The sequence below is a fragment of the Marivirga sp. genome (assembly GCF_035704835.1).
Lineage (GTDB): Bacteria > Bacteroidota > Bacteroidia > Cytophagales > Cyclobacteriaceae > Marivirga.
Genome location: NZ_DASSWQ010000059.1, coordinates 1 through 41,671 on the forward strand (window position 1 = coordinate 1; position 41,671 = coordinate 41,671).

Annotated in this window: 23 protein-coding genes; 13 read left to right on the top strand and 10 right to left on the bottom strand. The window is 36.1% G+C overall.

Features of this window, described 5'->3' with window-relative positions; genetic code table 11:
• Positions 1 to 211 precede the first annotated feature (211 nt).
• The 3 genes from ltrA to VFM92_RS09035 form a co-directional block, all read right to left on the bottom strand.
• Positions 212 to 1,489 (bottom strand): group II intron reverse transcriptase/maturase, encoded by a 1,278-nt coding sequence (gene ltrA / locus VFM92_RS09025; RefSeq protein WP_325121885.1) that lies wholly within the window; start codon positions 1,487 to 1,489, stop codon positions 212 to 214.
• 653 nt (positions 1,490 to 2,142) lie between these two features.
• Positions 2,143 to 2,349 carry a hypothetical protein gene (locus tag VFM92_RS09030; RefSeq protein WP_325121886.1) on the bottom strand — a complete coding sequence of 69 codons (207 nt, stop codon included), beginning with the start codon at positions 2,347 to 2,349 and terminating at the stop codon, positions 2,143 to 2,145.
• A gap of 331 nt (positions 2,350 to 2,680) precedes the next feature.
• The gene (locus tag VFM92_RS09035) at positions 2,681 to 3,130 is read right to left on the bottom strand and encodes a hypothetical protein (protein WP_325121887.1); all 450 of its coding nucleotides are present in this window, start codon (positions 3,128 to 3,130) and stop codon (positions 2,681 to 2,683) included.
• A gap of 334 nt (positions 3,131 to 3,464) precedes the next feature.
• Here VFM92_RS09035 and VFM92_RS09040 point away from each other — a divergent pair, with 334 nt between their 5' ends.
• Genes VFM92_RS09040 through VFM92_RS09050 form a run of 3 tightly spaced genes read left to right on the top strand, consistent with a single transcriptional unit; the run spans position 3,465 to position 4,712 of the window.
• Positions 3,465 to 3,620, top strand: coding sequence for a YqaE/Pmp3 family membrane protein (locus VFM92_RS09040; RefSeq protein WP_325121888.1), 156 nt, complete (start codon positions 3,465 to 3,467; stop codon positions 3,618 to 3,620).
• Positions 3,621 to 3,624: 4 nt separating this feature from the next.
• A complete protein-coding gene (locus VFM92_RS09045; RefSeq protein WP_325121889.1) occupies positions 3,625 to 4,407 on the top strand; it encodes a DUF1206 domain-containing protein in 783 nt (260 codons plus the stop codon).
• An 11-nt stretch (positions 4,408 to 4,418) separates the two neighbouring features.
• The gene (locus tag VFM92_RS09050) at positions 4,419 to 4,712 is read left to right on the top strand and encodes a DUF4235 domain-containing protein (protein WP_325121890.1); all 294 of its coding nucleotides are present in this window, start codon (positions 4,419 to 4,421) and stop codon (positions 4,710 to 4,712) included.
• Positions 4,713 to 4,931: 219 nt separating this feature from the next.
• Here VFM92_RS09050 and VFM92_RS09055 read toward each other — a convergent pair whose 3' ends face one another.
• The gene (locus tag VFM92_RS09055; protein ID WP_325121891.1) at positions 4,932 to 5,411 is read right to left on the bottom strand and encodes a DUF4112 domain-containing protein; all 480 of its coding nucleotides are present in this window, start codon (positions 5,409 to 5,411) and stop codon (positions 4,932 to 4,934) included.
• A 283-nt stretch (positions 5,412 to 5,694) separates the two neighbouring features.
• Here VFM92_RS09055 and gdhA point away from each other — a divergent pair, with 283 nt between their 5' ends.
• From gdhA to VFM92_RS09070, 3 genes are read left to right on the top strand one after another with little or no spacing between them, the layout of a single operon-like run.
• Positions 5,695 to 7,053, top strand: a complete 1,359-nt coding sequence (gdhA, locus tag VFM92_RS09060) for an NADP-specific glutamate dehydrogenase (protein ID WP_325121892.1) — start codon at positions 5,695 to 5,697, stop codon at positions 7,051 to 7,053.
• A gap of 41 nt (positions 7,054 to 7,094) precedes the next feature.
• Entirely contained in the window at positions 7,095 to 8,573 is a 1,479-nt protein-coding gene (locus VFM92_RS09065) for a DUF5687 family protein (protein WP_325121893.1), read from the top strand.
• A 4-nt stretch (positions 8,574 to 8,577) separates the two neighbouring features.
• Positions 8,578 to 9,291 carry an ABC transporter ATP-binding protein gene (locus VFM92_RS09070; RefSeq protein WP_325121894.1) on the top strand — a complete coding sequence of 238 codons (714 nt, stop codon included), beginning with the start codon at positions 8,578 to 8,580 and terminating at the stop codon, positions 9,289 to 9,291.
• A 7-nt stretch (positions 9,292 to 9,298) separates the two neighbouring features.
• On the opposite strand, the gene VFM92_RS09075 is transcribed toward VFM92_RS09070, so the two are convergent.
• The 6 genes from VFM92_RS09075 to VFM92_RS09100 all read right to left on the bottom strand — a co-directional run bounded on the left by VFM92_RS09075 (position 9,299) and on the right by VFM92_RS09100 (position 27,543).
• Positions 9,299 to 10,276: a type IX secretion system membrane protein PorP/SprF gene (locus VFM92_RS09075; RefSeq protein WP_325121895.1), complete on the bottom strand. Its 978-nt coding sequence runs from the start codon at positions 10,274 to 10,276 to the stop codon at positions 9,299 to 9,301.
• A 2-nt stretch (positions 10,277 to 10,278) separates the two neighbouring features.
• Entirely contained in the window at positions 10,279 to 20,148 is a 9,870-nt protein-coding gene (locus VFM92_RS09080; RefSeq protein WP_325121896.1) for a gliding motility-associated C-terminal domain-containing protein, read from the bottom strand.
• A 113-nt stretch (positions 20,149 to 20,261) separates the two neighbouring features.
• Positions 20,262 to 20,711: a DUF1801 domain-containing protein gene (locus tag VFM92_RS09085; RefSeq protein ID WP_325121897.1), complete on the bottom strand. Its 450-nt coding sequence runs from the start codon at positions 20,709 to 20,711 to the stop codon at positions 20,262 to 20,264.
• 27 nt (positions 20,712 to 20,738) lie between these two features.
• Positions 20,739 to 21,572, bottom strand: coding sequence for a hypothetical protein (locus VFM92_RS09090; protein WP_325121898.1), 834 nt, complete (start codon positions 21,570 to 21,572; stop codon positions 20,739 to 20,741).
• 10 nt (positions 21,573 to 21,582) lie between these two features.
• Complete coding sequence (locus VFM92_RS09095; protein ID WP_325121899.1) at positions 21,583 to 24,699, bottom strand: SusC/RagA family TonB-linked outer membrane protein; 3,117 nt, start codon at positions 24,697 to 24,699, stop codon at positions 21,583 to 21,585.
• A 297-nt stretch (positions 24,700 to 24,996) separates the two neighbouring features.
• The gene (locus VFM92_RS09100) at positions 24,997 to 27,543 is read right to left on the bottom strand and encodes a M14 family metallopeptidase (protein ID WP_325121900.1); all 2,547 of its coding nucleotides are present in this window, start codon (positions 27,541 to 27,543) and stop codon (positions 24,997 to 24,999) included.
• 343 nt (positions 27,544 to 27,886) lie between these two features.
• Between VFM92_RS09100 and VFM92_RS09105 the strand changes: the two genes are divergently transcribed.
• From VFM92_RS09105 to VFM92_RS09135, 7 genes are all read left to right on the top strand, one after another.
• Positions 27,887 to 31,210 carry a TonB-dependent receptor gene (locus VFM92_RS09105; protein ID WP_325121901.1) on the top strand — a complete coding sequence of 1,108 codons (3,324 nt, stop codon included), beginning with the start codon at positions 27,887 to 27,889 and terminating at the stop codon, positions 31,208 to 31,210.
• A 31-nt stretch (positions 31,211 to 31,241) separates the two neighbouring features.
• A complete protein-coding gene (locus VFM92_RS09110; RefSeq protein WP_325121902.1) occupies positions 31,242 to 32,318 on the top strand; it encodes a fasciclin domain-containing protein in 1,077 nt (358 codons plus the stop codon).
• A gap of 174 nt (positions 32,319 to 32,492) precedes the next feature.
• Positions 32,493 to 35,489: an endonuclease/exonuclease/phosphatase family protein gene (locus VFM92_RS09115; protein ID WP_325121903.1), complete on the top strand. Its 2,997-nt coding sequence runs from the start codon at positions 32,493 to 32,495 to the stop codon at positions 35,487 to 35,489.
• A gap of 234 nt (positions 35,490 to 35,723) precedes the next feature.
• Positions 35,724 to 36,800: an efflux RND transporter periplasmic adaptor subunit gene (locus VFM92_RS09120; protein ID WP_325121904.1), complete on the top strand. Its 1,077-nt coding sequence runs from the start codon at positions 35,724 to 35,726 to the stop codon at positions 36,798 to 36,800.
• 4 nt (positions 36,801 to 36,804) lie between these two features.
• Positions 36,805 to 39,864: an efflux RND transporter permease subunit gene (locus tag VFM92_RS09125; protein WP_325121905.1), complete on the top strand. Its 3,060-nt coding sequence runs from the start codon at positions 36,805 to 36,807 to the stop codon at positions 39,862 to 39,864.
• 6 nt (positions 39,865 to 39,870) lie between these two features.
• On the top strand, positions 39,871 to 41,184 hold the full coding sequence (locus tag VFM92_RS09130) for a TolC family protein (RefSeq protein ID WP_325121906.1): 1,314 nt from the start codon (positions 39,871 to 39,873) through the stop codon (positions 41,182 to 41,184).
• Positions 41,185 to 41,242: 58 nt separating this feature from the next.
• Entirely contained in the window at positions 41,243 to 41,536 is a 294-nt protein-coding gene (locus tag VFM92_RS09135; protein ID WP_325121907.1) for a DUF6787 family protein, read from the top strand.
• Positions 41,537 to 41,671: the final 135 nt, after the last annotated feature.

The window sequence follows — 41,671 nt, forward strand, 5'->3', positions numbered from 1 at the left end:
ATAGAAAGGAAAGGGATTTCTCGATTGCAACATCAAAGTGTTTAGTAGACAGATTTAATCCTTTCCTTTCGTTTTTAATTTTAGCTAATTTACAGAAATCTAAAATTGTACTTTAGCTTGATGGTGTAAATATATGAGTAGGAAGATAGGGATTATTTCCCTATCCGTCCTCTCACACCACCCTGCGTACCGTTCGGTACAGGGCGGTTTGTTAAAATAATGATGGCTGTGTTGCATTAGTCAGCCGTAAGTAAGTTTCGTAAAACCCAATATACCCTTGTTTGGTAAAATATGCATTATTGAGTGTGGTACAGAGTATCGGACTTCTTGCCACTCGGCAATAGCCCCTGCTACTGTTTCCCCATTCATATGACTTTTGCTTGCTCGCTTTTAATTTCAACAAATTGGCAACTCTTGTCTTACACCACTTCCATTCCTTCCATAAGCCCATACGTAGCCTTGATCTTACTAGAGCATCGAGGTTTTGCATCACTGACTTAGCTTTTGCTATCGAAAAGTAGTTCACCCATCCTTGAACGAGTGCTTGTATTTTCAATACTTTCTGCCTTGTATTACTTCCGTTATTGCGTTTAGTAATTGTTTTGCTTTTCTCCCTGATACGCTCAATAGTTTTCTTGGCTATTCGTATTTCCCATTCTCCTTTACTTTTGTAAAAGGAAAAACCTAATAAGGTACTTTCGGTTGGACGGCTTACCTTGCTCTTCGCTTTGTTTACTTTTAATTTCAAGTCTTTTTCTATGTAGTGGGTGATACTCGCCAACACTCGTTGTGCCGACTTTTCACTCCTTACATAAATACTGCAGTCATCTGCATACCTTACAAAACTCAACCCTCTTTTACTTAATTCCTTGTCGAGTTCATCCAAGATGATATTCGATAATAGAGGACTCAATGGACTACCTTGGGGTGTGCCTTCTATTCGTTGGCTTACTACTCCGTCTTCCATTATGCCACTGCGTAAATATTGTCGAATAAGCTGTAATGTGGCTTTATCCGTTATTTTACGCATCAAAAGCCCCATCAACTTATCATGGTTTACCTTATCGAAGAACTTTTCCAGATCAAGTTCTATTACATAACTTTTACCTTCGTTTAAAAAGGTTTGTGCCTGCAATACCGCCTGATGGGCATTCTTGTTGGGGCGAAAACCATAGCTGAACGCTGAAAAATAGGGTTCGTAGAATTGGTTCATCCATCGACTGATGGATTGTTGGAGCAACCGGTCTATTACCGTAGGTATTCCTAACATTCTTACCCCTCCTTGTGGCTTGGGTATCTCTACCTTTTTCACTGGGCTTGACTTGTAAATGCCTGCCATTACTTCCCTGCGCAATTGTTGGTAGTGGGTGTTTAGGTAGTCACGAAGTTCATCGGTCTGCATACCGTCCACGCCTCCTACTCCCTTGTTGCGTTCTACCTGCAAAAGGGCTTTTTCAACATTACGCCTGTCCATAATTGCTTCCAGCATAGTACTTGACTTTTGGTTCACAGGGTCACTTCCATACTATCTCAGGGATGAACTAAGCTCCTTTTGCATTTTACTTTCGGGTTCTGCCCTATCCTCTTGCAAACAGTTCTCTTACGTGGTTCTGCTTTACGTTTTCTCCTTGAAAAATTGTACTTCGTTCCCTTACTTTAACATTCAGCCCTTCGGTTCTTCTGTGAGTCTTCCTTGCATTTATTTGTTTAGCAAGGCTCGTTTCATTCCTACTATGGCTTCTGCTGACTTCTGACATTACCGAATTACATCGCTGTAAACGTTCACCGCTCAGGCATTCGCGCATGCCCTCGCCAATATAAGGTCAGATCTCTCAGGGTAAGGTCATATACTTTCTATTCATGTAGCCTCTTCATTTACGTTTATATGTTCCGTACAGTATTGGGCTTCTGTTTCTTTTGCAACATCACCCACACATACCCGCCTTATATGAAGTTTCTGTTCGTAGGCTCGAATATTTGCCGCCAGCTTCTTTCAGATTCGCAGTCGCCCACGACACCCTTGCTATTGGCTAACGATAAGTACTGTAACTCTCGTTCGGGACTTGCACCCTATAGCATGATGACCATGCCTGACACACAAAATGAGACTGCCCTTTAGGAACAGTCTCTTTGGAGAACAAATTACTGAGCAAATATTCTACATCGGTAACATTCATTACTTTCTCCATAACATACCCCAAGGTTCTTTATACCAAATGTTCCACCATTTTTGCAAGGATATGAAGGTTTTAATTCCTCTTGTGCTCTAACCTCTGAATTATTGAATCCAAAAGTTAATCCACCCAATAACAAGGATGCGGACATTACATAAATTAATTTCTTTTTCATTTTTAATGGTTTTAAGTTTAAAATATATTAATCGGTACAAGTATATATATACATATATTAAATACCAACTAAATCATAAATAAATTGAAAAAAAAAATAAATATTACATAGCTAAATATTAATCTGAAAAGAAAATTTATCGGCTTGGAAACCTGATAGCATTCAAAGCATTTATAAAAGTCAGCAAAACGACCGATTGGCTGATTGATTTAGGTCCAGAGGGAGGTCAAAAAGGTGGAAAATTAGTTTTTGAAGGTCTCCCAGAGGACATGATAAAAGTGAAGAATAATTATACTGCTGAGTTTTTGAAAGAGAAATTAAAGTAATTTAATCAATCTATCTTATTCAACTTAAAAGTATAATAGCCATAGTCGTCATAAACTTCTATGGTCATATTCCTTAAACCTATTCTGGTGGCTGTGCTATAGAAAGAAAACCTTTCACGGTTTACGGTATCAACAAATTCCATATCAAGATTGTAAATTCGCTCAGTACCATCTTGAAATCGAGTAGAATGCAATGTCAAAAACCAATCTCCACTAAAGAATGCATCTAGCGAGGCATCGTAATATTCTGCGAAACCATCTTCGTAAAAAATGATTTCATCTCCAGCAAAATCACTCGAAATATTATTTCTCAATAAGGCAAAATCTTCTTTATAAAAGGCTTTATCGAAATACCATCTCCCTTCAATTCGGTCCTCTCTTCTTTCCAATCTGCCTCTATCTGTGCAAGAAGAAATCAAAATAATAGTCAGTAAAAAGAATAGTAACTTTTTCATAGGTCTGATTTTTGATTTAGTTGATTAAACCAAAAATCAGACCAATTTACTTTTGCAACGCTTAAACTCCTATTCATAAAACAACCAACTGAAACTTCTTAAACATCTATTTTCTCTATTTTTATTGAATAAATTAATTAAGAGGGAAACTTTAGACAACTGCGTCTACTCATATACAAGTGCTTTACTCTACCAAAAATCCTTTACCCTTCAAAAGTTGAGTTAGATCCTAAATATTATTTATATGGTTATTTCCGTAATAAATGTAATTGTAACTAATCTTGATAAGTAACGTGAATTGTAAGACCAACTTTTTAAACTAAACCTTTTAATAATGAGCTTCTTACAAATTTTTTTGGCTATTTTTTTGCCACCTCTGGCGGTGGCTATGGAAAAAGGACTTACTAGTGCCTTTTGGATCAATCTAATCCTGACCTGCCTATTTTTTATTCCAGGAGTTATTCATGCATTTTACGTGCTAACTAAGTAATAGCGTGGATCGAAAGAAAGAGAAAATCGCTCGGTTCGGTATTTTCACCAAAGGATTTGTCTATTGCTTAATAGGAATACTGACGTTAACAGCTGCCGTTAGCAAGAGTGGTGAAAAAACTGGATCTGATGGTGTGTTAATTATTATAACTGGACAATCCTTTGGTAAGTTATTACTGGGGGTGACCGCTTTGGGTCTCCTAGGTTATATTTTTTGGAGATTTTTCCAGGCTTTTGCAGATCCTGAAAATAAGGGAAATGACTTAAATGGCTTATTTACGAGAGCTGGCTATGCATCTTCAGGTATATTTTATGGATTTTTAGCATTTACAGCACTAAAAATACTTTTTAACGCTGGAGGCGGATCTGGCGGGAGTAACGAATCTACCGTTGCTAAATTACTTACTAAACCGTATGGACAGATCTTAGTAGGAGTTTTTGCTGCTGCATTTTTGGGTAAGGCAGGATATCAACTATATATAGCTTATTCTGGAAAATTTAAAAAGAAGGTGCAAGCAGCTGAACTTGATAATAGAATTGAGAAAATCATATTAAACTCTGGGTATGTAGGATACACCGCGCGAGGTATAGTAGTAGGCATCATTTCCTATCTCATATTTCATGCAGCTTTTATAGCCAACTCTAAATCGGCTGGTGGCACTAAAGATGCTTTTAATTTTATTCAAAACGAATTTGGAATAATCTTTCTAGCAATACTTGCAGTAGGATTATTCGCTTACGGGTTTTTTATGCTAGTAAAAGCAAGATACAGAACTATTAACATTTAAATATAATAATTATGGAATTACAGAAGAAGAAATACTTGACGGAAGGCAATTACGAAATTATTGAAACATTTGCTGCTTTTGGAATTAGTTACCTAGCTAAAGAGCTGGTGAAAAAAGGTTGGGAAAAAGTTACAAAAACGCCACCACCCGACAATCTTTACTCCTCAAAGATGATTGCGAAAGAAGTACTATTATTTTCGTTGAGTCTTGCGGTTGTAAGCACGAGTATCAAATTATTGACTCGTGGAGTGCTTGCCACACAATGGGACAAATTCGATAGCGAACTTCCTGAACGTTTAGAGTAGTGCATTGAATTCTCTGAAAAAGTATAGTAATTTCGCTTTTTACTAACTACTATTAAATGACATAACTACCATATTATAATGGTCGATGTGCGATCGACCATTATAATAATTCATTATGTTTTAATTTATATTTACTCACTACGGCTGCGCCAGCATACGATGGCTATTAAGCCATCAATCAGATTAAACTCCCATAGAAAACCTTCTCAAAATTAATTATTAGCCAGATTGATAGGTTGAAAATAATTCTCCAAGCTCCATTACCGCCCACCAGGCAATGTATATCAGTGCAGCTATTATAATGATAACCAACAGAATGATTAAAAATAGCAGTCCTTTGCCCGAACCTTGATGTTTTCCCTCTTCATAATATTCCTGAACCAGCCGAAGGTTTTTATCATTCGCTTTAAACCAAATATCAAAAATCGCCCCCAGTACGGGGATAGCCCCGATTATTGCATCGATGGAAACATTTAAGAGCATTTTTGTTATCAATTTTCCGCTGGCACCATTTTTACGAATAGTATAAATTAGCATTAAAGAAACTACGTATGAACTTAAATCTCCAAGACCGGGAATCAACCCAACCAATGGATCTATTCCGAACTTTATAGAGGTGGATGGAATGGTAAATTTTGAATCCATTAATTGTGAAATCCTTCGGATCCACTTGAGGTTTGGCTTGGTGGTTGGTTTCATAAATGTTAATTATGAATGGATTATATAAAACATTAAAAAGTTATTCTAGTACAAGATGTTGACATCTATTTATAATTAAATCCAGACAGGCTTAATTAATAATAACATCAAAAAAAAATTTACATATCTATTCTCTTAAACAGAATTTCTGTAAATAGAGTTACTTATTAAATAGAGCCTAGTAGGAAAATACACGGAAACCTGTTTCAACTACCTGATTTACAGGATACAAAAACAATATTTCGTGTAATTTAATTTGAGAATTATAAAAAGTAAAATCAATATGTCTGAAAACGAATTATTGGAGCAAATCAAAAAAAGAAATCCGAACGAGCCTGAATTCATTCAGGCGGTGGACGAAGTAATTTCTTCAATCGGAATCGTTTTTAAAAAGCATCCAGAATATCATAAACTAAAACTTTTGGAAAGAATGGCTGAGCCAGAGCGTTTGATTTCCTTTCGAGTAAATTGGCTAAATGATGAAGGAGAGGTTCAGGTTAATAGAGGTTTTAGAATTCAAATGAACAGTGCTTTAGGTCCCTACAAAGGTGGATTACGATTTCACCCTTCCGTAAATCAAAGTATTTTAAAATTTTTGGCTTTTGAACAAATTTTCAAGAATGCCCTTACTGGATTGCCGTTGGGAGGCGGAAAAGGGGGAGCTGATTTCGATCCAAAAGGCAAATCTGATACAGAAATCATGAGGTTTTGCCAGGCATTTATGGGTGAATTATACCGACATATAGGTCATTTCACTGATGTTCCAGCAGGTGATATTGGCGTGGGTGGAAGAGAAATTGGTTACCTGTTTGGGGCTTATAAAAAAATGCAAAATGAATTTACCGGAGTACTTACCGGAAAAGGAGAAGAATGGGGAGGTAGTTTAATCCGACCTGAAGCCACAGGTTATGGTTTGGTTTATTTTGCTCAATACATGTTAGAGAAGAATGATAACAGCTTGAAAGACAAAAAGTGTTTAGTTTCAGGTTCAGGAAATGTAGCACAATTCACACTGGAAAAATTAATAGAATTAGGAACAAAACCCATTACTGCTTCTGACTCTTCCGGTTATATCATAGATGAAGAAGGAATTGATACACAAAAACTGGAGCACATTAAAGAAATAAAAAACGTCAACAGAGGCAGAATTTCAGAGTACTTAGAAAAATATCCTAATGCTAAGTATGAAGATGTAGATTCAAAGCAGGATTTCAATCCACTTTGGAAAACCAAAGCAGATTGTGCTTTTCCTTGCGCTACCCAAAATGAAATCAATAAACAGGATGCAAAAAGCCTAAAAAAAGCAGGTATTAAATTATTAGCAGAAGGAGCCAACATGCCTTTAACAGCTGAAGCAATTGATATTATTTGTGAATCAGATATATTATATGCTCCTGGAAAAGCTAGCAATGCAGGTGGTGTAGCGGTTTCAGGCTTGGAAATGAGCCAAAATAGAATTGGTGTTTATTGGTCAAGAGAAGAAGTGGACGATAAATTAAAAACCATCATGAAGGACATTCATGATAATTGTGTGAAAATTGCAGATGAATATAACCTTAACCAGCATGATTATTTAGCCGCTGCTAATATTTTGGGATTTTTAAAAGTAGCGAATGCTATGAAAGCGCAAGGAGTTTTTTAACTTTAACCCAATTTTGAAATAAACTATCAACCAATAGTTATATGAAATCAATTTTACAGCATCAATGGATTAGTTTTAGAAGATCTCCTTCTTTTGAAAAAGACATTGGAATTAAGATCTTCCTTACGCTAGTTGGGTTTCTTATATTGATGAATCTAATTTTTGTTAGTTCATCTTTGGATGAAATATTGGATGGTTTAGGAATAAATACTGAACCTACTCAGTTGGTTAATCAATTCCTGCTGTACTATTTTGTGACGGAACTAGCGATCCGATATATTATGCAAACCGTACCCGTTCTCGATATTGAACCCTATTTACATTTACCAATCCGTAAAAAGAATATCGCACGCTTTTTAGTGTTTAAATCGATATTAAGTCCTTATAATTTGATTGCGCCTGCTATATTCATTCCATTAGCCATCAGCACATTTCTTCCGGTTATTGGGCTTGAAGAAACACTGATTTGGTTAGCTTTCACACTAGTAATTTCACTTTCTCTTCACTTTTTTAATATCCTTTTAAAGAAGAAATTAGAAAGCAAAACTATCGTTTGGGTGATTTTCGCTGGTTTAGTTATCGCTCATTATGTAGGTACTAATTATTTCAATTTCGAATTGATTCCATTAGGAAGTTGGGCAGTTACGACCTATGCTACTCCTTTGCTCATAATGATACCAATAGTCATTTTAAGTTTTTTAATTTTCACGAGTTACCAGTTTTTTTATAAAAACCTTTATGTAGAAGATTTATTTGATGCCAAAATGATGTCAGATGAGAAAATCACGGGAAAACTTAGCACTTGGGAAAACAAAGGCTTGCTAAATACCCTCATTGTACAAGAATTGAAATTAATTCTTAGGCATAAAAGAAGCAGGTCCAGTATTCTAGTTGCTGGCTTATTTTTATTTTACCCTCTGATCTTCATGCAACAAGCAACGGGAGATGAGGGTCCTTCTGAAGTGATTAAGATTTTTGTAGGCACTTTCTTTACAGGAATTTTCATCATGCAATACGGTCAGTTTTTGTGGAGCTGGAATACCAACCAAATGGATTTCTTTCTGACTAAGATTAACCCTTATACACATTGGGTAGAAAGTCGCTATCGATTATTACTTTATTCTGTATTGATTACATCGATTCTATCTATCCCCTATTTCTACTTTGGATATGAATTGATGATAGTCATGGGTGCCACTGCCATCTACAACATTGGAATCAATAGCATGCTGATTATGCGCATGAGCTTATGGGGGCCGAAACCAATTGAATTAGATAAAAGCTCCATGATGAATTATCAAGGAGTTGGTGCTGCTCAATTTGTGGTAGGTCTGCCTATCCTTTTAGGCCCAATGGCTGTCTATGCTCCATTTGCAATTTTCTGGAATTCTCAAATGGGCATTTTAGCAATAGCAGTAGCAGGACTAATTGGTATTATTTTCAGAAAAACGTTTTTCAAGGCTGTATCTAAAAAACTCAAAAAAGATAAATACAAACTCATTCACGACTTAACCATTTAATAAAGTGATTAAAATAAACAACCTTCAAAAAAGCTATAAGAAATTAACGGTACTTAATATTGCTGAGCTTGAAATCCCAGAAAAGCAATCATTTGGCCTGGTAGGGAACAACGGAGCAGGAAAAACTACTCTTTTACGGCTAATGCTAGACCTCATTAGGTCTAGTGAGGGTGAGGTTTTAATAGATGGAGAAGCTGTAAATCAAAGTGAAGATTGGAAAAATTTCACCGGCTCTTTTATAGACGAAAAATTCTTAATTAGCTATCTTACTCCAGAAGAGTATTTTTCATTTATTGCAAAAATAAGAGGGGTTAGTAAGGGAGATGTTGACAAACATTTGAAATTATTTGAGCCACTTTTCAATGATGAGATATTTGGTAAGAAAAAATACATCAGAGACTTATCGAAAGGAAATAAGAAAAAAGTAGGTGTTGCTGCTGCATTATTGGGTGACCCAAAACTTGTTTTATTAGATGAACCTTTTGAAAATCTAGATCCTACAAGCCAGATCAGATTGAAAAAAATAATCCAGCAATTTCAAGCTGAAAAATCGGTTACTTTTGTGATATCTAGCCATGACCTTAACCATGTTACTGAAATTTGCGAACGCATCGTCATTCTAGATAAAGGTGAAATCGTAAAAGATATTAAGGTTACAGACCGAACTTTACAGGAACTAACAGAATATTTTGGCCAGAATGCTGAAATCGAAAATTGAGTTCTACTTACAACCAAAAAGAATCAGGGCAAATAACTTTTCTCTGTTTCTTTTTGAATTTAAAAGTCATAGTGAGTTCATGACTACCTCCACTGTAGGGACCAATATCTGAAATGATGAAATCATATGAATAGGTAAAAGCGAAATCCTGCATTGCAGAAAAACCGACTAATCCGCTAAAGCTATCATCTTGCCTAAAGGAGCCACCAAACCAAAAATTATCTGCTTTTTGAGCTCTAATATTAAAATCAACATGACCAGATGAAGGGCGAACTGATTTAAACAAAACAGAAGGCACTAGAAACCAATCTGAATTCTCTTGACCTATATCGAATTTATAACCGATGTTAGCAAAATAATGTGCCTCCAAATCAAATACTTCCACTTCCCTTTCTCCAGTTGGCAAAAACATAGTGGTATTGCTAATCATCTGTGTTATGGAAGCTCCAAAATAAAATTTATCGCTGTAAACCCATATGCCAATTGAACCATCGGGAATAAATCGATTGGGCAAAATTCTATCAATTATTACATCATTAGAATTTTGAAAGCTTAATTGATCCATATCGATAGTATGCTGTAAAATCCCTAATGAAGCGCCAACGGAGGCACTTAAGTTGCTCGTAAATGGATGGTGATAGGCATAATTAAGATGTGCAGATGTTTGACTAATAGGTCCAGTAATGTCTTTAATCAGAATAGCTCCAAATCCATGATGTCCTCTTTGATTCATAGTGTTTTGAAACGGCATTTTTTTGAAAGGTGCATGATAAGTTGCAAATACTGTTTGCGGTGCATCTTCAAAGCCAATCCACTGTACACGACCTCCGATTTTAATCTCATCCATATTCTGAGAACCAGCAATCGCTGGATTCAGCAAAAATTGATTCGTTGCATATTGGGTATATTGCGGCCTTTGCTGTGCGGACAATTCCAAAGGAAGCAATCCCAAAATTAAGATCGATATGGTTAATAGTTTATTCAAAGTCAGTACAATATAGTGATTGTTCCGGTTACTGGTTCATACCCATCATTCAAATCAATTACATAATAATAAACCCCTGGGGAAAGTACTTCTCCGTTGAATTTACCATCCCAAGGTTGATCATAACCCAATGAATAAAATAATTCTTTTCCCCATCTATTATAAATTTTCACTTCAGGATTAGGATACTCTCCAATTCCTCCTAAATCCCAAAAATCATTTACTCCGTCACCATTTGGCGTAAATACGTTTGCAGGAGCAATTGGTGGTCTTACCACTACTGTCACAGAATCCGTATCAGGACATCCGTTTACCGTCAAGCCATCTACAATAAAAGTAGTCGTTTTCACAGGGCTAACCTGAATTCTAGAATTCCTCACATCACTCTGAATAGAAACATCATTTCTCCAGATAAAGCTCGATCCATTTGTTGCTTCCAATATTCGAGTATCTCCCTCTCGTATTGTGATATCATTTCCAGCATTAATCGGTTCAAAAGGAACTACAGAAACGGTAGCAGGTGGCGTAGTTTGCGGACATAAACCTTGATTATCTATTATTCTAGCTCTGTAATAAGTATCTGCATCTGGGAAATCTACCAATTCGGTTTGCGAAGTACCCAGACTTTGCCAATCTTCCATATTATCACTAATCTCCCAATCTAAAATTCTATAGTTACCTGGGTCTAAACTTATCACTACGGAATCTCCCAAACACACTGGGTTAGGAACAGCATTTGTATTTCCTTGATACTTATAATTTAAAAGGTTAACCACGAATTCATTTGACATTACCTCTGAATTAATCACACATTCAGCATTAGAAATCAGTTTTGCGCGAACAATATCTTGATCTTCAATTAAGGTACTATCAAATTTATTTCCAATAAATTCACCATTTACGAACCATTCAAATTCTGGTGCATCGCCTCCATTTTCTATATTGAGCTCTAAGGATACATCTATATTTTCACAGACCAAATCTGGCCCTGAAATAGTGATGCCTGGGAATGATGAAGGCTCTACTGTTACGGTTTTCACCAGTTGATTCGTACTACAGATAAATCCATCAATATTTATAGCTACATCTTTATTTCCTGGCGTGTTCCAGAATAGCTCATAAGGACCAAAGCCCGTACCGCTTATGACACGTGCAGTACCAAAGTCCCAGCTATATCCATCATCGGCAATACCTAACCCATCAGCTTCAAATTCAACAATAGCGGTTTGGTGCTGACAAATTGTATCACGTTCAATCATTAAATTATCCAGACTAAATACGTTCACATTATGAAATGCAGTATCTGATGGACATCCATCCAAAGTTGTCACAACATAAAGCGTTTTAAGCCCTCCAACATCCCAACCTAACTCATAAACTTCATTGCCTAAATCATTTTCTGTGGTAGCTCCATCAAAATACCAATCATAAGTAACTCCTGCTCTTAGGCTATCTCCAAATGAGATATTTGCTGTTCCTTCTAAACATATAAAGTCAGGAGCATCAATGGACGCCAAAGGCTTTTCTCTAATTTCGATTGTCTCTGTATAGGTATCCTGACAACCATTTTCCAAAACACTTAACGTAATTTCTATTGAACCTGGTTGGTCGAGTAATAATTCAAAATCTGCCTCTCCTTGAGAACCAGTAATTCCATTATATACATAATCCCAACTTATAATGCTGAAAGGCGAAACATCCCAATCAGGCACTAGCATCAAAACATCATCTTGACATAAATAATCATCTCTCTGAAAAGTTGCGTCAGGCAATTGCTTGACTTCGACTTGGAAGGTACTATCTCTTATACAACCTTTATTATTAATGGTAATGGTTATGTTTTTAGTACCTATTTCCTCCCAGGTGACAAAATAATCTTCTCTAGTGTTGCTAAGAGGGGTCACTTGGCTAGGATTATCAAAATCCCATTCTACTGATCTGCCATTCACAAGTGGTAAAGTAAATACGATTCTGGCACTATCGTTGGAACAAATTTCAGTGTCTGCAGATACGCTAAAAGGAATACGTTCTCCAACATTAATAATCATGGTGGTATCGAACTCATTACAAATGCTACCTTCAACCTTAAGTCTAACAGATTTTTCACCTGCGGAATTATAGCTGAAATTCACTAATGTGGAATCATTCTCATATCTAAGGAAATCGACTCCTTGGAAATCCCAGCTCCATTTAGAACCTGGTTCAAAGTTTGTTGTATCAATGCTAGCTGTGCCCTCAGAATTGATGCATAAATCTGAAGATATACTTATGGTTGGATTAGCGTTATCATAAACATTTATGGAATTTCGGGTTACTTCTGAAATACAGCCTCCATCTACTACTACTAAACTAATTTCTTTTGTTCCCGGAGTTGGCCATCTTACTTCAAAGGTTGAGTCATTCAATTGGGTAGGGATACCGTCAGCCCAATCCCAATTCAAAACTCCCCCATCAGAAGTGGTTCCGGTATAAGTGATAATAGTTAGTTCCCCCAAACAATTTTCTGTGGCTCCCAAGTCAAAATCAGATGTTGGAGGTTCTGCAATGGTAAATTCTTCTTCAAAGGATGAATTATTACAGGTAGAACCAGTGATATTTAAAATAATCTTTTTTGGACCAGTTGAATTATAGGTTATCTCGTATAATGAATCAGCTACTATTTCATTTATCACATCATTAGCATCAGTATCGAAATCCCAATTGAAAATAGCTCCATCTTCTGCAACTCCGGTAAATCTAATCTGCGTAATAGCACCTGCGCAATTTTCATCATTTGCGGATACAATATCAAAATCCGCCAGATTGTTCACCGCAATAATGTCCGTAAAGGTTTGACTTCCACAATTATCATTAGTGACGGTCAGACTCACATCTTTTCTACCTGGAATGGTATAGACAACCTCATAATTTTGCGTTCCTGCAATTTGGGTAGCACTTTCACCTGCTGTTGTATCAATATCAAAATCCCAATCAAACGTATCGGTATTTAAATTGTTGTCGCCTGTATAAAAAATAGTCCCAATGGCTTGACTAGAACCTTCATCTATACAAAATAATGGCGCATCAAATGAGGGATCTGGAGCATTTAAAACTCTTATAGTTCTTTGTCTCACTGTAGTACAACCATTTTCTGAAGCTGAAACGCTTACTGTTTTATCTCCTATATTTTCCCAAACTGCCGTTATGATAGTGCTATCAGCATTAGAATTTATAATAACACCATCCGCTCCGATATTCCATGAATATTGATAAGCTGAATCAGGATTATTGACTGCTATTTCCCTTTCAATAAATTCACAAATGGTAGCTGGCAAACTAAAGTTTACTACAGGTGAAGGATTTATAGTGATTCCGCCAGGAAGAGTGATGGTATTTTCACAATCATTTTCCCCAATAATATCTACTGAAATAGGATATGTTCCTGGAGTATCCCAAACCACCTCATAGGCTTCTTGCCCTGATAGTTTAGTTACTGTCGCACCAGCAAAACTTGTTCCCCAATCATATTCAGCAAAAATACTGGCAGCACCTGCACCACCATAGCTTATTAAAGTTGGTTGACCAACACATCCAATGTCTACGGTAATTTCCCCAAGAGGTGTAGGTTTTACTTCTAGTTCGAACTCTTCAGTAATTTCACAATTTCCATTAGTTAAGGTTAATGTGATGGTTTTAATACCCGGAGTAGTCCAGCTTAATAAATTCTGATTAATAGAATCCGAGATTCCATCCTGACCTGGATCGATATCTACTATAGTTTCACCTCCCAGATAAAAAGGGATTTCATCAAATGCACATACTGGAACTTGTTCAACTGTAAAATCTGTCGGTCCTTGCACTAGTTCAACATTGATGCTTTCTGTATTGGAACATCCATTCCCAGTTGTTACGGAAACGTCAATTGTTCTTGTTCCTCCCGCTGTATATCGTACTCTATAGGCTTGTTGACCAGCAATTTTAGTGGCATAATCCAAATCTGTAGTGTCAAAAGCCCACGTAAATGAATCCGTGAAGGGATCTGCATCGCCTGTATAGCTCACAATAAATTCTTCTCCAATACAGAAAGTTGTTGGTGCATCAAAAGTCATTGCAGGGCGAGGAAGCACTTCCACATTTACTCTCACTATTGCCGGACAACCATTATCATCTTCAATTGAAACTCTAATGGTTTTAAATCCAGCACTATCCCAATTGATAGTGGAAGTACGATTATCTACTTTAGTTACAATACCGCCATCTGCATTTACAACTGTGGCATTTATTGTACCTGTAAAATTAGTACCTGCAACCCCTGTGTAAGTAAATGTGTAATCTTCTTGTACACAAACTGGATTTGGATTCGTTTGATATTCTAAATCAGGTGCTGGAGAAACTTCAATATTTTTACTTGCAGCGCTATTACATCCACCTTCACCTAATATCTCTACAGAAATAGTTTGCGTACTAGCTGTAGGGAAGGTAAGTTCATATTCTTCACTTCCTAAATCAACCACGGTCGCATTTCCAAAATTCCATTCGAATTCAAAATCAGATATCGTTCCGGTTCCATTGTTAATTAAGCGAACAACAGTAGGGGCATTTCTACACACTTCATTTGCTAAATCAATTTCAAAAACTGGAAATGGTAATACTTCAACTTCTCGAGAAGTGCTATCGATACATCCACCGTTATCTAAAATCAAATTAATGGTTTTGATGCCTGGCGTTTGCCAGCTTACAGCGTAATTGGTGTTTACCGTATTTTCAGTAATATCTGCGGCATCATCCTCCATGAAATTCCAATCTACCACAGTTCCAGCTGGAAGAACTCCCGTAAAGTTGAAATCGACTTCTTCTCCCACACAAACTCTGTTATCGCTTCGCGTGAAATTTGCCACTGGAATTTCATATACTCTCAAAGAATAATCAGCAGTATCAATACAGCCACCATTATTTACAACTAGAGAAAAGTTCTTTATTCCGTCCGTATTCCAGACTGGAGCAAAGATTCCATTTTCAGGCTCATCATTGGTCGTATCATTTGGCATATTCTGATAAATAATAGCTACACTATTAACATCACTTGCGGTTGTCAGTAAACTCATGTCGTAAGTAATATTAGCAGCTTCACCTCGACACACCTCAGTAGGGAAATTTAAGGCAGTATTTGCTGGTTCCCCAATATTGATACTAATGCTTCCTGAAACATCATTACAATTTCCTTGAATATCTAGATTAATAATTTTTTCTCCTGACGTATTCCAACTTAGTTCAAATTCTTCATTAGAAACAAGCGTATCTACATCTGCTCCGGCAAAATCCCAAACGAATGTAGCTCCATCTTCTACTACCCCTGAAAACTTAATATTGATGGGGTCTCCAATACAGCCATTATTAGGGAAAGCATCTAATTGAATGAAATTATAAACGGCATAATCTATAGTTTCATACTTTACAGGACAACCACTACCAGATTCATCTGTCACTTCTAAAATAACTTGCTTAAAACCTCCGTAATCCCAACCTTCAATTTCTAATCTGGTATTACTGGCGATTGTTACGGTTGCATTATCATCAGCTGGAATCAACTCATAATCGGTGATGCGAACATCAGTTCCGAAAGCTTCTGCTAAAATGACCTGATAAGGATCTGGATCGTTAATACAAGCTTGTTCTGGAGCATTGATTGAATACTCAGGTCCAGCTGATACGTTCACTGTATCGCTTTGTGTCTGTTGCCCACACGCTCCAAAAATTGATAGCTCAATAGTTTTAGTTCCTGGACTTTCATATGAAACGCTAAAGGTAGTGTCGTTTATTTGTTCAAATACAGCATCTACCCCGAAGTCCCAAGAAATAGAATCTAATTCATCTGGAAAATCTACAAATACCTCAATGTCCGTACAAGTCATATTAGAGGACAATTCAAATTCAGGATAAAAATCTACATTAATATTGAAAGTGGTATCCACTATGCAACCAGCCCCACCTGTCATTTCAAGTGTGATTTCTCTGTTTCCAGGCTCTCCAAATTCTAACAACCAACTTCCAGTTCCATTATCAACCAGAGAACCATCTGCTGGTATTGTCCAATCAAAGTCTGCTACTGCATTGGCATCCCCTAAGTAATTTATCTCAAATTGAGAATCCACACAAACGCCTGCTGGAACTTCTAATTCATCTAATTGAGGTAAATATCCTACATTTATGGTTTCGTTATCGATTACTTGACAGCCATTTGGAGACTGCACAATTAACTCAACATTTTTTACCCCTGCTGTATCCCAGCTTACTGTCCAAGAATCTGTGCCATTATAATTTTCTACGGTACCACCATCCCATTCCCATCTGTATGAATTATTTGAATCATAATCTGCAGAAAGGTCAAAAGTAATAGGGTCTGTGCTACAAAGAGGAGTAGGAATAGGAATATTAGCAATTGGGGCTGGTAGCACAGTTACATTTTCTGTCATTGTAACTGTACAATTATTGCCGTTTGTAACTACCGCTTCCACTACATAGGTTTCTGTGGTTCCCGTTATTGGAAAGCCAAGTTCTATTTCTCTGTTTCCTGAAATTGGTGTGATCGTTACTCCTGTATTCGGTGTAACCGTCCAATTTATAGTATTAGCTGCATTTCCTTTATATGAAAAATTTGCAGTTTCATTATCGCAAATCTGCGTTTCAACATCGAAATCATCAGAAGGAATCGGAACAATTTGAATTGTTTTTGTTACCGTTGAATCACAACCGTTAAGGTTATAGGTAGCTGAAATAGTTTTAGTTCCTACAGTTGACCACACCACTTCCCAAACTTCCGGATTTGCTGTTACAGTTGCTGTTGCTCCGAGCCCAAATGAAGGGGTGCTTAGAGTTGCAGCATCTAAATTGCTGTCAAATTCGACAGTAACCGTTTCATTCAAACATGCTAAAGCAGGTGCAGTTATTTCAGGTACTGGTATAGGAGATATTTCGACTGTGAAGGTCTCTATAACCGTACATCCATTTTTATTAATTTCTAAAGTGATAGTTTTAATATTGTTTGCGGCATTGCTGGCATCATAATTATCCCATGTCACATCATAAACTTGATTTCCTAGGTCGTTTACACTAGTTGCATCTTCAAAGGTCCAGTCAAAAGTAGTACCAGCATCATTCGTATCCCCAGAACCTGTATAAATGAATCTTGTCGTTTCTCCCACGCAGGCAAAATCAGGATAGGTAACATCTGTCGTGGCTGGAATTAAAACATCAATCTCAAATGTTTCTGTGGTAACACAACCATCATTAGTAATACTTAAGGTGACTGTTTTAGTACCAGCAGAATCCCATTCTAGCTCGAAATTAGTATTGGCATCTGTTACATTAACCTGAGTAGCATCACCAAAATCCCAATCAAAAACACCATTTGCACCAGCAGAACCATCAAAATTGAAAACAACAGTTTCATCTATACAAATTGAAGTGACAATAGGGGGATTAAAACTAATCACTGGTTTTTCAGCCACTTCTATTGTTTGAGAAACCAGGGTGCTTGTACAACCATTTTCAGTTACTTGGAGAGTAATGGTTTTGGTCCCAAATGTGCTCCATTGTACATCATAAGCTTCTTGACCACCCATCTTCTTAACTGCAGTACCATCTGTTCCCCAATCCCAATCGAAAACAAGATTAGGACTGCTCAAATTTAAATTAGCATTCCCAAGATAACTAACAATTACTGGTTCATTAGCACATGCCCCAACAGGTGCAATTATAGAAGCGGTTGGCGTTTTACCCACATTTACTGTAAAGGTGGTATCGGTATCACATCCGTTTTGATTGACGCTTAACGTGATATTTTTAATTCCAGTTGTTGGCCAAGTAACATCGAAATCTCTATTTTCTGTTCTGACAGTAGAAATAGTTCCACCATTTAAAGTCCAAACAAGTTGAGCTGAGGCATCAGCTGTTCCCGTGTATACAAAAGTAGCTGGCAGACCTGAACAAACATTGGTTGGGGCAGTCAAATCAGTTGTAGGAACTGGCAATACCTCTAAAGTAAAAGAAGAGTCATTTACACAGCCTCCTTCATCAATTGAAAGGGAAATTGATTTGGTGCCTGGAGTATCCCAAACTACCTGAGCATTTACATCATCGCCTGAATTAACTCCTCCATCAAAATTCCACGTTAAATTGGCATTAGCTAAATCAGCATTACCAATGTATTCAATATCAACGCTATTGGTTGCACATACACTTGCTGGAGCAATATATTCTATGGTAGGTTTTTTAGTGATGTTAATCGTAATCGAATCGATGACCAGACAATTCCCTTCTTCTATCTGGTAGATGATCGTTTTAGTGCCTAATGTATCCCATTGGATATCAAAGTTTCTACCTGGATCATTTTCATTGACCACCGTTCCTCCATCCCAATCCCAAGTGAAAATGGCAGTAGGAGTAGCATTACCTGTGTATTCTATATTAACTGCTTGTTCTTCACAGGCTGTGGCGGGGGCAGTTACACCAGATGTGGGGACATTATTGACCGTTATTTGAATCGTGGTATCCGCCAAACATCCATACTCATTTTCAATTTCCAAATTCAAGTCAAAAACTCCGCTGGCACTATAAATAACAGAATAATCTTTAGTATCAGCTCCCGATTCAGAAGAGGTTGAACCAGAAGTTGACCAAAAATACTCTACTTGTCCTCCTGCGGGATCATCAGAAGCTGAAAAGGTAACAGGATCGCCTTGACATAGCTCAGTTGGTCCTACAATTCCCATTTCAGGATTAGGAAAACCAGAAATTACAATCGTATCGGCTATATCAAAACATTGTCTTTCACATGGGGAAACGGCCACACCTTGCACCCAAATAGTATCTGTTGTTTGGAAGATAGTATAATTTAAAACTTCAGTTTCGGTGGTGTCTCCCGTGCTCCAGATAAAGTAAGAACGATCTCCTCCTGTTGCACTTAGAGTGATTTGATCACCAAAACAACCAGCTGTTTCTGAAGCTATAATTTCAATGTCATTACCAGCAATTGCAGCAAGATTTAAAGATTCAATGGCAGTGGCATCTAAGGCTTCGCCAAAATATCTGATATAATCTACTGTGATTTCTCCTTCAGGATTTTCTTTTCCATTACCCCTCATTTTATTTGGCGGATAGAAATAACTTGTATTATTTCTTAAGGCAAACACATTGTCAACATATTCAAATTCCTTATTACCATCATAATAAACTGTCAGGGTATCATTACTTAAACTAAAAGCGATATTGATCCAATCAGAAGGCAGATCATCTGGGTATCCTGGGATTGGAGTGCTTCCAGCAGCTAAAATATTATCGTTTTGATCGAAATATTTGATGATTCCATCACTATCAATAAATAAACCTGCCCCATTTTGATTGAAAAAATTCATTATGAACAACCTGTCATCTTGATTATCACTAGCAAGACTTTCTATTCTAAACAATAATTCAACCGTATACAAATCCAATGGATCTAATAAAGTCCCATTATCGACAGTCAAGCCCGCATCAGGGGGCATCACATAGTGTTTATTATTACCGCTAAGACATAGTTCCTCTGCATCTATAAAAGTACCCGTTCCATCTTCAGGAATCAAAGGAGCTACACCAGATTCACCATTATCATTTTCAAAATTATCAACAAAATTATAACAGGCAGCAGGGACTAATACGGAGTCGGGATGAAACTGACCCAATGTAAGAAATGGGCTAAGAAGAAAGCCTAAGAGTACTAATGTCGATATTTTATTAACCTTACTTACCACTTTGCTATGAACACATATATTTAATAGACATATAATATAATTCTTTCGATAAACTGACGTTATCTCTTTACAAGTATCCTTATCAATAGAATGCACCTTTACCATAAAAATAAAGGTAAATATTAAGTTTTGGTAAAGAAATTGATAAAGACACCGAAACTGACGATGTAAGTATCTTTTCAGAAGTTAAAGATAATAAAATTGTACTGAATCAATACTTATTTTGAATTTTCATATAATTCAATCCAGTCTTCTGGGCTCATCTTTTTGCATAACTCTCCTATTAACGCAAAAGGGATGTTTTTTGGATTCTTAAATCTTATGCAACTTTTACCCATATCTAGCTTTGTAGCGACTTCTTTTTTATACTCTTCCTCAAACCAGTGCAGTAATGTTTTGATTGCATAAATCCCCATGTGATATAAAGCAATATTGTTTTTTTGGGAAGCAATACTTATAAATGGAAGGGGTATTTCAGGTTCAACATGATAGCCACTTGGGTAAAGCGAATGAGGCACAACATAGGCAATCATACCATAGGATATTGTTTCTTCAAAGCCCAACGGTAAATTTTCTACAATAGTAGTTCTCAATAAATTAAATGCCCATTTCCTCTCCTCTAGAATCGCATCTAAATATCCTTCTACCGTTTCTACATTATATTGCATGTAAATAAAACGACCTTAAACTTTTACTTAATTATTTTTAGTGAATATAGATTGACCACTGAAATCATTCGTAATTTCAGACCAGTAAATGGTTAGTGTTTCGGTAATTGGATCGTAGTTACCAGGAATTTCCGGGTCAACGAATTCAAACTGCACAGTTCCGCCTCGCTCAACCCAAGTAATAGTATTACACTCATCATTATAAATACCTTCCTGCACTGGTCTAAAACCAATTGCATCTAGCCATCCCGCAGAAATATCTGATATTAGATAATTATTATCTCCCATTGGCGTAATTGTAATATTTGCAGCAGTTGAAGTGGGAGGAAAACTTGGTCCATTATTAGAAACTCCGTTCCCTGTCCATGTATCTTCTGCTGTGGAAATCATAGAATTACAAATCACACTAGCTGATAAGGCTGTGTTACTGAATAGATATTCATTACCTTCAATTGTGGATTGAAAGGTGAAAAATAATTTATCTCCGTCTGTGACCTCCACTTCAGTGATGTTTCTGATGTCTTCTATATCTAATTCTAATTCAAACGGTAAGGATTCAACTTCTATAATTTCTGTACCTTCGCTCTCAACTGAATTTAAGGATACAAAAACACTTATACTTCTATTAAAATCTTGATTAGATGAAAGTAAAATACTTATAGAGGATCCTTCCGGACTTGAAAGGTTAAAGTCTGATGAATTCCCAAAAACAGCTTCTAATTTTGGTAATTCATCTAGTCCTTGCCGAGCTGAGAAATTCTCATTTTCTTCAAGCAACTCACAAGAAGCTAACGTAAATAGGATTAGCATACAAAATTGTATTGCCATCGAATTATTAACTATTGATTTTAAACTTCTCATCTTAAGAATATTAAAAAGTTAAATTTATTCCACCGCCAATGGAACGTAAATGTGGGAAATGAAGAAATTGCTGACCATGATATGGATGGTTACTATTCCATCCTGTTTCTGGATCTGCATTAGGCAAACTACTCTTCAGCCATAAATTTCTTCCTACTACATATAGATTAGTTTTTTTGAAAAAGCCACTTCCTCCTTTAGTATGGTCAAAAGTATAACCAATTTTCAACTCTCTTAATCGGACAAAATTATTCTGATAAACATGTGCCTCATCAATACCTGCCATCACGTTCGACCAGAAATATTCTCCTTTATTAATAATAATATTGTTTTCTCCGTCTGCCTCTACCACCGCTTCTCCATTTCCATCTAAGGAGTAATAGCCTTTTACTGCATCCAAAACTACGCCTTCTGCTCTATCCGAGGTGGCAATGTCTGTTCCATATTCTTTCTGCTGTTGCGTTTGGCCTGCATATATGTGACCTCCAAGCTGCCCATCAAATTGAGCATGAATTGAAAGTCCATAGATTCTAATATTACTGGACAAAGCAGCCCAAAAATCAGGATTCATTTTGCCTAATGATTTTCTATTCGGATCTTCTATTGGCATTCCAAAAGACGGGTTTGAAATTCCACCAATGAATTCTCTACCATCTACTACTATTTTACCCTCTTCATTCCTCAAAAAGGAAGTTCCGTATATCATTGGAAAAGATTCTCCTTCCACTAATCGAATTTCAGGACCATCAACACCTCCACTTAACCTTAGCTGATTTATATTTTCACTAATGGAAACAACATTCGATTCAATAGCGGTATAATTACCACTTATTTCCCATTCAAAATTTTCTCTTTTTACTGGAATTAAACTCAGACTGGCTTCAATGCCTCTATTTTCGATTTCACCAACATTTTGCAAACGATAACTGACCCCACTGGTTAAGGGCTCTGGTAATAATAAAACCTGGTCGCTATTATTTTCCTGGAAATAATTAAGCTTCAAACCAACTTGATTATTCAATAACCTTAAATCTAATCCCAAGTCTAAGGTCTGAGTTATTTGTGGACTCAATACTTCATCCATCACAAAAAATTGTCCTTGAGTAAGATAGGGATAATGTGTTCTTGACTGAGCAAAATATGGATTAGATAAGCCCTCATTCAATCCTTGATTAATATTTTGATTTAGGAATGGAGCTTGACCAATATTAGAAAAATTAGCACTTAACTTGCCTATATTTAGGAAGTTATTCTTTTCAAATAGTTGAGAAAAAACAAAACTCATTCCAACTGAAGGATAAATAAACGCCCCATTTTCATAATTTGAATTGGAGATATAATCTTGTCGAGCAGAAAAATCTAGATATATAGTATTATAAATGGAAAAAGAGGCATTGGCATAAAATCCATAAACTCTGCTATAATAATTTACAGTATCTGAAGATTGAGTGTCTGTATTGTCGATATCTTGTGTTCCGGCTTCGTTCAAATTATTTCCAATATTTACGGTAGAGTTTGTCTGTATATCAATTGTTTCATTACCTAAGAGCAGCTCAAACACCAATCTTTTAGGATTTCCAAAAGTAAGCTGAGCGTTAATATTCGAATTTAATTCCTGATGCTGATTTTGACCTTCAATTATTCTACCAGCAGCAGGAGGTGTTGTTCTACCATTGGTATAACTCGCCCCTAAATCATAAATCTCATTGATGTTTTCATTGAAAAAATCTCCACCGCCTCTGTAATTAAATTGCAACCATTTTGATGGTTGATACTTAAAATAGACACTCCCGAATATCCTTTCAGTAGTTTCTGAAAAATCATTATTGGCCAAAGACCATCTTGGGTTATCCACACCTGGTCGGTAGTATTCTTGCTGGCTTGGGTTTCCGGCTGACGCAAAACTATCGCCCCATAAATCGTATGAAGGCGGACTTAGGAAAGTACCATTCAATACACTGGAAGAATTATTTCCTCCTGCTAACTTTGATATATCATTAACGGCCGCATTTGCGATAGCACCAACTGTGAATTTATTATTGAAATTCAATTCGCCTTGCAACTTTCCTGTAATCCTGTTCATAGCAGAAGTAGGAATCACGCCTTTCTGATCTACATATGAAACTGCTGCATTATAATTTCCTTTTGTTCCGCGGCCTGAAATATCAAAATGAGAAATTGCTGTAGACCCATCTTGAAACATCGGATTCAAATTATCATATGCTTGCTCTTCGGTCAAATTTTCACCCCATGAAAATGGACTATTGTCATTAAACTGACCATTATTACCTTGACCAAAGGTATTTTGTAGTTCAGGTAGTTTTGCTGCTTGACTTACGATATAACTTTGGCCTACGTTTACTCGAGTACTGCCAGGTTTTAAGTCACTCCCTTTTTTTGTTGTGATGATGATAGCACCATTTGTAGCTCTACTCCCATACAATGCAGCAGCAGAAGCACCTTTCAAAACATTGATAGTTTTAATATCTTCCACATTCAAGTCATTGATTCTGCTACTATAATCCATTCCGTTTTCTAAACCTGAAAAACCAGCATCAGATCGAATTGGAAGACCGTCTACAATAAGTAAAGGTGAATTATTTAAAAACACGGAGTTGTTTCCTCTTAAACTTAATGCCGCTGATGCACCTGGCATTCCACTGCTTTCATTGACATATAAGCTGGAAATCTTTCCCTTTAAAACAGTCGCCAAACTTTGTGTTCCCATTCTATTAATTGAATTCTCTTCAAGCTCTTGGTAGGCATAGGGCTGCAAATACTTTCGTTCTAATGTTCCAAAAGAAAAATGAGCCTCCTCATCAATTTGGGAATAGATTGGTCCAAGCTCTACTGAAACAAATGAATATTCTCCAACTTCTATTTCTTTTCTTTCTTTCCCAGGATATATAAAAAGTAAATTTTCAATTTCAGAAGGTATGGAGATTTTAAAATTACCTTCTCGATCCGTAATGATCCCTTTGCCAATTTCTTTGATCAAAACATTAACTCCTGAAAGTGGCTCACCGCTTACCGCATCGGTTACAGTCCCTCTTAAAATTTTATTTTGTGCAAATAGCACCTGTAATGTTAAGAATGTTAGAATAAAGATTAAAAATGATTTTTTCATTTTGTGGTTCTTGCGGTTTAACTGAAGTACTCTTTATTATATGGATTCTAAATTCAAATTACACAAAAGATTATCATTTGCCTCTGCAAATCAGGTCAATACCTTACAATATCATGTAATTACTTCATAAACTATATTTAAGTGAGCAATATAAACATTTATAAGAATCTTCCATATCATTTTAATTGCACTTATTTAGTTACAATGCCTTGTGTAGATTTACGCTATAAAAAAATACGCATAAAAAAAAGGACAGGAGGAATTCCTATCCTTTTAGAAAATAACTAAAAATAATTATTACTCTCCAGCACTTCCACTAATGGTCTGGCCATAAAAAACTGCATTCATTAACAATCGATTAGTTCCATACCAAAAAGCTCTAAAATTGGTATTATCAGTGAATGAAATGACTTTTCCACCCCCTAATCGGCTAACTGTTACGGCTGAAGTCCCCTTTAGTTTTTCTGCATTTTCCTCAGAAATATATCCATTCAATAATGGCGTTTGGGTATATCTTAAAGGATTAGCATATTGATTTTTAGATTTCTCCATAAATAAAGTACTATTTCTAAAAATAGGCATTTTATCATCTTTCAATCCATATGTAAGCGGATGGCTTAAATCTACATCTACTTCAAATATAGCTCCACCAATTACTTGAGCACCTCTGTTATTGCCTAAATCCTCATAAGATTCATAACCAGTAGTATCTGGCTTGTTTTCTTTAAATTTAACTTTGGTTATTTTTTGGTCAGAAAGCCATTTTGCAGCAGATTGATAAGCAATAATTGTTCCGCCAGCCTGCGCCCAATCCTGAATTTTGCTTTTTTGACTTCCAATTGATCCATAACCCCATCCATCTGGCATAATGATAACATTATAGCGACTTAAATCAGCCCCTCTGAAATCATTTACATCAATTTTAGTAATCGGGATTTCATAATGCTGATCCATCAAAAACCAAATTTCTCCTGCATCATAAGGACTAATTCCATCTCCAATAATCATAGCAACCGTAGGCTGATTCAAACTTTCAAAAGAAGGACTTCCCAAATTGACCCCATTTGTATTACCACTATTCACAGCATAAATATTAACTCCTGTTTTCGTAATGGCCTCTTCTAAAATCTGGTAAATTTGAGCAGGTGATTTTTCTTGTTGCTTGACAGGAATTAAAACCGATCCTACTGCTAAAGTAGTACCATCATTCAAAATGATTTCTTTGGTATTCACTTTCGTTCTAATACCAGCCTCTTGAATTTTATATAAGGCTTTTGGAGCATAGAAATCTTGCCAATCCATCATATATGCATATTCACTTTTCCCACCTTCTATTTTTCCTACTGGCTGATTCGAAGGGTTAAACTTTTCTCCTAGTAAATTACGATTAAATGCTCTATCATCTAAGCTTTCATAATCAAGGTTGAAGGCCATCGCCATATTAAATGCAGATACATCGTAAAATAAACTATCCTTGAAGCTTGTTCTAACATCAAAAATGGCTTTGATTAATCTGCTTTGATATTGGTTAGTTGGAATGATATAACTGTTATCAGCATCAAAACCATTTGTATTTTTAGCCAATTTATGAACTTCAATTTCATGTCTATTCAGCATTTCAGCAAATCGAAATAACTTAGATTTATCTTGATCCGAAACTATCCAAGCTTTTTCATTTGCATCTGAGGCCATATCAACTGAGTTTTTATAAAAATCCCGTTGGAAACCAAGTAGTTCTTCACGCATTTCATAACCAGCTTGAAGCGTACTCAAAGTGGCAGTGAATTGATTTTTGATGGTAAATGGAAATTCCAATATTCCGTTTACGCTTTCTTGGGCATGTCCTCTTGAGCTGGCTTGTTCAAATAAAATCCCAATTGCTCCTTGCACATCAGGAAAAGTAGAGCCTTTTCCATAATAGAAATCATCAAAGCTTTCTTTACTATAATAAAGTGAACCAATTCGATCTAAAAAATTGGCATGGTACTGACCAATTTGACCTGTTAAGTCTTGATTCTTTTGAGGCGTAATAGGGTGTGTCCTTTCCGGAATTCCAGGTTGGAAAAAGAAAGTGCTATTTGTTCCCATTTCATGATGATCAGTTAAGATATTAGGTTTCCAGGCATGAAATTGAGCAATTCTATTTTTTGATTCTACCAACTGCGCGGGCAGCCAGTCTCGATTCATATCAAACCAATAATGATTAGTTCTTCCTCCCGGCCAAACTTCATTAAATTCTCTGTCATTCGGATCAGTTACCAAATGTTCACTTTTATGCATATTAGCCCAAGTAGCAAATCTATTCAGTCCGTCAGGGTTAAAGGCTGGATCTAATAAAACGACTACATTTTTTAGCTTATCTTCAATATCTTGACCTTGAGCAGCAGCTAAATAATAAGCTGTTAGCATAGATGCATTGCTTCCACTTGGTTCATTCCCATGAATAGAAAAACCCATCATTACTACAGATGGCATCTGACTAATATTCAAATCAGAGGATGCACTGGGATCAGTCAACTGTTTATGCTCATTTTTAATTTTCTCAATATTGTTATGATTGTCAGGATGGGTAATAGTCAATAACAATTGAGGTCTGTCTTCATAAGTTTTTCCACTTTCCATAATGGTAACTCTATCAGATGCATTTGCCAATGCTCTCATGTAATACACCAATTTATCATGGGTCACATGCCATTCACCTACTTGATGACCGATTACACTTTCAGGAGTGGGAATTGAAGAATCATACGCTACGCTATCGGGTAAAAAGTAAGATAAATCCTTTTGCGCAAAGGAAGAACTTACCATAAATAAGACTAAAATTATGCTTGCTATATATTTCATATTACTATAATTGATTTTAAGTGGTATAATCATTTAAGAATTTTAGGTTACAAACTAAGCGCTAATAAAGAACTTCTCACTGAAAACTTTGTAGTTCCATACCGTGAATTCTCAGAAGAGATAAAATCTAAATTACGTATTAATTATGGGATAGCCATTTCAAAAGTTTTAAGCGGTGTTTTTTTGGTGTATAAGAATAAAAATTTATTAAAAAATATTATCATGTTAAGTAAATGTTAACTTTGAATAAGGTATTTATAATCAATATTTAATATTTTAAAAATTAGATCAAACAATTAGAGGCTTACTTTTGCAACAAATCATAAATATAACTTTAAGAAAAATGAAAAAAATTTTACTGAGTTTATGTGGAATAGCGATTTTGTTTGCATTTGCAACGGAGTCAGCTAAAGCGCAGGGTGTAACAACTGCAGGTCTATCTGGAGTTGTTAAAGATAAGGAAGGGGAGGAATTGCCTGGAGCAACCGTCCAAGCTGTACATACTCCATCAGGTACAACCTATGGTAGTGTAACAAACGCAAGTGGTAGGTTTCAAATACCAAACATGAGAATTGGCGGACCATATACAGTTACGGTTAGCTTTGTTGGTTTTCAAACTTATGTTTTAGAAAACATTAATCTTTCACTAGGACAAACGCTCAACCTCAATATTGAATTAAGATCAAGCGTTGAGCAATTAGGTGAGGTAGTAGTCACTGCAGAAAGAAACCAAGTAATTGATGGAAACAGGACAGGTGCTTCTACCAATTTATCCAATGAGAGAATTAGTTCGATGCCAACAATCAATCGTAGCATCAACGATTTTACTCGTCTAAACCCTCAATCCAATGGAACTAGCTTTGGTGGTGCAGATAATAGATATAATAATTACACTATTGATGGTAACCTTTACAATAACAACTTTGGATTAGGAAGCTCTCAATTTGCAGGTGGAAATCCGATATCAATTGATGCAATTGAAGAAGTGCAGGTAAACATTGCTCCTTATGATGTAACTCAAAGTGGTTTTACTGGAGCTAGTGTAAACGCTGTTACAAAATCAGGTACTAATCAAATTGAAGCATCAGCTTATTCATTATTCAGAAATCAAAATACTCAAGGTACTACTTTAAATGGAGGACAGGAAATTGTTTTTTCTGAATCTAAAACTCAAATCAATGGTGTAACCTTAGGATTGCCTATCATAAAAGATAAACTATTCTTTTTTGGTGCATTTGAGTATGAAAATAATGCCATCCCTGGGGACAATAGAAGAGCATCTCGACCAGAGCAAGGATTATTGCCTAGTTTGGAGCAAAATGTAGCTCGAATGACTGCAAAACAGGCTCAATTTGTAAGAGATCAATTACGTGAAATTTATGGATATGAAACAGGTGCTTTTGAAAATTACCCTTTTTCTGATGTGGCTACTCGTTTGAATTTACGATTAGATTACAATTTGAATCAGCGAAATAAAATTATGTTGCGTGTCAATAGTTTCCAGCAAAGAAGAGATGTTGGAATCAACGGGAGCAGCCTTCGTTACATCAATCAGTTAAGACTTAACAATACCAACCGTTTTGGGCCTGAAGCATTAACCTTCAGAAATGGTAATTACGGAAGCGAAGATAAAGTACAGTCGGTTGTAGGGCAATGGACTTCAAACATTAGTAACAATCTATCGAATAAATTAAATGTGGGGTACACAAGTACTGTTACACAAAGATTTATTCCTGGCGATCAAAATTTCCCAATGTCTGAAATAGTGGAATTCCAAGGTACAACACCATTGTATTTTGCTTCTCTGGGTACAGAACTTTTTACTAGAGGTAATTTACTGGATAACAAAACATTTAATATCACCAACAATTTAAACTATTTCATGGGTGCACACACCTTTACAGCTGGTGTGAACTTCGAATACATGACGTTCGACAACGCTTTTAACCCGATGTGGGATAGTTGGTATAGATGGAATTCTTATGATGATTTCGTTGCTGCTGTTATTGATCGTGACCTTAGCGTTCGTCCAGCAGGTTTTGCTATTGGATTTACTTATGATGAAAACAACCCATTTGAATTACCTACTGATAGAACTGAGTTTGGTCAAGTAGGTTTGTATGTACAAGATGAATATCAAGCTACACGAGATTTAAAATTGACTTTAGGCATGCGTGTTGAATTACCATTTTACCCTGTAGATGCTCCAAGAAATCCAAGCGTAGAGGCTTTAGGTATAAGTGTTGAAAACCCTAGAAACCCAGGTGAATTTATTGAGCCAAGAGTAGACCAATTCCCATCTGTTAATCCAGTATTTTCTCCACGCTTCGGTTTTAACTGGGATGCATTAGGTGATAAAACGTTACAAGTTAGAGGTGGAACAGGTATTTTCACAGGTCGACCAATATTTGTTCACTTATCAAATCAAATCAATGGTAATGGAGTAACTCGTGGTGGAATAGGTATTGAGGCTGATGAGTGGGGTCAAGATGGTAACCCTGAGTGGGAAGGTTTCCAGGCTGATATTAATTATTATCGTCCTAATCCTGCGGAACAAGAACCAGCAGTTACTAGCAGTTTATCCATTACTGACCAAGATTTTAAATTACCACAAACATGGAGAAGTAATTTAGCAGTTGATTATGTTTTCAATGGATTTGTTTTTACTGCAGAAGGTATTTTCTCAAAAGATTATAACACACCTTTCAGCACAAACTTGTCTAGTATGCCTACAGGAGAATCAGTTATTGTTGGAGGAAATGAATATCCTACTTTCACTCAGGTTGAATTAGGTGGTGTAATTGATGAGTTATACTATTTAACAAACATCAATGACCGTACTTACGCATCTTTGACTTTAGGAGTTGAAAAAGACTGGGGTAAGGGTATCTTTACTAGCTTAGCTTATACAAGAAGCCAAAATAGAGATTTTGGTTTAGGTGGTGGTTCTCAGGCTGCTTCTTTATGGCCAACTGAAGTTCAAAATGGAAGAAATAATCCAGAGGAAGGTTTCTCTCGTAATGACCAACCAAACAGAGTAGTCGGTTTAATTTCCTTTAACACTAAAGGATTAAACGAAACAAACAACACTTCATTCAACCTTTATTATTCTGGTGGTGAGCAAGGAAGATTTTCTTATACATACAGTGGTGACTTAAGCGGTGAGAATAGTGGGGTTACCTTGATGTATATACCAGAAAATTTTGAAGATGCACAACTTATTGACAGAGTGAGTGGTGGTGTAATAACCCAAACTGCTGAAGAACAGTGGGATATCTTAAACAACTATATTGAAAACGACCCTTATTTAAGTGAAAACAGAGGTTCTGTTTCTCAAAGAAATGGTGCTGTTTTGCCATGGTTACACAGAATGGATCTTTCTATAACTCAAGATATTCATTTAACTAAAGATCCAAGCAAGCATAAACTACAGTTCAGAGCAGATATTTTGAATGTATTAAATATGGTAAATGATTCATGGGGTGTAAGCAGAGAGACTGTTCAAAGAAACTTGATGAATTTTGAAGGAACAGATGCTAATGGAAATGCTCAATTCACCATTAACCCTATTCAAGGTGAGTCAACTTTTCCTACAGATGTTACGGTGCCTAATTTTGATTTAAGTCAAACTTGGAGTGCTCAATTTGGCGTCAAATACATCTTCTAATTGAAAGAAATAACTTTTAAATAACATTAAAATGAAAAATATATTAAAATATACATCTTTCGTACTGGCAGGATTGCTCATTTTGACAACTTCCTGTATAGACGAAAACTTTGATGATAGTTCCACTGTAGGAATTACGGATAAAGCGCTTCTCACCAATGTTTTGAATACTGAAAACGAATCTGGTGAGTTGAGTATCTTTTTAGAGCTTGTAGAGGCAAATGGTTTGACTGGTGCTTTAACTAGTAGAAGAACACAAGACCAACTTACTGTTTTTGCGCCTACTAATACTGCTTTTGAAATATTGGCGGCAGAGCTAGGATATAACAGTTTGCAAGATTTACTTGATGATGAAGATGTGGCTCTAGTAGAAATTCTGGAAACTCACATAGCACTAGCTAATCTTACTGTTGATCAAATAGAAACTGGTTCTTTTAGATCAATAGAAACATTATCTGGTATTAACATTCCCGTTACTCGTGAAGCCGGTACATTTGTTCTTAATGCAAATGAAGACCTAGACATTATAAGAACAAACACAGAGGGCAATGGCACGATTCATATTGTGTCTAGAGTGATTCTACCTATCAGATTCAATGTTTATTTTTCTGAAGATTTCGGTTCAGAATTTGGTGAATGTTCCGTAGCATTAGAAGATTGGACTATCGAAAATGTAGTATTAGCAGGCGGTTCTGGCTGGGAATGCACTAGTTTCGGATTTGAAGGCCAGGGAATTCAAGCAAATGGTTTTTCAGGTGGTGCTCAAGAAGTAGATTCATGGATAATTTCAGAGACTCTTGAATCTAATGATATACTTCTTAGTACTTTGAAATTTAAGTATGCTAGTAGATTTGACGGTCCTAATCCAGAAATTTGGATTATTTCCGAAGAAGATTATAGTGCTACAGCTGAATTTAATATGGAAAACTGGACAAATTTAGAGTTTAATTTCCCAGCTCCAGCTAGTGCTAATAACGTATTTGCTGACTTATCAGTAGCTATCCCTTCCGAATTTAATTCAGGAGCGTTTAGATTTGCTTTCAGATATTTATCTGGAGCAGGCGCAACCAGAGTTACTATCGATAATATTCAAGTAGGAGAGGAATAAAAACTCTCAAATAGTATACCTTTAAGAAAAAAAACCCGAAGTAGTATTACTTCGGGTTTTTATCGTTTTGAAGACCAGGTAATAATTACCGTTTTCAATATAATCTCCGAAATATTTTTTAAATTAAATCGGTTTTTTTGTCTAAAATATATTTTAATAACTAATTATTTCACGATGCATTTTAAATTAGTAACTAATCTCAAGAAGACTTTTATAGCATTTTTCAGTATTTGGATCACTATAAGCCAGTTTGCTTACTCACAAGAAGTGTCAAGTCTTGTTTTATGGGATTTCAATCACTCCAATAGCCCTGCTGGTAATTCCCCCTGGTTTAATCCTATTCCCGCCAATCAGGGTGGCTCAGAACTGAGTTTCACATTCAGCATTGATGGCGATCGTCCTGCCACCTCTTTTGCAGGATCTGATTTAGATCAAGATGGTTTTACTGCTAATGGAACAGGCGGAAGCTTAGTGCCACAAGGCACAAAAGAAAATGGAAAACATTTTCAATTTGAAATTGATAGCAGAGGCTATCAAAACTTAATCCTGTCTTATGCCACAAGAGGTACTAGCTCTGGTTTTCAGACCCAAACCTGGTTTACGTCCGTGAATGGAGGCGAATGGGTGCAAGTTGCAGCGTTTACTGGTATTACCTCAGAATATGAACTTCGCACCATCAATCTTGCAGACTATCAAAATATTGAATCGCTTGGGGTTCGTTGCGTATTGGATGGCGCCACTTCCGACTCTGGTAACAATCGTTTTGATAATCTCAGATTAACAGGCGAGCTCGAAACGCTCCCTTTACAACTTTCTACTAATGAAATAAATTTTACTACACCAACAGCATTAGCAAGTTTTTCAAATCCTGAATCATTTATAATCAGTGGATTAGAAACTAATGCGGTGTTACAAATAAGTGCCACCAGATATTTCGAACTATCTGAAGCAGCGAATGGAACCTATGCGACTACCCTATCGATAGCTCCTGAAAATTTGGTTAATGATAAACAAATATTTGTTCGGTTTGCAGCACCTTCTTCTGCAATAAGTGGTCAGATGGCAGGAAATATATCATTTAACCTAGACCCCTCGCAGAGCATTACTGTAAATGCTCAGCTAGAAGGTGAAATTTATGGAGTTCCTTATCAGGAAGATTTTAATAATCCAGATTTATTTACTTTACCCAACTGGCAGAGATTTCAAGAGATCGGTGAGCAAAACTGGGTAATAACCGATGAAAACCGAATCGCAAATAATCCATATTCAGCCAGGATGAATGGTTATACTTCTGCACCTCAAGATAATCGAACCTGGCTAATTAGCCCTGCAATACAAATTAATCCTTTATCTGCAGATGAATTTTTAATTATGAACTTTGAATCCAGGTCATTTTTTGCAAATGGTACCCCTGTATTGAAGGTTTTTGCTTCTACAAACTATGACCGTTCTGCAAATCCTACTGATCCAGCTTTTACATGGACAGAACTTCCTGCCTCATTTCCTCTAGAAACAGGAATATGGCAAAACACAAGAGAAATCAATTTAACTTCATTTTCAGATGCCGAAAATATATCTTTTGCCATCGTTTATGAATCAGCAAGCGAAACTGACGGAGCAGCCGAGTGGATGGTAGATAACTTTGAAGTAAATGTGACAGCCAATGCTCCTGAACCCATCATTACTACAAATAATTGGTCTTTGGAAGACTACTACTTTGGAGTTTTAGCTCCGGGTGCTTCTTCAAATGCAAGACTTATGACATTAACTGCCGCTAATTTGTTATCTCCTTTAACTTTAACTGCAGACCCTGGCATAGAAATATCTTTAGGAGAAAATTTTAGTTCTCAACTGACCTTGAGCCAAGCAGATTTTCCTGAATCGGGAAATTTAAATATTCAAACCAGAATGACCGCCAGTGAAGATGAAACTGTTTTGGCACAGGCAGGTAGTATTACGCTTTCTACGGAAGGTACAAATGATACTACCTTCGGTTACTTCAACCATGCAACTGTTGGAAAAGACGCAACCTTTGATGTGGTAACTTGGAATATCGAGTGGTTTGGTGATCCCACAAATGCAACTACCTCAAATACCGATTTACAGCGAAGAAGAGTAAGACAACTAATTGAAGAGCTGGATGCTGATGTTTATGCTTTTCAGGAAATAACTTCAATACCTGTCTGGAATCTTTTAGTAGCAGAATTAGAAAATTATGAAGGTATATTATCTCCAGCAGTTAGTGGAAGTGATTTTGAATCAGCACAAAAGTTGGCATTTTTGTTTAAGAAATCTACGGTGGATACTTTGCAAACTAAAGTTCTACTGAATAACATCAATGAGGATGCGCTTACAAATTTCCCTGTAACCAATAAAAGCTTATTTTGGGCTAGTGGCAGGTATCCTTTTTCTATGGACATTACTGCCACCATAGGTGGTATAGAACGAGACTTGACCATTGTAAATATTCATGGCAGATCCAATGGAGGAGGTGAATCTGCAGATGTGCCTCGATACCAATTAAGAAGATATGATGTTGAAGTGCTTTACGACTCGCTTCAGGAGTACTATGCTAATAAAAGCGTCATAGTTATGGGAGACTATAACGATGATATTTTGCGTACCGTAGCACCTACGAGTGAACCTACAGTTCCAGATAATGGTGAATCGAGTTATATCAAATTTACTACTGATTCAGACAACTATTTAGGCGTTTCAATGCCTCTGAGTGAAGCAGGATTACGTTCTTTTGTAACTAGAGAAAACGTGATAGACCATGTGATCATTAATCGCAATTTATTTGATGATCATATTCTTGGAGCGGAGCGAGTAGTAATTCCGTACTCGTCAATTCCTGATTTCAACACCACCACTTCTGACCATTTTCCGGTGGAAGCACGTTTCTTACTTTCAGGAGAACCGGTTCTTTCTAACTTAGCAGAAATCCCAAGTTCAACAATGTTATACCCCAATCCTTCTAAAGGAATTATTTACTTCAAGAATTTCAAAAATATTCAGCAAGTTGATGTGTGGTCTGTAACAGGAACAAAATTGGCAGAGTTTCGAGGTGCAATTGAGCAAATTGACTTAAGCAACTTACGTGCAGGGGTTTATTTAATAAAAATTATTTCAAAATCCGGACAGGAAGTAAAGCGAATTATCTTAGAATAAGATATGGTGAAAAATTATATGTCAAGACATCATTAAAGCTATATTTCAGGACGGGACATTATCAAGATTTAAAACCCAACTCACTACATGAGTTGGGTTTTTTATATCCAATCATCCCCAATTCGCACCGTTAGAGATAAACCATAATAATTCAGTAACCTTATCGCTTTAAGTAAGTTTTAACTCTTCGTATGTTTGTACATTCATTAAGCTAGTACTTTTTAAAATCAACTCATGAACAAGATCATTATTCGGATTATAGCCTCTGTTGCGGTTTTGGTTATTATTATATATTTAGTATTCCCAAACCTTTTTTCCTCTGAATCTGAAAATAAATTAGAAGATAACACCCAAACTGAAGATATTTCTAAAATTTCTATCGATGCTCAAATTGTAAAATATGAGACTTTTAAAAACGATATCGTTTTAACTGGTTCTTTATTAGCGAATGAATCTGTAGATCTTGCAAGTGAAATTTCAGGAAAAATTGATAATATATATTTTGATGAAGGCGAGTATGTAAAAGAGGGTAAATTATTGCTTAATATCAATGTAGCCGATTTGGAAGCTAATTTACAAAGATTAAAATATACTGCACAGCTTAATGCCGCAACTGAAAAAAGACAAAAACAACTTCTAGAAAAAGAAGCGATCAGTAAAGAAGAATATGATATTGCTTTTACTAATTTAAAAACTACACAGGCTGAAATGGATGCATTGCAGGCAGAGATTGATAAATCAAGAATTAGAGCACCATTTTCTGGCTTTGTTGGCTTACGATATGTGAGTGAAGGAAGTTACATCACTCCAAGCACACAAATTGCTTCCTTATATAATGTTGACCCTATAAAAATTGAATTTTCTGTACCTAGTAAATATAGTTCTTTAGTGAAAAAAGGTAGTAAAATCACATTTTCATCGGAAGCGGAAAATAAAGACCGAAATGCCACTGTATATGCCATTGAACCTAAAATTGATCCAATAACAAGAACTCTTTCCGTTCGAGCTAAAGCAGCTAACCCAAACAATACGCTAATACCTGGTCAATTTATTCGAATAAACTTAATTTTAGAGAATAGAGAAAATGCAATACTAATCCCTGCTACAGCCATTATGCCTAAAGCAAATGGACATACTGTTTTCACCATCAAGAATGGAAGAGCCCATTTAAATGATGTGGAGCTTGGAATACGAACTTCTAACAGAGTTGAAATTCTTAAAGGAATAGAGAAAGGTGATACCATTGCAATTGCAGGTGTTCCTCAACTAAAAGATAGAGCGGAAATAGAAATTAAACAGTTGGAAGAATAAGAATATGGCATCGTTATCAGAAATAAGTATAAAAAGACCAGTTTTAGCGATTGTGCTATCACTGGTCATATTAATTTTCGGTTTTATCGGCTTTAATTTCTTAGGAATAAGAGAATATCCATCCGTTGACCCTCCCATTATAACAGTTACTACTGATTATGCCGGGGCGAATGCAGATGTAGTGGAATCCCAAATAACAGAACCTTTAGAAGAAGCTGTAAATGGTATTGCAGGGATCAGAACCATTACCTCAACCAGTGCCGAAGGCAGAAGTAGAATTACAATTGAATTTAATTTAAGTGAAGATTTAGAAGCAGCAGCTAATGATGTTAGAGATAAAGTTTCTGGTGCAAGAAGAAGATTGCCCGAAGATGCAGAACCTCCAACCGTAAATAAAGCTGATGCTGATTCAGACCCAATAGTGTTCTTAAATATAAATAGCGAAAAAAGAGGACTATTGGAATTATCAGCCATTGCTGAAAATACATTCAAAGAACAATTACAAACTATTTCTGGGGTAAGTGAAGTACGAATTTGGGGTGAAAAACGATACGCTATGCGTTTATGGATGGATCCCATCAAATTAGCTGCTTACCAATTAACACCGCTAGATGTATTGGAGGCAGTAGAAAGTCAAAATGTTGAATTGCCCTCTGGTAGTATAGAGGGTGAAATGATTGAATTGGTCGTAAAAACGCAAGGTCAACTTACCTCTGAACAAGATTTTAATGACATGATTGTTGCTGAGAGTGATAATAGCTTTGTGCGATTTTCTGATATAGGATATGCTGAGCTTGCCCCACTAAATATGCGTACTGTATTAAAGAGAGATGGGATTCCTATGGTAGGAGTAGTACTCATTCCCCAGCCTGGTTCCAACAGTATTGAAATTGTTGACGAGTTTTACAAAAGAGTAGAAAATATCAAAAAAGATTTACCAGAAGATATTACTCTTGGGATAGGTTTTGACCAAACTGAATACATCAGAGAGTCCATTAATGAGGTGCAACAAACTATCATAATTGCATTTATATTAGTAATATTAATCATTTTCGCTTTCTTGAGAGATTGGAGAACTACAGTAATTCCAATTGCAACCATTCCTGTTTCATTGATTGGAACATTCTTTTTCATGTATCTGGCAGGGTTCTCTATAAATGTTTTGACGTTATTAGGAATAGTTTTGGCAATCGGACTCGTGGTGGATGATGCCATTGTTGTTTTAGAAAATATTTACACCAAGGTGGAAGAAGGTATGGAGCCAATGGAAGCCGCAAAAAAAGGAGCTGTAGAGATTTTCTTTGCCGTAATAGCCACTACTGTTGCTCTGGTAGCTGTATTTTTGCCCGTAATATTCTTAGAAGGAATTACAGGAAGGCTATTTCGTGAGTTTGGAATTGTGGTGGCTACAGCTGTAATGATTTCTTCATTTGTTGCTTTATCTTTAACACCAATGATGAGCAGTCGAATCTTAAAAAAGAGAGAACGGCAGAATTATTTCTATAGAAAAACAGAACCTTTTTTCATTTGGTTAAATAAGGTTTATAGTAATAGTTTAGATGGATTTATGAAAGTAAGATGGATGGGTATCTTATTATTCTTAGGTTCAGTTGGCTTAATTTACGGCTTATTTAAAACGCTTCCATCTGAATTAGCTCCTTTAGAAGATAGAGGTATGATTTCTGTCAATGCTACTGGACCTGAAGGTGCCACCTTCGAGTATATGGATGAGTATATTAATAATTTAATTGAAGTCACTATTGACACGCTACCTACTAATGGAATTATTTCTGTTACTTCCCCCGGTTTTGGAACGCAAGGAACCAACTCAGGATTTATGCGCATAATGCTGGTAGACGCAGCAGAAAGAGAAAAATCCCAGCAGCAACTTTATGATGAATTTACCCCACTATTAAATGAGTTCCCAGCCGCCAAAGCTTTCGCTTTTCAACAACAAACCATTGGTGGGAGAAGGGGTGGATTACCTGTTCAGTATGTAATTCAAGCTACTTCATTGGATAAATTACAAGCAGTATTGCCGGAATTTGTTGAAAAAGCCAGTAGCAATCCAACCTTTACGGTTGTAGATCAAGATTTGAAGTTTACCAAACCCCAAATCGATATTCAAATTGATAGAGAAAAAGCCCGTTCATTGGGTATTTCTGTAATTGATATTGCACGAACACTTCAATTAGGTTTGAGTGGTCAACGATTTGATTACTTCATTATGGATGGAAAACAATATCAAGTGATTGGACAAGTTCAAAGAAATGACAGAAATGCACCTATTGATTTAAGATCGCTTTACGTACGTGCAGATAATGGTCAAATGCTTCAGCTAGATAATTTAGTAACACTTGGTGAAAGCTCCACACCTCCTTCCCTATATCGTTATAACCGATATATTTCAGCAACTTTATCTGCTGGTTTAGCTCCAGGAAAAACTATTGGAGATGGAGTAAAAGCCATGGATGCAATCGCTGCAGAGGTTTTGGATGAAACCTACAGTACTTCTTTATCAGGGGCTTCTCTTGACTATTTTGAAAGTTCATCTAGTTTATTATTCGCTTTTGGTTTCGCGATAGTATTAATTTATTTAGTATTAGCTGCTCAATTTGAAAGCTTTAGAGACCCCGTAATTATTCTGTTTACAGTTCCTCTTGCAGTTGGAGGTTCGTTTTTATCTTTATGGCTATTCGGTGAAACTTTGAATATATTCAGTCAAATAGGTATCATTATGCTAATTGGATTGGTTTCAAAGAATGCTATCCTTATTGTAGAATTTGCAAACCAGAAGAAGGCTCAAGGACTAAGCATTGAGGAATCAATTACAGAAGCTGCAAAGTCAAGGTTTAGGCCTATCTTAATGACAGCATTATCTACCATTTTGGGTATTCTACCAATTGCATTAGCATTAGGGGCAGGTTCTGAAAGTAGAGTATCTATGGGAATTGCTATCATTGGCGGATTGATATTCGCAACAGGTTTAACGCTGTATGTTATTCCAGCTATATATTCTTATTTCGCAAGTAAACAAGCACGTGAATCACGTGTAGAATCTTAATTCTTTATGTTAAAATATATTTGTATAATTTTTATTTTCTTCACTAGTTTTAATGCCTTGGCTCAAAAAGTTAGTTTGGAAGAAGCTATAGCAATTGGCATGGAGAACAATTTTTCCATCAGAACAGCAAGAAATGTGGAAAAAGTTGCTACCATCAATTCAAATTTTGCAGGAGCAGTATTTCTTCCTGTTATAGATATAACTGCCGGTCAGTCGTATGAAGTTGAAGATGTTACACAACAATTTATAGAAGGACCTCCACGGGAGATTGATGGAGCTCGATCAAATGTCTTTAATGCAAGAGGAGATTTGACTTGGACTCTTTTCGATGGCACTAAAATGTTTTTAGATTATAAGACGCTGCAAATAGAGCTAAATAAAACACGATTTGAGACACAAGCTGTTTTAGAAAATACATTAGGAAGCATTATTCAAGCTTACTTTCAATTAGTGTTTGAGCAATATCAATATGAAGTTTTGCAATCAGCTGTAAAGTTATCAGAAGAAAGACTCCAAATTGCTAAAGCAAACTATGAAGTTGGTAAATTCTCTAAAACAGAGTTCTTAGCTGCTCAGGTAGATTTAAATACTGATAAAAGTAATGTATTAAACCAAGAAGAAGTAAGACAACAAGCACGAGTAACACTTAACTTATTATTAGGTCAAGATCCCAATGAGCAATTCTCGGCTGCAGATAGCATTTCTGTAAATAATGATTTACAATATGCCAAGCTTTTAGAAGATTTGAAAGTCCGTAACAAGGAACTATTGGCACTAATGCAGCAAGAAGATATTTTAAAAATTCAAAATAGAAGTGTAACCACAGAATTATTTCCTCAAATAGATTTCAATCTCGGCTACGGATACTCTAACTTAAATTCTCAAGCTGGATTTTTACTGCAAAACCAAGCTTTAGGACTTACTTATGGGCTTAGCCTTTCCTGGAGGATATTTGACCAATTAGATAGAAGAAGACGAACTCAAACCACTCAAATTGCGGTGGAAAATAATACAATCGCTTTGGCGGAATTAGAAAACCAATTGAAAGGTGATTTATCATCAGCTTATGTTCGATATAAGAATAAGTTGGATTTGATTGAGCTTGAAAATGAAAACCTAGATGTTGCAAAAGAAAATGCTGAGATAGCTATTGAACGATATAAAGTTGGTCGTTCAAATTCAATTGAGCTAAGAGAATTTCAATTAAACTCAATTGAGGCAGAAAGCAGATTATTAAATGCCATCTACTTAGCAAAGCAAGCGGAAATAAACCTATTAGCAATAAGTGGGAATTTATTGACCCAAAAAGACATAAATTAATATTCGAGTGATACAGCTGTCCTAATTATTTCTTTTACTTTTGTCGGAAGAATAAGAAATGATGTTTGAAAAATTAAGAGAAAGATGGGATTTAAAATCGAGCTGGCAAGTGATAATTATTTTAATTGTCTTTGCTTGTACTGGATTTACCGTTATGTTTTTGAAGGAACCTATCCTTTCACTTATTGCAGCTAAAGAGGAAAGAAATTGGGTATTTACCACTGTTTATTATATCCTTATTCTTCCGGTGTATTTTCTAATCTTACTTTTCTATGGTTTCATTTTTGGTCAAAGCAAATTCTTTTTAAGCTTCGTAAAAAAAACACTCAATAGATTCAAAAGAGATAAATAATTAGTCAGCCCTTAAAAACCCCATAATATATCCCTTTTAATGGTAAAAAATTTTGATAACAGATGAAACAGCTTTGATACATCTTTTGTAAATAGAGCCAAAGAGATGATTTCCATATGTTCATCATCCTTTTGA

Excerpts from the sequence above, each read along its gene's own strand:
- VFM92_RS09040 (WP_325121888.1), top strand. The coding sequence starts at position 3,465 with ATGAGCTTCTTACAAATTTTTTTGGCTATTTTTTTGCCACCTCTGGCG.
- VFM92_RS09085 (WP_325121897.1), bottom strand. The coding sequence starts at position 20,711 with ATGCAATATAATGTAGAAACGGTAGAAGGATATTTAGATGCGATTCTA.
- VFM92_RS09135 (WP_325121907.1), top strand. The coding sequence starts at position 41,243 with ATGATGTTTGAAAAATTAAGAGAAAGATGGGATTTAAAATCGAGCTGG.
- gdhA (WP_325121892.1), top strand. The coding sequence starts at position 5,695 with ATGTCTGAAAACGAATTATTGGAGCAAATCAAAAAAAGAAATCCGAAC.
- VFM92_RS09115 (WP_325121903.1), top strand. The coding sequence starts at position 32,493 with ATGCATTTTAAATTAGTAACTAATCTCAAGAAGACTTTTATAGCATTT.
- VFM92_RS09035 (WP_325121887.1), bottom strand. The coding sequence starts at position 3,130 with ATGAAAAAGTTACTATTCTTTTTACTGACTATTATTTTGATTTCTTCT.
- VFM92_RS09090 (WP_325121898.1), bottom strand. The coding sequence starts at position 21,572 with ATGAGAAGTTTAAAATCAATAGTTAATAATTCGATGGCAATACAATTT.
- ltrA (WP_325121885.1), bottom strand. The coding sequence starts at position 1,489 with ATGCTGGAAGCAATTATGGACAGGCGTAATGTTGAAAAAGCCCTTTTG.
- VFM92_RS09130 (WP_325121906.1), top strand. The coding sequence starts at position 39,871 with ATGTTAAAATATATTTGTATAATTTTTATTTTCTTCACTAGTTTTAAT.
- VFM92_RS09120 (WP_325121904.1), top strand. The coding sequence starts at position 35,724 with ATGAACAAGATCATTATTCGGATTATAGCCTCTGTTGCGGTTTTGGTT.
- VFM92_RS09095 (WP_325121899.1), bottom strand. The coding sequence starts at position 24,699 with ATGAAAAAATCATTTTTAATCTTTATTCTAACATTCTTAACATTACAG.
- VFM92_RS09055 (WP_325121891.1), bottom strand. The coding sequence starts at position 5,411 with ATGAAACCAACCACCAAGCCAAACCTCAAGTGGATCCGAAGGATTTCA.
- VFM92_RS09125 (WP_325121905.1), top strand. The coding sequence starts at position 36,805 with ATGGCATCGTTATCAGAAATAAGTATAAAAAGACCAGTTTTAGCGATT.
- VFM92_RS09030 (WP_325121886.1), bottom strand. The coding sequence starts at position 2,349 with ATGAAAAAGAAATTAATTTATGTAATGTCCGCATCCTTGTTATTGGGT.
- VFM92_RS09050 (WP_325121890.1), top strand. The coding sequence starts at position 4,419 with ATGGAATTACAGAAGAAGAAATACTTGACGGAAGGCAATTACGAAATT.
- VFM92_RS09065 (WP_325121893.1), top strand. The coding sequence starts at position 7,095 with ATGAAATCAATTTTACAGCATCAATGGATTAGTTTTAGAAGATCTCCT.
- VFM92_RS09105 (WP_325121901.1), top strand. The coding sequence starts at position 27,887 with ATGAAAAAAATTTTACTGAGTTTATGTGGAATAGCGATTTTGTTTGCA.
- VFM92_RS09100 (WP_325121900.1), bottom strand. The coding sequence starts at position 27,543 with ATGAAATATATAGCAAGCATAATTTTAGTCTTATTTATGGTAAGTTCT.
- VFM92_RS09080 (WP_325121896.1), bottom strand. The coding sequence starts at position 20,148 with ATGGTAAAGGTGCATTCTATTGATAAGGATACTTGTAAAGAGATAACG.
- VFM92_RS09110 (WP_325121902.1), top strand. The coding sequence starts at position 31,242 with ATGAAAAATATATTAAAATATACATCTTTCGTACTGGCAGGATTGCTC.